51 protein-coding genes and 1 other RNA gene (2 of these 52 running past the window's edge) are annotated in these 57,671 nt (G+C 51.7%); 20 read left to right on the top strand and 32 right to left on the bottom strand.

The window, feature by feature from the left end:
- The 10 genes from IX84_RS01500 to IX84_RS33205 form a co-directional block, all read right to left on the bottom strand.
- Nucleotides 1-680, bottom strand: partial view of a hypothetical protein gene (locus IX84_RS01500; protein WP_044215959.1) — the 5' end (the start) only. Its footprint begins 2,503 nt before the window's first position; the window shows 680 of its 3,183 coding nt (coding positions 1-680); it begins with the start codon at nucleotides 678-680; the stop codon falls past the left edge of the window.
- Nucleotides 677-1,162, bottom strand: coding sequence for a hypothetical protein (locus IX84_RS01495; protein ID WP_152604875.1), 486 nt, complete (start codon nucleotides 1,160-1,162; stop codon nucleotides 677-679). Before IX84_RS01495 ends, IX84_RS01500 begins: the two co-directional genes overlap by 4 nt.
- Complete coding sequence (locus IX84_RS01490) at nucleotides 1,159-1,833, bottom strand: hypothetical protein (RefSeq protein WP_044215957.1); 675 nt, start codon at nucleotides 1,831-1,833, stop codon at nucleotides 1,159-1,161. The genes IX84_RS01495 and IX84_RS01490 overlap by 4 nt, the downstream gene beginning before the upstream one ends.
- A gap of 226 nt (nucleotides 1,834-2,059) precedes the next feature.
- A complete protein-coding gene (locus IX84_RS01485) occupies nucleotides 2,060-2,458 on the bottom strand; it encodes an SET domain-containing protein (RefSeq protein WP_044215955.1) in 399 nt (132 codons plus the stop codon).
- A gap of 3 nt (nucleotides 2,459-2,461) precedes the next feature.
- On the bottom strand, nucleotides 2,462-3,523 hold the full coding sequence (locus tag IX84_RS01480; RefSeq protein ID WP_044215953.1) for a VOC family protein: 1,062 nt from the start codon (nucleotides 3,521-3,523) through the stop codon (nucleotides 2,462-2,464).
- Nucleotides 3,524-3,632: 109 nt separating this feature from the next.
- On the bottom strand, nucleotides 3,633-4,505 hold the full coding sequence (rfbD, locus tag IX84_RS01475) for a dTDP-4-dehydrorhamnose reductase (protein WP_044215951.1): 873 nt from the start codon (nucleotides 4,503-4,505) through the stop codon (nucleotides 3,633-3,635).
- Nucleotides 4,506-4,730: 225 nt separating this feature from the next.
- Nucleotides 4,731-5,228, bottom strand: a complete 498-nt coding sequence (locus IX84_RS01470) for a hypothetical protein (protein WP_044215949.1) — start codon at nucleotides 5,226-5,228, stop codon at nucleotides 4,731-4,733.
- 231 nt (nucleotides 5,229-5,459) lie between these two features.
- Nucleotides 5,460-6,341 carry a pirin family protein gene (locus IX84_RS01465; RefSeq protein WP_044215947.1) on the bottom strand — a complete coding sequence of 294 codons (882 nt, stop codon included), beginning with the start codon at nucleotides 6,339-6,341 and terminating at the stop codon, nucleotides 5,460-5,462.
- Between the two features lie 178 nt (nucleotides 6,342-6,519).
- A complete protein-coding gene (locus tag IX84_RS01460; RefSeq protein ID WP_262501592.1) occupies nucleotides 6,520-7,821 on the bottom strand; it encodes a glycosyltransferase family 39 protein in 1,302 nt (433 codons plus the stop codon).
- 78 nt (nucleotides 7,822-7,899) lie between these two features.
- Complete coding sequence (locus IX84_RS33205) at nucleotides 7,900-8,058, bottom strand: hypothetical protein (RefSeq protein WP_160213611.1); 159 nt, start codon at nucleotides 8,056-8,058, stop codon at nucleotides 7,900-7,902.
- A 279-nt stretch (nucleotides 8,059-8,337) separates the two neighbouring features.
- Between IX84_RS33205 and IX84_RS01450 the strand changes: the two genes are divergently transcribed.
- From IX84_RS01450 to IX84_RS33200, 3 genes are all read left to right on the top strand, one after another.
- The gene (locus IX84_RS01450; RefSeq protein ID WP_160213609.1) at nucleotides 8,338-12,105 is read left to right on the top strand and encodes a T9SS type A sorting domain-containing protein; all 3,768 of its coding nucleotides are present in this window, start codon (nucleotides 8,338-8,340) and stop codon (nucleotides 12,103-12,105) included.
- A gap of 63 nt (nucleotides 12,106-12,168) precedes the next feature.
- Nucleotides 12,169-13,932 carry a PKD domain-containing protein gene (locus IX84_RS01445; protein ID WP_160213606.1) on the top strand — a complete coding sequence of 588 codons (1,764 nt, stop codon included), beginning with the start codon at nucleotides 12,169-12,171 and terminating at the stop codon, nucleotides 13,930-13,932.
- A gap of 1,092 nt (nucleotides 13,933-15,024) precedes the next feature.
- Nucleotides 15,025-15,708 (top strand): PKD domain-containing protein, encoded by a 684-nt coding sequence (locus IX84_RS33200; RefSeq protein WP_160213604.1) that lies wholly within the window; start codon nucleotides 15,025-15,027, stop codon nucleotides 15,706-15,708.
- 267 nt (nucleotides 15,709-15,975) lie between these two features.
- Here IX84_RS33200 and IX84_RS01435 read toward each other — a convergent pair whose 3' ends face one another.
- The 3 genes from IX84_RS01435 to IX84_RS01425 form a co-directional block, all read right to left on the bottom strand.
- Nucleotides 15,976-18,414: a TonB-dependent receptor gene (locus IX84_RS01435; protein ID WP_044215934.1), complete on the bottom strand. Its 2,439-nt coding sequence runs from the start codon at nucleotides 18,412-18,414 to the stop codon at nucleotides 15,976-15,978.
- 490 nt (nucleotides 18,415-18,904) lie between these two features.
- The gene (locus IX84_RS01430) at nucleotides 18,905-19,201 is read right to left on the bottom strand and encodes a HigA family addiction module antitoxin (RefSeq protein WP_044215932.1); all 297 of its coding nucleotides are present in this window, start codon (nucleotides 19,199-19,201) and stop codon (nucleotides 18,905-18,907) included.
- Between the two features lie 149 nt (nucleotides 19,202-19,350).
- Nucleotides 19,351-19,626, bottom strand: a complete 276-nt coding sequence (locus IX84_RS01425; protein ID WP_044215930.1) for a type II toxin-antitoxin system RelE/ParE family toxin — start codon at nucleotides 19,624-19,626, stop codon at nucleotides 19,351-19,353.
- A gap of 347 nt (nucleotides 19,627-19,973) precedes the next feature.
- On the opposite strand from IX84_RS01425, the gene IX84_RS01420 reads away from it, so the two are divergent.
- Both IX84_RS01420 and IX84_RS01415 read left to right on the top strand, forming a co-directional pair.
- A complete protein-coding gene (locus tag IX84_RS01420; protein ID WP_044215928.1) occupies nucleotides 19,974-21,107 on the top strand; it encodes an ATP-binding protein in 1,134 nt (377 codons plus the stop codon).
- Nucleotides 21,108-21,166: 59 nt separating this feature from the next.
- Nucleotides 21,167-23,884: an alpha-L-rhamnosidase gene (locus tag IX84_RS01415; RefSeq protein ID WP_044215926.1), complete on the top strand. Its 2,718-nt coding sequence runs from the start codon at nucleotides 21,167-21,169 to the stop codon at nucleotides 23,882-23,884.
- Here the strand turns inward: IX84_RS01415 and IX84_RS01410 are convergent.
- The 5 genes from IX84_RS01410 to IX84_RS01390 form a co-directional block, all read right to left on the bottom strand.
- Nucleotides 23,865-24,377, bottom strand: a complete 513-nt coding sequence (locus tag IX84_RS01410) for an AAA family ATPase (protein ID WP_044215923.1) — start codon at nucleotides 24,375-24,377, stop codon at nucleotides 23,865-23,867. The genes IX84_RS01415 and IX84_RS01410 overlap by 20 nt on opposite strands.
- Nucleotides 24,378-24,396: 19 nt before the next feature.
- Entirely contained in the window at nucleotides 24,397-26,451 is a 2,055-nt protein-coding gene (gene paaZ, locus IX84_RS01405) for a phenylacetic acid degradation bifunctional protein PaaZ (protein WP_044215921.1), read from the bottom strand.
- Nucleotides 26,452-26,702: 251 nt separating this feature from the next.
- Entirely contained in the window at nucleotides 26,703-26,909 is a 207-nt protein-coding gene (locus IX84_RS01400; RefSeq protein WP_052515682.1) for a hypothetical protein, read from the bottom strand.
- Nucleotides 26,910-27,227: 318 nt separating this feature from the next.
- Nucleotides 27,228-28,076 (bottom strand): MBL fold metallo-hydrolase, encoded by an 849-nt coding sequence (locus tag IX84_RS01395; RefSeq protein ID WP_202965190.1) that lies wholly within the window; start codon nucleotides 28,074-28,076, stop codon nucleotides 27,228-27,230.
- A gap of 196 nt (nucleotides 28,077-28,272) precedes the next feature.
- Nucleotides 28,273-28,725, bottom strand: a complete 453-nt coding sequence (locus tag IX84_RS01390; RefSeq protein WP_044215917.1) for a hypothetical protein — start codon at nucleotides 28,723-28,725, stop codon at nucleotides 28,273-28,275.
- Between the two features lie 106 nt (nucleotides 28,726-28,831).
- Between IX84_RS01390 and IX84_RS30570 the strand changes: the two genes are divergently transcribed.
- Nucleotides 28,832-29,311: a c-type cytochrome gene (locus IX84_RS30570; protein WP_052515680.1), complete on the top strand. Its 480-nt coding sequence runs from the start codon at nucleotides 28,832-28,834 to the stop codon at nucleotides 29,309-29,311.
- A 160-nt stretch (nucleotides 29,312-29,471) separates the two neighbouring features.
- Here the strand turns inward: IX84_RS30570 and IX84_RS01380 are convergent, their stop codons facing one another.
- Nucleotides 29,472-30,071: an acyltransferase gene (locus tag IX84_RS01380; RefSeq protein ID WP_044215915.1), complete on the bottom strand. Its 600-nt coding sequence runs from the start codon at nucleotides 30,069-30,071 to the stop codon at nucleotides 29,472-29,474.
- 72 nt (nucleotides 30,072-30,143) lie between these two features.
- Nucleotides 30,144-30,522: a transfer-messenger RNA gene (ssrA, locus tag IX84_RS31795) on the bottom strand.
- Between the two features lie 284 nt (nucleotides 30,523-30,806).
- Between ssrA and IX84_RS01375 the strand changes: the two genes are divergently transcribed.
- Nucleotides 30,807-31,778: a ketoacyl-ACP synthase III gene (locus IX84_RS01375; RefSeq protein ID WP_044215914.1), complete on the top strand. Its 972-nt coding sequence runs from the start codon at nucleotides 30,807-30,809 to the stop codon at nucleotides 31,776-31,778.
- Nucleotides 31,779-32,379: 601 nt separating this feature from the next.
- A complete protein-coding gene (locus tag IX84_RS01370) occupies nucleotides 32,380-33,456 on the top strand; it encodes a serine hydrolase domain-containing protein (protein ID WP_044215913.1) in 1,077 nt (358 codons plus the stop codon).
- A gap of 61 nt (nucleotides 33,457-33,517) precedes the next feature.
- On the opposite strand, the gene IX84_RS34285 is transcribed toward IX84_RS01370, so the two are convergent.
- On the bottom strand, nucleotides 33,518-33,646 hold the full coding sequence (locus IX84_RS34285; protein WP_262501591.1) for a hypothetical protein: 129 nt from the start codon (nucleotides 33,644-33,646) through the stop codon (nucleotides 33,518-33,520).
- A 32-nt stretch (nucleotides 33,647-33,678) separates the two neighbouring features.
- Here IX84_RS34285 and IX84_RS01365 point away from each other — a divergent pair, with 32 nt between their 5' ends.
- Nucleotides 33,679-34,140 (top strand): (2Fe-2S)-binding protein, encoded by a 462-nt coding sequence (locus IX84_RS01365; RefSeq protein ID WP_044215911.1) that lies wholly within the window; start codon nucleotides 33,679-33,681, stop codon nucleotides 34,138-34,140.
- 91 nt (nucleotides 34,141-34,231) lie between these two features.
- Nucleotides 34,232-36,427 (top strand): xanthine dehydrogenase family protein molybdopterin-binding subunit, encoded by a 2,196-nt coding sequence (locus IX84_RS01360; protein ID WP_044215909.1) that lies wholly within the window; start codon nucleotides 34,232-34,234, stop codon nucleotides 36,425-36,427.
- Between the two features lie 151 nt (nucleotides 36,428-36,578).
- On the opposite strand, the gene IX84_RS01355 is transcribed toward IX84_RS01360, so the two are convergent.
- Nucleotides 36,579-37,055 (bottom strand): retropepsin-like aspartic protease, encoded by a 477-nt coding sequence (locus IX84_RS01355; RefSeq protein ID WP_044215907.1) that lies wholly within the window; start codon nucleotides 37,053-37,055, stop codon nucleotides 36,579-36,581.
- 210 nt (nucleotides 37,056-37,265) lie between these two features.
- On the opposite strand from IX84_RS01355, the gene IX84_RS01350 reads away from it, so the two are divergent.
- The 6 genes from IX84_RS01350 to IX84_RS01325 all read left to right on the top strand — a co-directional run bounded on the left by IX84_RS01350 (nucleotide 37,266) and on the right by IX84_RS01325 (nucleotide 43,784).
- A complete protein-coding gene (locus IX84_RS01350) occupies nucleotides 37,266-38,675 on the top strand; it encodes an aminotransferase-like domain-containing protein (protein ID WP_044215906.1) in 1,410 nt (469 codons plus the stop codon).
- 129 nt (nucleotides 38,676-38,804) lie between these two features.
- The gene (locus IX84_RS01345) at nucleotides 38,805-39,272 is read left to right on the top strand and encodes an OsmC family protein (protein ID WP_044215904.1); all 468 of its coding nucleotides are present in this window, start codon (nucleotides 38,805-38,807) and stop codon (nucleotides 39,270-39,272) included.
- Entirely contained in the window at nucleotides 39,269-39,760 is a 492-nt protein-coding gene (locus tag IX84_RS01340; protein WP_044215902.1) for a flavodoxin family protein, read from the top strand. The genes IX84_RS01345 and IX84_RS01340 overlap by 4 nt, the downstream gene beginning before the upstream one ends.
- A gap of 164 nt (nucleotides 39,761-39,924) precedes the next feature.
- Nucleotides 39,925-41,889, top strand: coding sequence for a vWA domain-containing protein (locus IX84_RS01335; RefSeq protein WP_052515679.1), 1,965 nt, complete (start codon nucleotides 39,925-39,927; stop codon nucleotides 41,887-41,889).
- Between the two features lie 25 nt (nucleotides 41,890-41,914).
- A complete protein-coding gene (locus IX84_RS01330; RefSeq protein WP_044215901.1) occupies nucleotides 41,915-43,246 on the top strand; it encodes a T9SS type A sorting domain-containing protein in 1,332 nt (443 codons plus the stop codon).
- Nucleotides 43,247-43,304: 58 nt separating this feature from the next.
- Nucleotides 43,305-43,784: a hypothetical protein gene (locus tag IX84_RS01325; protein WP_044215899.1), complete on the top strand. Its 480-nt coding sequence runs from the start codon at nucleotides 43,305-43,307 to the stop codon at nucleotides 43,782-43,784.
- A 92-nt stretch (nucleotides 43,785-43,876) separates the two neighbouring features.
- Here the strand turns inward: IX84_RS01325 and IX84_RS01320 are convergent, their stop codons facing one another.
- A complete protein-coding gene (locus IX84_RS01320; protein WP_044215897.1) occupies nucleotides 43,877-45,001 on the bottom strand; it encodes an IS701 family transposase in 1,125 nt (374 codons plus the stop codon).
- Between the two features lie 885 nt (nucleotides 45,002-45,886).
- Between IX84_RS01320 and IX84_RS01310 the strand changes: the two genes are divergently transcribed.
- The 3 genes from IX84_RS01310 (at nucleotide 45,887) to IX84_RS01300 (ending at nucleotide 50,089) form a co-directional block, all read left to right on the top strand.
- A complete protein-coding gene (locus tag IX84_RS01310; RefSeq protein WP_044215894.1) occupies nucleotides 45,887-47,833 on the top strand; it encodes a T9SS type A sorting domain-containing protein in 1,947 nt (648 codons plus the stop codon).
- Nucleotides 47,830-48,540, top strand: coding sequence for a hypothetical protein (locus tag IX84_RS01305; protein WP_044215892.1), 711 nt, complete (start codon nucleotides 47,830-47,832; stop codon nucleotides 48,538-48,540). The genes IX84_RS01310 and IX84_RS01305 overlap by 4 nt, the downstream gene beginning before the upstream one ends.
- Nucleotides 48,541-49,369: 829 nt before the next feature.
- Entirely contained in the window at nucleotides 49,370-50,089 is a 720-nt protein-coding gene (locus IX84_RS01300) for a hypothetical protein (RefSeq protein ID WP_044215891.1), read from the top strand.
- Between the two features lie 69 nt (nucleotides 50,090-50,158).
- Here IX84_RS01300 and IX84_RS01295 read toward each other — a convergent pair whose 3' ends face one another.
- From IX84_RS01295 to IX84_RS01265, 7 genes are all read right to left on the bottom strand, one after another.
- Entirely contained in the window at nucleotides 50,159-50,650 is a 492-nt protein-coding gene (locus IX84_RS01295) for a GNAT family N-acetyltransferase (protein ID WP_044215890.1), read from the bottom strand.
- A gap of 3 nt (nucleotides 50,651-50,653) precedes the next feature.
- On the bottom strand, nucleotides 50,654-51,094 hold the full coding sequence (locus IX84_RS01290; RefSeq protein ID WP_202965189.1) for a nuclear transport factor 2 family protein: 441 nt from the start codon (nucleotides 51,092-51,094) through the stop codon (nucleotides 50,654-50,656).
- Nucleotides 51,095-51,166: 72 nt separating this feature from the next.
- Nucleotides 51,167-51,751: a GDP-mannose pyrophosphatase NudK gene (gene nudK, locus IX84_RS01285; protein ID WP_044215886.1), complete on the bottom strand. Its 585-nt coding sequence runs from the start codon at nucleotides 51,749-51,751 to the stop codon at nucleotides 51,167-51,169.
- A 21-nt stretch (nucleotides 51,752-51,772) separates the two neighbouring features.
- Nucleotides 51,773-53,293 carry an aminotransferase-like domain-containing protein gene (locus tag IX84_RS01280; RefSeq protein ID WP_044215885.1) on the bottom strand — a complete coding sequence of 507 codons (1,521 nt, stop codon included), beginning with the start codon at nucleotides 53,291-53,293 and terminating at the stop codon, nucleotides 51,773-51,775.
- A gap of 3 nt (nucleotides 53,294-53,296) precedes the next feature.
- On the bottom strand, nucleotides 53,297-54,238 hold the full coding sequence (locus IX84_RS01275; protein ID WP_044215884.1) for an aldo/keto reductase: 942 nt from the start codon (nucleotides 54,236-54,238) through the stop codon (nucleotides 53,297-53,299).
- A gap of 57 nt (nucleotides 54,239-54,295) precedes the next feature.
- Entirely contained in the window at nucleotides 54,296-55,129 is an 834-nt protein-coding gene (locus tag IX84_RS01270; RefSeq protein WP_044215882.1) for a helix-turn-helix domain-containing protein, read from the bottom strand.
- Between the two features lie 288 nt (nucleotides 55,130-55,417).
- A complete protein-coding gene (locus IX84_RS01265; protein WP_044215880.1) occupies nucleotides 55,418-55,909 on the bottom strand; it encodes an META domain-containing protein in 492 nt (163 codons plus the stop codon).
- Nucleotides 55,910-56,017: 108 nt separating this feature from the next.
- Between IX84_RS01265 and IX84_RS01260 the strand changes: the two genes are divergently transcribed.
- Nucleotides 56,018-56,920, top strand: a complete 903-nt coding sequence (locus IX84_RS01260; protein WP_044215879.1) for a DMT family transporter — start codon at nucleotides 56,018-56,020, stop codon at nucleotides 56,918-56,920.
- Here IX84_RS01260 and IX84_RS01255 read toward each other — a convergent pair.
- Together IX84_RS01255 and IX84_RS01250 are read right to left on the bottom strand one after the other, a co-directional pair.
- Nucleotides 56,917-57,309 (bottom strand): VOC family protein, encoded by a 393-nt coding sequence (locus IX84_RS01255; RefSeq protein ID WP_044215877.1) that lies wholly within the window; start codon nucleotides 57,307-57,309, stop codon nucleotides 56,917-56,919. The genes IX84_RS01260 and IX84_RS01255 overlap by 4 nt on opposite strands.
- Before the next feature lie 308 nt (nucleotides 57,310-57,617).
- Nucleotides 57,618-57,671, bottom strand: the 3' end of a protein-coding gene (locus IX84_RS01250) for a glycosyltransferase family protein (RefSeq protein WP_044215876.1). It continues 2,103 nt past the right edge of the window; 54 of the gene's 2,157 nt are visible here — the last part of the coding sequence; the start codon falls outside the window, past its right edge — the gene reads right to left on this strand; its stop codon occupies nucleotides 57,618-57,620.

The following is a 57,671-nucleotide window of genomic DNA, read 5'->3' as shown; positions in this document are numbered from 1 at the left end:
ACCGGCGGTACTTCGTCTTCCAGGAACCGGTCCAGGAAATTGATGGCGACCTCCTGTTTTGCACGTTCCAGTACAAAATGGAAAACACCTTCGAGCAACATACTGGTATTGACCAGGCCGTTATCTATGTTTTGGTTGCTTGTTTTGGCGGCACTTTTTAGCGCTAAGCGGCTTTCCACGGGAGGAATAGTGTAGCGTTGCAATGCTTTGGAAATCGACAGAAAGTCGGCCATGCTTTGCCCTTCCGAACTTTTTAGCGCTCTTGCCATTCGCTCTCTCGGGGCTTGTTGCAGTCTTGTGCGTTGCGCCCTGTACCTGCTCATCGCCACACTGTCCGGCGCTTCAGCATAGCTTTTCAGTTGCCGGAGCGGCAGCCATTCAGACAGGACCTGATTGTCTTGGTAATGTTCAGCCGTTTCCAGCAGGTCAGCGGCTTTCTCGCCCTGTTCCAGCCCATCGGCATCGTATTGCCGGAGAATGGCCATGGCTTCGGCGAAAGCCATGCGCATGGAGTCTGTCTCCAGGCTGTCCGGCATTTGGGTGAGCATGCGTTTGGCCCTGACCAGCCTGGCAGCGTCTTCAATCAGGCTCTGCCCGGAAAGGACAAAAGGAAAGAGCCCTCCCAACAGGAAGGCCGCGAGTAATCTGTAAGTGTTTGGCATCGTGTTTCGCTTGGTCATTGGATAATAGGGGTTGAATCTTGTCTGACTCGGGCATAATCGCAGAACAACAAGAGGGCCTCTTGTAAATCTGCCGGTGTTTGGCCTCCTGCAACGAGTACATTGATGTACTCAAGCGTACTCACCTGAGCCTCATCAGCAACGGTGTTGCCGTAAAGGATACTATGGCGCAGGCTGTCGGTGAGCAGCCGGACTTCAGTGCGCAGCAGCAGAAAAGCAGAATCTTGCAGCACTGCCTGCCCGTTAGCCATCAGGCTGTCCTCCCGTACCCGGCAATTGACTTTGAAGTCATTGAGTTTTTCCAGTACCTGAGCCTCCCAGCCATCCACCTTAGACCGGAGGCTGTCCAGCAGGGTAAGGCTATCCCTTTGCAGGCTGCCTACAGTGGCTCCGGGGATGGGTTCTTTTTCCGGACCGCCTCCGCAGTTGGCCATCCCAAAGCAAAGACAAATAGCGATGAGTTTGGTCAGTAATGGTCTCATGCGTCTTTTTCTTCAGTGACAGGAATCTGGCTTTCCACGTAGTCGTTCAGCATTTGGTAGGAGGCTTTGAGCTTGGGGACATCCGTAGCGGCTTTGATCAAGCCAATCATGAGTTCCATGGTTTTGATCGCATTTTCGTCTGCCTGCACCGTGTTCTCCCGCAAATGCTTCCGGTAAACCGCCAGAAAAGCAGTGAACGCAGCCTCCTGCTCCAGAAATTCCGGATCGGCGGTGGGGTCTTGATCAGCAGCAATGAGTGCGTTTTTGGTTTCCCGCAGCGCCCGGCGGATTTTGAGGAGCTCGTCCAGCATTTTCTGATTCCACTGAGAGGGGGCAGCCTGCGCGGCTCTTTCCTGTAAGGGGGTTAAGATCATATCCCGGATCAACTGCTGCAGTTTGCTGAAATGCTCCAGAAAGGCATCCGGTGTACCTTCCGGAGCCAGTTTCAATGCCACTATAGCCTGCAATAGTTGGTGTTCGTCGTAGGAGAGTTCGTCTGCCCAGAGCAAGGCGCTGTGCAGATCGACTTCCAAATCTTCGATTTGTTGTTTGGCGTCCGTTGCAGCCTGATCGTTGATGAGCTGATTGTTCTGGAAGGTCTTCAGGCGTGCCAGACAGGATAGCTGTACGTCCCGGAGTTGGTGGATGAGTGTTTCTTTTTGAGACGGCATGGGGTTAGGTTTGATGATTGTAAGAGCTTGTTGGGGTTTTACACTTCGGGCTGCTCTTGCCAAATTTTGTCCTGCTCTTCGTTGCTCTTCGGTCACTTAGCTAAGGCTATGTTCCCTCATCGCGCCTTGATCAGAACAAAATTTGGCTGCGTTCGCTCCAAAAGCAAAATCCCAACAAGCTCTAAGTCCATTACCAATACCGAAAAATAGTCATTTTTTTGAAATTCTAATCGTTTAACCGCCGTGCCATGAACCAGACTTCTTCCTCATCACCGGGATGGCCGTTGTAATTGACGGTGATTTCCTCTCCCGCTTTCAGGTCGCGGAGTGCCATGAAGTGCAGGGCTTTACCCTCAAAATCGGGTAGGTAGAAGGCGTTGGGGCGGTAGCTGTGGTTGTACAGCGAGCCGTAGCCCAGGGCGATGGCACAAGCCTCTTCCTGTTGCCCCCAGATGAAGTAATAATCGTAAAGCCCCGTTTCGTCCAGGTATTTCAGATGCGCCTTCGGCATGACGATGACCGGGCAGATTTCCAGCAGAGCGCCTTCGGATATGTCGGCTGCGGTGAAAACGCCCCGTCCGCCCAGGTCGCTGTTGGCGAAGTATATGGATGGAATTCTTTGCATAAGCTATTCCGTCACCCGCGACAGCCCCATAGCTTTGATGATCCAGCGAGGGAGGGGCTTAGTGGGTTTGCGTTTCTTCAAGTTGAGATACCAACCCAACTTCTTCATTACCGGTACCTTGTGGGTTTCCACAAACTCAATGAGGGTGCCATCCGGGTCCTCCACATAACTAAACCGCCCGGCGGCCTCGCCCATGTCAAAGCTATTACTGCTGTCAACGGTGAAGGGGAAACCTGCCTTTGCGCATTGGGTTTTGAGCTCTTCCATGTTGCGAACATCAAAACACAGGTGGATGAAGCCCAAATCACCCCATAAGCGCTCGTCATAAATTTTGCGAGGCTCATGGCCGCCTTTCAATTGCACCAGTTCCAGCTCGCTCCTGCCAAACAATGGCGCAAACGCTCCGGCCCGCTCAGCTTTATGCCGTAGCAGCACCCGCCGCATGGGGTTCTTCTGGCCCGGTACCTGACCCAAACTGCTGAAGACCCCTTCCTCATCGGAAATGACCTCATCGTAACCCAGGACATCCCGGTAGAGCTTTAAGGCCGCATCAATATCAGAAACGCCAATTATGGCACCGTAAATACCACCGGTCAGTTGTTTGCGGTTTTGAAACCAATCGGTAGCTTCCACAATCTGGAAGACATTGCCATAGGGGTCTTGTGCAAAGAAGTTAAGCGAGCCCTGCCCAACGCGGTGTACACCAGACAAACATTTTACGCCATTGGCCTGATAGTAGTCATAAGCTTTCCGGGCATCAGGTGTCTTGATTTTTGCGGCGAAGATACCGTAGTCGCCCAATTGAATATCAAAAGTGGAAGGCTGAGGCTCCCGGCAGGTATACTGCCAGATTTCGAAACCACCACCGCCTTGCATATTCATAGCGAGGATAGCATAGCGGTTGCGGGGTTGACCACCGGTGTAGGGAAGCATTAGCCCGGCTTCTGCTTTTTCCGTGAAAACCGGCACATCTGTACCGAAGTATTTTCTGTACCACTTCCAGGCCTCATCTGCGTCTTTTACGCCTACCCCCATTTGCTGAATGCCACTAATAATATAGCTCATGTCTGTCCTTGATCGTTCTTGTTATCCGATAAATACTTTGGTCGGGGCTGGAAAAGAATGACGAAATTAAGTCAAAAATTCTGAACTCGGGTGATCAGGCAGCCATTTTTTACAGGTGCTCCAGCATGCGCTTCAGGTCCTTCTGCCAGTGCGGGATAGTGAGCCCGAATGCCGATTTGAATTTGGCTTTGTTGAGCAGGCTAAAGGGGGGGCGCTGCGCGGGCGTAGGGAAGTCTTTGGTCTCAATGGGTAGAATCTCGCATTCCAGCCCTTTCGCATCAATCGCTGCTTTCGCAAAATCGTACCAGCTGCAAATCCCTTCGTTGCTGTAGTGGTAGATGCCGTGCCACTTTTCCTGGCTTACCGTACCCATGCGGTGCAGTTGGATGACCTTGAGCATAGCATCGGCCAGGCTGCGGGCGTAGGTCGGACTGCCGATTTGGTCAAACACTACCGTCAGCCGGTCGCGCTCCCCGCCCAGGCGGAGCATCGTTTTGACAAAATTGTGCCCGAAGGTGGAGTACACCCAGGACGTGCGCACAATCATGCTGTGGTCGTGGGCCTCCAGGGCTGCTTTTTCTCCGTCCAGCTTGGTTTGGGCATAGACGCCTTTGGGCTCGGTGGGGTCGTCTTCCCGTAGCGGGCGGTTGAGGCTGTTGTGGTAGACGTAGTCGGTGGAGAAGTGGATAAAGGGGGCACCATGCTTGTGGCATTGAGTGGCCAGGTGCTGCACGGCGGTGACATTGACGGCTTTCGCCAAATCAGTCTCCGTTTCGGCTTTGTCCACGGCCGTGTAGGCGGCGCAATTGATACAGTAATCCGGCTGCTGCTCGTTGAAGAATTTTTCGACCGCATCACCATCGGTAATGTCCAGTAAGGTCCGGTTGGTGAAGATAAATTGTACATCGGAACGCTGTGCGGCCAGCACTTGCAGTTCGCGCCCTACCTGTCCGTTGGCGCCGGTGACGAGTATTTTTGCCATGGGGTTGTGCGTATTTGGTTTGAGATGCTAAAGATAGCGTAAGGTTGGGCAATTTTAGGTAAGGAATGCATCACATTCCGTACCTAAAGGCACGGGAAAGCCGCTTGTAAGGAGTGTTTTACCCATATTTAACCCCTAACGGGGTTGGAGATGCAAAGGAAAGTGGACCGCTTAATCCCTTGTTGCATGCCCGGCAAAGTACTAAAATGCGCCGGTGAAGAAAACCTACCGGGCAACCGGGCTCAGCGTTTTCCACAAAACCACCACGAAGGGGGCTGCAATGGCTACCCAGTAAATGAGTTGAAAGGTGCGGTGCCGGTAGGCAGAAGGGGAGGTGGGTTGTTGTGCCTGCTCCACAAATACGCCGATGTTGTACAGCAGATTGGCAATGCCCATATAGATCAGGTAAATCACGATGAGGAAGAGGACCTGCCGTGGCTGCACCTGAAAGGCTTCTCCGGTAAAGGCGGCTACCCGCCACCGCAAGAGCGCATAGTAGACAAGCAGGACCACCGCTCCCGAGGCGAGCAGGCTTCGGTTGAAGGTGCTGCGGCGGGCTTCCCACCATTCGATCGCTTCCGCGCCTTCGCCGGTGCGGGTCAGGTCTTCATCGAGGGGACCGGTGCCGTTGGTGCTTTCGCGCAGGCTGCGCAACAGATAAACCGACAACGGCAGTACGCCGATGATCAATATGAGGATTAGAAAGAGAAAGAAATTACCCATGTGTTGTTAACATCGACGGTTTGTTTTTGATCGCAGGCGGCTAAAAATATTGCCTTGTGCTTTGACGTGTATTGGTTATGTTTGTTGCTCGTTCCTGGTCCAACAGGGTTCGCCTAATGTTGACAAGATCACATTTCGCACCTAACGGCGCAGGGTAAAGGCTGCGGCTTTAGGTGACCTAGCTATTGCCCCTAGCGGTACATGCTGCACCATATCCAAATAATGCGCATTTCATCGTATAAAATCAGGAAAGGGGATGTAGGTTTCATCCCCCGGCACCTTGGGAAACTGCTTATCTACCCATTCGGCTCTGGCCTGCTTCAGGCGCTCCTTGCTGTGCGAAACAAAGTTCCACATTAGGAACCGCTCCTCAGGTAGCGGCTCGCCTCCAAAGAGCAGGATTTGCGAGTTGGCGTCGAGGCAGATCTCACATTCCTCGTCCGTTTTGCTGATCAGCATTTGGCCCGCCTCCACCTTTTGCCCTTGGCTGGTGATTGATCCTTTTACGATAACAAATGCGACTTCGCCTTTGAGGTGCCCGCTCAGGTCCAGCGTGGTTTCTTCTTCCGTGAAAATATCCACCATGAAAAGGGGGGAGTAGCCCTTCAGTGGAGCCGATTGGCCAAAAGCCTCTCCGGCTACCAGCTTGATCTGCAGCGGTCCTTGTGTCCAGGAAGGGATATCCGTACTTGGATAGTAATCAAACCGGGGCGTCATCTCTTCCTGTGCTTTAGGCAAGGCTACCCAGATTTGATAGCCGTGGAGGGTGGACCTCTTCCCGTCCCGTAGATCCTGCGGGGTCCTTTCGGTGTGCGTCACGCCCCTGCCCGAAGTCATGAATCCTACATCTCCTGGCCGGATGATCTGTACACTTCCAATACTATCCCGGTGTTCAATTTCTCCTTCAAAAAGATAGGTGAGCGTGCTTAGACCAATATGCGGATGCTGGTCCACATCCACATAATTGCCATCCCCTATCCGGGCAGGCCCCATGTGGTCGATGAACGTAAAGGGGCCTACCTGCCGTTTCTTACGGAAGGGCAGCAGCCGGCCGACCATGAAGTTGCCAAGGTCTTTCTGGCGTTCGTCTACGATGAGTTTGTTGTTGGCCATGTCATGTTTTGTTGAGTGCTTTTACAATGGGGTGTTACCCTGGGAATACTCTGTAGGAAAATAACGCCTCTCAAGATATTTTTCTTCTAAGCAAAAGCCTGAAAACAGTAGACGCTTTAACAACTGCTATCAGAGCCGCAGCAATACCTCTGAAGTAAGCGCCCCCGATTATAGCTATTTATTCACGAATGTCATAGATCAGAATCCCTTTGTAAGCCCCGATCTGTTTCTTTAAAAAAGGTTGGTACATGGGTTTTTCCAGATAGCTGCTGTCATTGATGATGAGGAATTCTGCCCCTACCTTTTGAAACCCGCCTACGGTATAGTCACCGCCGTTGAAAGCCTCTGAGTATCCCGGGTTATTCATCAGGTAAAGCGTGATATTGGGGCTTTTGTCCCGAACGCTTACCACCTTGGCATGGCGGCTCACCCCAATGGAGCGTAGGTAGGGTTCCAGTTCGTAGGAGCCTTCGGGCAGTCCGCTCCGGAACCGGTCATCGGTGTAGCGCACTTTTTGAATCTCGCGGTTCTGCATCAGCCCCAGGATACTTAGCGCGAAAAGACCGGCTACCGGGACAGCCTTGATGAGCCAATGTCGCCCCTGAAACGCCCGAACGCCCCATTCCAGCAAGGTGATCAGCAGGAATGGCGGATACATGGCAAAGGTCAGCCAGTAATAATCATGCATGGGAAAGGCTTTCAAAAAGAGCAGCCCGTAGCCTCCACACCCCACAAGCAGAAGGAGTGTGATCCAGCGCAACAGTTCATGCGTCCTCAGGAAGAGCCCCAGGAACAAAAGCGTCATAGCGCCCAGCGTATACAACCATACCGGGTGCATCAAATGAGGAAGCCATACGTCCTCTACCATGTATTCCAGCAGTTGCCAGTCGTTCTTATTCATATCCCAGAAGGGTAAAATGCCGATCAGGCTTTGGTTGTTGCCGTATACGTCGTTGTAATAACGGGCGTATTCGTACCAGGCTATATTCAAAGCGATAACGGCCACGGCAATTCCAACCCAGTGCAGCAGGTGATTTCGGGGTATGAAAGCGTTGGGGAATAACCTTCCCGGCAGCAAGCTGAGCAAACCAACCGCAAGAATGGCAATGAAACTAATCCCTTCTGAAAACTTGAGCAGGCAGGCGATGAGCATGAAAAACGCCATCAAGTAAAGCCATACCAGTTTTGGTTGCTCCCGGTATCTGAAGAAAGCATACCATCCGATCAAAACCAGCCCTATTGCCGGGGCATTAGGCAGAAAGTTGTTGCTGTAATAAAAGAAGACCAGAAAGGTGCTCATCAGGGCTACCGGAAACAGGGCGAGCCCACCACTACCCGTCAACCGCTTCCCGATCAGGAACAAAAACCACCAGCCCACCATAACGATCAGGAGGTGTGTCCCCCGGTGGAGCACTTCGTGGACGCCAAACCAATCATACAAAATGCTGATAAAGTAATAGGTGACCGGGAACTCTGCTATTGCGTAGCCATTTTGCCCCGCCTGATTGTGCAGCTGCGGTGTCCAGAAAGAAACCTCATTTTGATGAAAATTCAGTGATTAGCTGGCACTGTCTGCCCGCCGCCACTGATGCACGCTGCGCGGGCGGTAGAACAGACTTTCGTGGGCATTTGCGGAGAAGAGCAATATCAGTAAGTAGCCCAGGAAAATAAAAATCCAGGTGCTATTTTGTTGGCGGTTAAGCTGGCGCGTTGTCATACGCTTCCATTGTTTAAAACTGGTAAGATGCCTGTGAGATCCCAAATATAGCTGAAAGATGGTTTAGGTTCCTGATTTTGAGTAGGAATCATGAATTCGACTTGATCCTTTTTGCTGCACCTATCAGAAGGATAGAAAACTTAACATTGACTTAATCCGCCTTTCTCCAGAACACCGGGAAAGATTCCGATATTGACATTGTGCTTATCCAGCGCCCTGAACTATGCTTTCTTTACCTATTAAATCCAAATATCGATGAATGTTTTAAATCCCCCGCGCTTGCTCAATTGGCTTGCCATGCTGCTCCTGACCACCGCTTCGCCCCTTTCCGCACAGCTTTTGCTGCAAGAAGGGTTTGAGGTGGAAACTTGTGTGCCTGTTACGTTGCCCTGCACTAACGGGCAGCTGATCGATGGAAACAATTGCATGCCAGGATGGAGCCCTTGGTTTGGGCGCCCAGCTATTGCGGCTAATGCCTCCCCTCCACAGGGGATAAATGCAGCATTGCTCGATTGCTATGTTGCAGAATCGAATAATATTCCCGCTATCTTCTCAGAGGGATTAATTGCAGCACTTGATGTACCTGCAAATGCGGGGGATGAAGTCCGTTTGAAGTTTAGCATTAATCCCTCAAATAATTATTTGTTCGCAAATCCTACTATTGAATTTTTTCTATCCTCCGGAGTACAAACGATTCCTATCGCAAACCCGGTTTGTCTGCAAGCACCTCCATTGGTGGCAGGTGCACAGCAGATAGCTTCAATACCTGGAAATACTTTGAACCCTGGCTGGCAGACGATAGAAGTTCCTTGTGTGACTGTCAATAATGCCTATGATCAATTGTTAGTGAGAATAAACATTGGAGTATCATCAAATGATGATTCGAATGCGGCCTGCGTAATAGACGACATCCAACTCCAAAAAGAGCCCACCTTCACTGAGCCCACCGCTACCATCACCAATGTAACCGGCGACCTGTGCAGCGGCGATGCCCTGTCGGTGACTTACGAGATATGTTCAGACGAAGACGTAATCCTGAATTTCGCCCCTTTTGCCAGCCCTGCCAGCATATCGGTGATACCGCCCAGCCAAAGTGCCAGTGTCAGTTCTGGAATGTGTAAGACCTTCACTTTTACCTATAATGAAACAACAGAACTGCCTTTAGGGGCGCCTATTACGCTGGGGCTGAACTATACAGTAAGCTATGACGGTTCCGTTTGCGACCATACCTCTACGGGGACGCTCAGCCAGTCTTTGGAAAAGTACTGCTTTGCCGAGGAGGCATGCTTGCCGGATGGCCAGCCATTTTATGCCCTTTCCGGAGGCAATTTCAGTGCACTATTGAGTGAAGGGCTGCTGCCGCCTGTGCAAGCGGCTACCACTCCGCAGTTTTTGTACTTTGAAGGGGATGCGGTGGTGGATTTTGCCAGTTATACTTTTGCGCAAGGCTCCATATTGTATTTTGACGAAGGTGTGGAACTTACCGTACCTAATGGGAACAGTCTGGAGGGCCTCAAATCAGAGTTCAATGGGTGTGAGCGTATGTGGAAGGGGATTACTGTGGAGGGAGGAGGTTCTTTATCCATAGAATCCAGTACGGTATCGGGTGCCCAATACGCCGTGCAAGCCTTGCATAATTCTACCTTGCTCATTGCGAACAACGTCTTTCAGGACAATTACATCGGGATTTACAAGCCTAATACCATGACAGCCTCGCCCGAGCAGGTCAATCAACCACTTCCGATTGCAGGGAATACCTTCGAGGGTACTGCGGCTGGCTTATTGCCGCCCTATCCCGGACAGGCACCTGCACCGGGCACAAGTGGGCTGGCAGGTATCGTAGCATCCAATTGCAACCTGCTGGAAGTGGGGATAGGGAGTACACCCAATAGTAACTTTTTCCGGGAGGTGCGCAATGGTCTGATCACCTTCAATACCGGCTTAAGGCTTAGAGGGGCTAATATCTCAGACCTGTCCGGTAGCTTTAACCCCACTACTATTGCGTTCCCTTCTGCCTTTGCCAACTTCCACAACTTAAGGGGGCATGGTGTCTTTTCGGGGCTTAACGACAACAGCGCTGCTCTGGTTTTTATTGGCTACAGCCACTTTGAGGGACTGACGCGCTGTACCCATATCGAGAACCAATCGGGTATTGCAACTGTAAATTTTGCTTTGAATTCTTCCATAGATACAAAGGATGGGCTGATAGTAGCCAACCACAGTGGGTCTACAGTTTTGAAGGAAGTATTCGATAATAACCTGGAATTTGAGCAGTATGGGATTGCCGGGCTGAACAGCACAGGGGCTATCCCTTTCTTCGTTGTGCGCAGTAATACCCTGGCTCAACTGAACAATAACAACTACCCTTTCACAGTTGGTGTGCTTTTTTCCAATACCATTAGCCCTTCGAGCTCTGGTGCCGTAAAGGATAACGTTATAGGTATGACGGACGATAACGGGCATGGCGTGTCCCTGACTTTTGTAGACAGGGTGGAAGTGGAGCGCAACCTGGTCGCCCATACCGGTAGCTCCACGCTGATTAAGCAAGAAGGTGCCGGGATCCATCTTAGCGAAAGCGGGGATCACAACAATATCCGGGAAAACACTGTCACTTTCAATATGCAAGCTGAGCGCCACAATACCCGGGGCATTGAAGTGCTGAACACTGCCTACACATACCTCTGCTGCAATACGACCGACGGGCACCGCACCGGGCTGCGCTTCAAAGGGGCCTGCCCTGACACCCGCTACCGGCAGAATGATTTCTTCGACCACGATACCGGGTTGCGCTGTGAGTCTGATGCCGTGACAAGCCTGCAAGTCCACCCTGGCAATGAATGGCTGGGGAGTTACGGCACTCAGAAGGCACTTCATTTGGGAGCATTATCTGAAGTCCTTAATTCATTATACTTAGTTGATTTCAGTACAAACCCTCCAATGACACCTAAAAACCCTCTACCTGATGTAAGCACTCCAAATACGACTCAACCATGGATAGTACCCGACGATGGCTTCGAAGCAGGAAACTGCGAAGCCGACCAGGTTTGTGGGGAAACCCGCAACCCCAAACTTTCCCGCTACGATAGCACGGCTGTAGAAGGGGGATACCTGGAGGCCGGGGAATATGGCCCCACCCGGGACTGGAGGGGCAGGCGGTCGGTTTACCAAAAACTGCAAGCTCATCCGGAACTGCTGAATGACAATGCACTAATGACCGCTTTTTGGGAAGAGGCAGCCAACACCCCCGTTGCGACGGTAGGGGAAATGGAAAGCGGCACTCAGCGTTTGTTTGCACTGGATAGCCAGGCAGAAGCCCAGCTTGCTGAAAGCGATGTGCAATTGGAAGAGTACCTGCTTAGCCTAGCTCAAATAGACAGTATTTTGAATACCGAGCTTTCTCCGATAGATTCAATAGCCTATCAAGCGGAGCGGGCCGAGCTTCGGGAGATGCTGGAAGGGGCTTTAGCGCAGCGCTCCGGGTGGGTCGCAGATTGGTATAGTAGTGTGCCGGCCGAAGCTTCTGGCCTGCTCAACGCCGGTGGAGCAATAGCTACAGAGTTACAGGCTGCTGCTAACGAATGGGCTGTATTCCAGATACTGCTGGAAATGACAGCCACGACATCCCCTGCGTTTTCCGGTGAGCAATGGCAAACCCTCCTGCAAATTGCTCAGCAGTGCCCAGACGAAGGCGGCAAAGGCGTGCAGCACGCCCGTACAGTGTTGGCAGCCTATGAGTCCATGGCGTACGATGATGAAGCACTTTGCAATCCCGAGCAGCCCTTCCAGGCACCAAGCTCTGGTAGCACCACTGCCAGCGAATTGCGCGCCTATCCCAATCCGGTACAAAACAGCGTGACCCTACAGTGGCAGGATGCTGCTCAGGAGCTGAGCCTGTACAGAGCGGACGGGCAGCGCGTAGCCCAATTCAATCTGCAAGCCACTGATCGCTTCCTGGAGGCGGATTTGAGCACTTACCCAAAAGGGCTGTACATTGCTGTGGTTCATTTGATAGACGGCAGCACTCAAAGCGTAAAAGTCATTAAATAATTCTTCCTGAAAAGCCATGCCACTTGAATTTTTCAGATGGCATGGCTTTCTAATACCTTTTTTATGCGATACTTTATTGTTTACTTGCTCCTGCTCTGCAGCTCTTTCCTGCACGCCCAACTCCACGACTATAACTGGATGATGGGATACAGCGGTGGGGAGGGTACAGATACAACGAATGAGTTTGGGCTGATGTGGTGGAGGTTTGAAGACGAAAGCCTTGAGATTATTGATCACCAAGCGGTAGGAGAAGCTACACTTTGGGTTAATAACGTGACTTTTAGTGATAGTTGTGGAAGATTATTTTGTTATTATGATGGAGAGAATATTTATAATCAAGTTCATCTCACCATGGATAGTGGTGCCAATTGGCATGAAACTGAATATCCAACTGGGTGGATAGCACCACAACTCGGTTTAGCTCTCCCAATTCCTAATTCAGAGCATTCTATGTCCATTATTAATTCTACTACGAACTCATTTCCTGATTTAACTCCAATCTCAAATATTGCAGGAGAAGATTTACTGTTTTCAGTTATTGATCTTTTGGAAAATAATGGCTTGGGTAAAGTCATACTTCGAAAAGAAGAAGCCTTACAAGATACTCTGGATTTTGGCAAATTGAGCGCCTGCCGACATGCGAATGGTCGTGATTGGTGGATAATTGTAGCCAGGTATACTTTTAATGAATTTCACCGGTTTCTTTTGACTCCAACCGGGCTTGAATGGGTGGGCACTCAACAAATCGGGGATAAAGTGATTATTGGAGGTGGACAAGCCTTCTTTACGCCAGATGGCAATAAGCATATCCGGTATAACAGCGTAGGAGGAGGAGAACAGGACAACTTGAGTATTTTCGATTTTGACCGATGCACTGGATTGCTCAGCAATCCCCGTCAGGAAGCTTTTGATCAGTTTGGTGGTGGCGGTGGGGCTGCGGTAGCAAAAGGCTCCCGGTATTTATATCTTGGAGCAGGTATTCATCTTTACCAATATGACCTATGGGCAGCAGATATTCTTTCAAGCCGCACCTTGGTAGCAGAATACGACGGTTTTATTGATTTTAACCCGACCACTTTCCATTCCTCCCAACGCGGTCCAGATGGTAAAATCTACATTTGCGGAGGTTTTGGAACTCGCTATATGCACGTTATCCACAATCCCAATGCCCCCTGCCCAGATTGCCGCATAGAGCAACGTGGCATAGAGCTGCCCACCTTCAATTTAGGCTCCGTCCCCAACTACCCCAACTATCGCCTCGGCCCTATAGACGGCAGCCCCTGCGATACCCTCGGCATCGACAACCTCCCGCTCTCCCGCTGGCGCTATGAGCAGGATACGCTCACGCCCTTCATGGTGCAGTTTTATGACCTGAGCGACTACGAGCCGGCCACCTGGTCCTGGGACTTCGGCGAGGGCAGCAGCAGTATGGATACCCTGCCCGCTCATACGTTCCCCGGCCCCGGCACCTACGAGGTCTGCCTCACCGTCAGCAACGCCAATGGCAGTGACACAAAATGCAAAACGCTGGAGTTTACAGAGCCCGTCATAGCCACCCAGCAAGCGGAAACTTTCCCACTTGCCACCGCTTTTCCCAACCCCTTCCGGCAGCGCTTCAGCCTTTCGCTGCGGGCGGGTTGGCTGCCCGTACAAGCCAATGCGATGGTATACGATGCGATGGGCAGGCCCGTCCTCAACCAGCGCCTTTCCGCGGGCTTCAACACGCTGGATTTGAGCGGGCACCCGGCGGGCGTCTACACCTGGCGGGTGGAGGAGCAGGGGCGCGTACTGGAGGTGGGGAAGGTGGTGAAGATTGGAAATCGGTAAAACTATTTTCTTATGCGGTATTTTATTGGTTTTTTACTTCTGTTCGGTAACCCTCTTTTACACGCCCAATTACACGACTACAATTGGATGATGGGATATAGTGGTGGAGAAGGAACAGACACATCGAACGATTTCGGTTTAGTACGGCTGGCTTTTGCAGGAGAACGCTTAGAGGTCATTGATCAACAAGCCCTTGGAGAGGCTTACTTTTGGGAGAACAACGTCACTTATAGTGATGATGAAGGACAACTATTTTGTTATTATGATGGTCAAAACATTTATAATCGCCAACATTTAATAATGGATGGCGGAGCAAACTGGCTGGAATCAGACTATTCTACTGGCTGGATATCTGCTCAATCAGGGTTAATTATTTCTATACCTAACTCAGACTCCTTGCTCGCATTCATGAATACTCAGATTAATAATTTTGAGTTTCCTGCTTCAGGATCTTCAATAGCGGGAGAAAACCTTTATTACTCAATAATCAACAAAAACCAAAACGATGGTTTAGGTGCTGTAATTCTAAGGAGAGAGCAAATTTTAGAGGACACTTTAGATTATGGCAAACTTAGTGCCTGCCGCCACGCAAATGGACGGGATTGGTGGGTTATTGCAGCTCGGCATACTTTAAATGAATTCCACCGTTTTCTACTTACGCCTATTGGAGTAGAGTACATTGGGGCACAAAAGATAGGTGATGAATTGCCAATAGGAGGGGGACAGGCTTTTTTTTCTCCAAATGGCAACAAGCACATTAGGTACAATTCTGTTAGTAACGCCGTTGGCGACCATTTGACAATATACGAGTTTGACCGTTGTACAGGCCTGTTTGATAATTACGTGAAAATAATCCTTGACATTCCAGCCCTCAGAGGAGGAGGCGCAGTTTCTCGAAACTCAAAATACTTATATACTGCATCGGGTAACTTTTTATATCAATATGACTTGCTTGACAGCAATTTGCTTGAAACTCAAAATGTTGTCGCAAACTATGATGGGTTTATAGATTTCAATCCAACAACCTTTTATTTATCACAGCTCGGTCCTGATGGGAAAATTTACATTTGTGGAGGGCTATCTAATCGATTCATGCACGTTATCCATAATCCCGGTGCCCCATGCCCGGACTGCCGCATAGAGCAACGTGGCCTAGAGCTGCCCACCTTCAATTTAGGCTCCGTCCCTAACTACCCCAACTACCGCCTCGGCCCTATAGACGGCAGCCCCTGCGATACCCTCGGCATCGACAACCTCCCGCTCTCCCGCTGGCGCTACGAGCAGGATACGCTCACGCCCTTCACCGTGCAGTTTTATGACCTGAGCGATTACGAGCCGGCCACCTGGTCCTGGGACTTCGGCGAGGGCAGCAGCAGTATGGATACCCTGCCCGCTCATACGTTCCCCGGTCCCGGCACTTACGAGGTCTGCCTCACCGTCAGCAACGCCAATGGCAGTGATACGAAGTGCAAAACGCTGGAGTTTACAGAGCCCGTCACGGTCTCCCAGCAAGTGGAAACAGCCCCACTTGCCACTGCTTTCCCCAACCCCTTCCGGAAGCGCTTCAGCCTGTCGCTGCGGGCGGGTTGGCTGCCCGTACAAGCCAATGCCGTGGTATACGATGTTATGGGCAGGCCCGTCCTCACGCAGCGCCTGTCGGCCGGCTTCAACACACTGGATTTGAGCGGGCATCCGGCGGGCGTCTACACCTGGCGGTTGGAGGAACAGGGGCGTGTCCTGGAAGCGGGAAAGGTGGTGAAGATTGGTAATCGTTGATCCTTAAAACGGCTACATTATGGGATATTCTTTCGCTATTATGTTGTTGTACTTTAGTCCGGCGGCGACTTTGGAGTCGCGGCCGGACAGGACAACTCAGGTCGTGACTCCACAATCGCCACCGGGGTCTTCCCTGAAGGTTGGATGTCGTCAGTAGAGAGAACCCAATAGGTTCCAGTTGAATCAGGCCATCGAAAGTTAAAATTGCCGATCCCACCCGTAGGTAAGACCGGCAATCCTGGGAAAGTTGGGTTGATGCTTATGAGATTACAGCCCCACACTCAGCCCCACCAAAAAGTTCCGCCCTGCCTGCGGGAAGAAGCCCTGATCCAGGGCCGGGCTCCCGTCAAACTGATAGCGGTAGGACCAGGCATTGGTCTCGTACCGGGCGTCAAAGACATTCTGCACCAAAAGCTTGAGCGACAGCTCCCTCAGAAAGCCCGGTCGCCAGTTGAAGTTGATGCGGAAGTCGCTGAAGGTGTAGGCGTCGAGGGTATTATTCTCATCGGAGGTATTGTCGATGTACTGCTGCCCGACGTACTTGGTCTGCAGGGTGAAGATGAGGTCGGTCTTGTCCTTTAGGCGCAGCGTCTCGTAGGATAAGCCGCCTGCCGCAATAACGTCAGGGGAAAAAGAGAGGTCTGTTTCCTCATAAGTGAAAGCCTCCTGCCCCAGGTAGGTAAAGTTCTCATCGTACACATCCACGAACTCGGTATAGCTTGCAATGCGGTTGCGACTAAGCGTAAAGTTGCCATCCAGGCGCAGCCCATCGGCAAGCTGAGCGCCACCGGCCACTTCCAGCCCCAGGCGGTAGCTGCGGTCTACATTCACACGCGTAAAGGCGCCCACATCATTGACCTCGCCATTCAGGACCAGTTGATCCCGGTAGAGCATATAGTAGCCGGTCAGGTGGATGGCTGCCCGGTCCCAGCGGTATTCGTAGCCGATTTCGGTATCATAGAGGCGCTCCGGGTCCGGCCGGCTGTCGGCGGTGGATTCCACAAAGTCATTGCGGTTGGGCTCCCGGTTGGCCACGGCAAAGGAGGCAAAGGCTTCCGAGCGGTTATTGATCAGGTAGAACAGGCCGGCTTTGGGGTTGAAAAAGTCGAGTGTTTCCGTTCGATCAACGTTGTTGCCCTGCCGGTCAAAACCGAGGAATTCGTAGCCTACGCGCCGGTATTGCAGGTCGAGATAGGCGTGCAGCCCGTCCAGCAGCTCGTAGTTGAACTTGGCGTAAATGTTAAAGTCCGTTTTGGTGGCATCATTCTGGTAGTATTGGAAGTCCTTCTCGCTATTTGAGGCAAACTCAGCCCAGATGACCTCCCCGAAGTGGTCGCCAAAGTAGTGGTGGTAGCCGCCGCCGAGGGTGGCATCCAGCCGGTTGTCATCGCTGATGTAGTTGAGGCTGTACACGCCCCCGTAAAAGTCGTTGTCCAGCCACAATCGCCGGATAAGGTCGGTCTGCGTAATCACTGTATCCACCAGGTCTACCGGCATCAGGCCATAGTCTGCCAGCGATTCGCCTGCCTTGTACTGCTCGAAGTAGCCTGCGCCCCGGGTGTAGTGCAGGGCGGTATTGAAGCTCCAGTTGCGGCTGATTTGGTTGTTGTAGATCAACTGATAGTGGTCCTGCCCGTAGTTGTCCACCTCGTTTTCGTAAGGCTCGCCCTCCTTTTCTGTACCGGAAGGATTGAACGTGCGCAGGCTGTCCACCTCCAGAAAATCCTTAGGCACCCCATACCACGCCTGATAGGTCCGCTCCCGGCCGGAGAAGGTCACGAAGCGCAGGCTGCTGCTTTCGCCCAGGTAGGCTGCCGATAGGTAGTAGGAGGAAAGGTCAGAAGAGGCCCGGTCGATAAACCCATCCGAGGTAATACTGGACAGGCGCCCGTCGAGGGTAAACTTGCCGTTGAGCAGGCCGGAGCCAAATTCCACATTCGCCCACTGTGTATTGAAGGAACCTACGGAGCCGTTCAGCGTAGCGTAGGCTTCGGGTCTCAGCTCTGTGGTATTGATGTTAATGGTCGCGCCAAAGGCACCGGCACCATTGGTAGACGTCCCCACGCCCCGCTGTATCTGAATGTCAGAAGCAGAGCTGGCAAAGTCCGGCATATTCACCCAGAACACGCCCTGCGATTCCGCATCGTTGATGGGGATGCCATTCACGGTGACATTAATGCGGGTAGGGTCGGTGCCCCGGATGCGGATACCGGTATAGCCCACACCCGCGCCAGCATCAGAAGTGGAGACCACGGAGGGCGTCCACCGCAGCAAAAAGGGCAGGTCTTGTGCCAGGTTGACCGGCTCGATGTCTTCCTCGTCCACATTGAGGAACGCCATGGGGGTCGTCGCTCCGGCGCGGGTAGCCCGCACGGTCAGCTCTTCGGCCGTGAACGCGCGGGGCTCCAGGGTGAGCTGTAGGCTGACTTCGCCTTGCCCGTCTGCAATTTGGAGGGGCCTGCGCAGGGTTTCGTACCCCACATAGCTCACGCGCAGGGTATAGTTGCCTGCTGCTACGTTTGGAATGGAAAATTGCCCGTCCGCATCACTTGCCGCACCCTGATCGCCCGGCAATAGCAAAAGATTAGCCCCGGTAAGCGGGACGCCCGCCGGGTCGGTAACGGTACCTTGGATAGTCGTCTGTGCTGTCAATGAGCCCAGGAGCCCAAGCAGCAGCAACGTAGAAAAAACAGATTGGTAAAACATGAGAAAACAGATGAAAATTGAAAGAATCACTCCACCCAGGGGCCGGGCGAGTGTTTGCCTTCAGGGCCACCGTTGGGCAGCCTTTCATCCCATAAGAAAAGAACGGTAAGGCATGAATGCCTGATGCTTTGATAAGGATATGCTATGTGGTGAATTATGAGAGACTTCGGAGAAGTCATACGTTACTATCCCAGGCAACTCCCTGCTGCCCGACTTCGTAGAAGTCGCATGTTATTTCCGTTAGTAGGGTAACATACGCTTTCTTTGTCCTAACTACCTTCTCACAACCTTTCAAAAGCACTTTTACTCGTCTCCCTTCCCGGCATTACCCGGGCAGGTTCTATGGGTATGATCTCAGAATCCCGGCATTAACCGGGAAACACCCCGAACAGCAACGGTAAATCTCACCGCTGCCATCAACTGACAGGCAAAGGTAGGTAAAATGCAGGGGGTGGGCAAGGGGGCTTTTGTGCTAATCTGACTGTCCTTGTCATGATTTTACTTCCAATTCCGCTATCGCATCAAGCTCCACACTTTTCCTGTTGCGTTCTTCCTCAATATCATAGTCGTCCTGAAGCCCAAGCCAGAATTTGGCTGAAGTGCCAAAGTATTTGCTGAGGCGAAGGGCAGTATCGGCAGTTACCCTGCGCTTCCCCTTGATGATGGCTGAAATCCGGGTTTGCGGTATATGCAAATCTTTTGAAAGCCGGTAAGCTGTAATTTCCAGCGGCTCCATGAATTCAAAAAACAGGATTTCTCCCGGGTGGATATTGGCTAGCTTTTCCATTGGCATGTGTTAATGATAGTCAATTATACCGACGATAAAGTGGTTTGCCACAGCAAACCTACTTGATGTCGGCATAAACGCTGGAAAGTGGCCTGCGCCTGCCCTGACAAGGTATGCTTCGTCAGTGGCCGATGTCGCAAACCACTTTGTTAAGCGTATATTTCTACTTCACTTGCGTTTCCGCTATCCCATTTGAAAATGATTCTCCATTGTTTGTTGATTCGGATACTGTAAAAACCTTTTAGATTTCCAATTAGCTTTTCAAGTCTGTTGGATGGTGGAATTCTGAGGTCGTTGATATTCTGAGCGTTGTTCAACATCCTTAATTTCCGCCGTCCGATATTTTGTATTTCAAGCGGTATCTTTTTGATTCGGATTCCATCCCAAATCCGTTCCGTGTCTTTTGATCCAAATGAGATAATCATGATTCCGCTTTGCGTTACTAACGCTAAAGATAAGTAATTGGTTTGTGTTTTCTGTAAACGAGCAAGGTTTATATGTAGGAGTAAACGCACCAAAAATAGTTTCCCGATAAAAATGGGCGCCCGTCTGAAGACTTTAGTTATGATTTTACTTCCAATTCCACTATCGCATCAAGCTCAACACTTTTCTGCTTCTGCCTGTCCTATTAATATTGCTTCCTGTCCGTCACATTAGTTAAAGCTAATAAAGGCAGCGTACTGACTAAATTTAGCTAAAAATAGCATTCATACTGACTAAATTTAGCTAAAAATGGTCAGTTTATGTATATTAGGGTACAAATAGACAAACGATGCTGCTAAAAAGAGCGATTGAGGATGAAGTCCTAAAGTATTTGCGCCCAAACAAAGTAGTTGTGCTTCTGGGACCGCGAAGAGTTGGAAAAACGGTACTGATCCAACAAATTCTAAATAGAATATCCGAACCCTATCTGCTTTTGCACGGAGAGGATCAGGATGTCAGAAGGCAGTTGGAGTATAGGAGTACTCAAAGGTATAAAAACATCATAGGGGGAAAGTCATTACTGATTATTGACGAAGCCCAAAAAATTCCGGAGATAGGCAATGTGCTAAAACTAATGGTAGACACGATAGCGGGTATAAAAATACTGGCTACGGGCTCCTCTGCCTTTGATTTAGAAAAGTTTACCGGAGAGCCACTGACTGGGAGAAAGCACACTTTTTATCTTTTTGGATTGTCAGAAAAGGAACTGAACCAGACGGAAAGTATTTTTGAAAAGGAGGCAAATCTCAGGAACAGATTGGTTTACGGGAATTACCCTGAACTGATCCATTTGGAAGACTTACAGGAACGAAAAGCCTACCTGGATGAATTGATTAAGTCTTACCTGCTGAAAGATATCCTGGAATTTGATTTGATCCGGAATTCAGAAAAGATACTTCAGTTATTACGGCTGATTGCCTATCAAATAGGAAGTGAAGTGAGTTTTACTGAATTGGGCAAGCAATTGGGGATCAGTAAAAACACGGTAGAGCGATACCTGGACTTATTGAGCAAGGTATACATCATCCATTCAGTAGGCGCCTGGAGTAGAAACCTGAGAAAAGAAATTGTCAAAGGCAAGAAGTGGTATTTTTTTGATAATGGGATCAGGAATGCATTGATAGGGGATATGAAGCCGATCGAAAACAGAAACGATGTGGGCTTATTATGGGAAAACTACATCATAAGCGAGCGCATCAAATATCAGCAATACGAAAAAATGCTGGTGTACAACTACTTTTGGAGAACGTACGATCAGCAGGAAATAGATTGGATTGAGGATAGGGAAGGGAAGCTTCATGCTTATGAGTTCAAATGGAACCCTAATAAAAAAGCTAAACTTCCGAACCTATTTAAGGAGACTTATCCCAATTCCGAATTTGAGGTGATCAGCCGGGAAAATTTCCTGGAGTGGGTCAGTTGACCTCGCCTAAAATCCTCCATTTTCCCTATCTTCTACCCAAATTTACCAACCCACAGATCATGCAACGGATACTAACCACCACCTTGCTGCTAAGTCTACTGACGACTACGCTGCACGCCCTAAGCATCTACGGCTTACAATGCGAGCACAAAACTAACCCCATCGGCATCGACGCCCAAAAGCCCCGGCTGAGCTGGAAACTCAGAGGCGATGACCCCGGGCTGATGCAGGCAGCCTACGCGATTCAGGTGGCTACTGATCCTGATTTTAAAAAGAGCAACCTGGTCTGGGACACTGGCAAAATCACCTCAGGTGCTTCGGTACTCCTGCCTTATGAAGGTAAAGCCCTGGCCTCGGGGCAACGATATTACTGGCGGGTGAAAGTCTGGAGCAATCAGGGCAAGGTATCGGATTGGTCCGCTCCTGCCTTTTGGGAAATGGGGCTGCTGCGTGCTGACGACTGGCAGGCCAAATGGATAGAACCGGTGCAGGTGGAGGAAAAAGATGGTCCCGCTTACCTGCTGCGGAAGGCATTCCAACTAAAGGGCAAGATTGCCCGTGCCCGGGCTTATGTTTCTGCCCGTGGGCTATACGAGTTTTTTCTGAACGGGCAGCAGGTGGGCAATCAGGTCTTCACGCCGGGCTGGACCGCCTACGATGACCACATTCAGTATCAGGTGTACGATGTGACCGACCTGCTGGTACGCGGGGACAATGCCGTGGGCCTGCACCTGGGCGACGGCTGGTTCCGGGGGGCGATGGGTTGGATGGACAATTGGGGGCTCTATGGCAAAAGGGTAGGGGTGATTGCCCAAATTGAGATCACCTACGAAAACGGTCAGCGGGACATGATCCTGACGGATGGTAGCTGGACAGGCACAAGCGAAGGCCCCATCCGCATGAACAGCATCTACAATGGCGAAACCTACGACGCCCGTATGGAACCCACCGGATGGAGCCGACCGGGCTTTGACGACCAAAACTGGCAGCCGGTAACGGTGGCGGGGCATTCCAAGTCCAACCTCATTGGCGCTGTTTCCGTACCGGTGCAGCAAGTGGAGGAACTGGCTCCGGATACCATCTTCCGCACTCCATCCGGTACATTGGTCGCCGACTTTGGTCAAAACCTGGTAGGCTGGGTCCGCCTGAAGGTCGCGGGCAAAGCAGGTACCACCGTGACCATCCGTCACGCCGAAGTGCTCGACAAGGAAGGAGAATTCTACACCGCTAACCTACGTGCCGCCAAAGCTACACTGGTGTATACCCTCAAAGGGGGAGCGACGGAAGTGTACGAGCCAAGCTTCACCTTCATGGGCTTCCGCTATATCGCCGTGGAGGGCTTCCCGGGGGAGTTGAAGCCCGAAAACGTGACCGCTGTGGTTATTCATTCCGCCATGGAACCGACTGGTACTTTTGAATGCTCCGATTCTCTGATTAATCAGCTGCAGCACAACATCGTCTGGGGGCAAAAAGGAAACTTCCTGGATGTCCCGACCGATTGCCCGCAGCGGGACGAGCGCCTCGGCTGGACGGGCGATGCGCAGGCGTTCTGCCGCACGGCTGCCTTCAATATGGACGTAGCCGCCTTCTTCACCAAATGGCTGAAAGACCTGCACGCGGATCAGTTAGAGAACGGAGGAGTACCATTCGTGATTCCTGACGTGCTGCGTAATAATGGTGTATCCGCCGGCTGGGGCGATGCGGCGACGATCATCCCCTGGGATTTGTACCAGGTGTATGGCGATACGAGCCTGCTATCCGTGCAGTATCCCTCGATGAAGGCCTACGTAGAGTACATCCGGGAGCAGGCTGGTGATGCATTGATGTGGAAAGGTGGGAGCGTTTTTGGTGACTGGCTGTTTTACAAGCCCCACGGCAATAACCATACTGCCCCCGATGGCTACACCGATCCGGATATGATTGCCACGATGTTTTTTGCGTACTCCGCTCATTTGCTGTCTCAGGCGGCGGGCGTATTGGGGAAAACGGAAGAGGAGATGGAGTACCGGGCCGTCTACGAAGCGGTCAAAGCCATTTTCCAGAAAGCATATGTTACCCCATCCGGCCGTATTGCCTCCGATTCCCAAACGGCTTATGTGCTGGCATTACAGTTTGGGCTGTTGCCGGAGCCCCTGCGCGCCAAAGCTGCCGCCCATCTGGTTGACGATATCCGCAGGCGTAAAAATCACCTGTCTACGGGCTTCCTGGGCACGCCTTATCTGTGCCACGTCCTCTCCGATCACGGCTACACGGAAGTTGCCTATGATCTGCTGCTGCAAAAATCCTACCCTTCCTGGCTGTATCCGGTGACGATGGGCGCCACCACCATCTGGGAGCGTTGGGACGGGCAGCGCCCCGACAGCACCTTTCAGGATGTCGGCATGAATTCTTTCAACCACTATGCCTACGGCGCTATCGGCGACTGGATGTACCGGGTAGTGGCCGGCATTGAGCTGCTGGAGCCTGGCTACCGAAAAATCCGCATCCAACCTCAGCCTGATGCCCGGTTAGGATACGCCAAAGCTTCCCTGGATTCCCCCTACGGCAGGATTGCCTCCGGTTGGTCCTTAATGGCGGGCGAACTGGTACTTAACGTAGCCATTCCACCCAATACCACAGCGGTAATCGAGCTGCCTAATGCCAATCTTTCTGCGGTCGAAGCCGATGGAGGTCCGCTGCTGTCTCACTCTGATTTTTCGAACGTTCAGCAGGTCAATGAGGCTGTGACTTTTGAGGCGGTGCCGGGAGCTTATGAGTTTAGATATCGGTATGAGTAAGTAGTTCCTGCATCCGCGCCACCCGCTCTTCCCGGCTGCCCCAGAGTTCAATAAAGGGTACGCCTAGCTGTTGCAGTTCCTGCCGGTAGATGCCGTACAGGGCTTCCCGCTCGTTGGGGTTTTCCCGCATGGGACCAGGCTCCCATGGAATGTCAATACCGCAGAGCACCCATAGGTCGTACTGCCGGCGTTGCAGTTGCTCCAGAATCCAGGGATGGCAGCGGTTGTACTTGAATTCCGACCAGACTTTCATCACCAGCATACCGGTATCAATAAAAAGAAAGTCAGTTGCCTTTTCGGCGTATTGGTCTTCCCATTGCAGTTGCCCTTTGGCGATGTTTAGAAGATCCGCTTCGTTGTAAGGGCGGCCGAGTTGCTCCAGATAGGTACGGGCGTATTCCGGCACCCAAACGGTGTCCCATTCCTCTGCCAGCCGTGTAGCGAGGGCGGATTTGCCTGTAGATTCCGGCCCGGTAAAGAGTATGCGCTTCATGGCGCAAATGTAACAATTCTCAGTTCTGATCCCGCATCCTCACCATAGTCAGAATAGTGCCAATCGCCACCGTCTCGCCGGTTTCATCGTACACATCCACCATCCATTTGACGATGCCTTTGCGGATGTCCTCCTCGTCCCGCTTTTCCTGACGGATTTTCTCCTTGCAGCTGAACCGCACGCCGATGGTCGCGCCCGGATAAACCGGTTTGGTAAAACGGAAGTCTTCAATACCGTAATTGAGCAAAACGGGGCCCTTCCGTCCGTCCACAAACAGGCCGGCTGCTTTGGACAACAGATAATACCCATGTGCGACCCGCCGCTCGAAGATCGTCCCTTCCAGTGAGGTCTCATCTACGTGGGCGTAAAAGTGGTCGCCGCTCACATTCGCAAAGTTGACGATGTCCGCTTCGGTAACGGTATGTTTGGCGGTAATGAGCGTCTCACCGACTTCCAAATCTTCAAAATGCTGCTGGAAAGGGTGGATGGCTTTTTCTTTGTAGGCTGCACCTTTTTGGTACTGTCCCGTCACTGCTGTTATCATCGTAGGGTGCCCCTGAATGGCCGTGCGCTGCAGGTAGTGCTTGACGCCCCGCACGCCGCCCATTTCCTCTCCGCCACCAGCCCGGCCTGGCCCGCCGTGCACCAGCAGAGGCATAGGGGAGCCATGCCCGGTGCTCTCTTTGGCACTTTCCTCATTAAGGATGAGAATGCGCCCGTGGTAAGCCGCTGCGCCCATCACGTAGTCGGTTGCGATACGCTCATCGGCTGTGGCTACGGTGCTTACGAGTGAGCCTTTGCCCATATTCGCCAGCTCGATGGCCTCTTCAAGGCCTTTATAGGGCATAAGCGTGCTTACGGGGCCAAAGGCTTCAATATTATGAGCGCCCTGCTTGTTGAACGGATCGTCATTGAGCAGCAGGATAGGGGAGCAGAAGGCGCCCTTGTTCTGATCGGCGCCCATGACTTCAAAGCCGTCGGTCTGCCCGTATACGATATTGGTTTCTCCGGCCAGTTCCTGTATGCGCTGCCGCAGGGTTTCGAGTTGCTTTTTGCTGACTAGTGCCCCCATGCGCACCCCTTCCACTGTAGGGTTGCCGATGGTCGTCTTCTGCAATTGCTGGCTTAGGGCCAACTGTACATCTTCCACCAGGTTTTCCGGTACGATGATGCGCCGTATGGCCGTACACTTCTGCCCGCACTTGACCGTCATTTCCCGCCGCACCTCCTTGATGAACAGGTCGAAAGTGGGGGAGCCGGGCACCGCATCCTCGCCCAGAATGGCTGCATTTAGGCTGTCAGCTTCCATATTGAAAGCGACGGCATTTTCGATGATATTAGGCAGGGCTTTCAGCTTGCGCCCAGTAGAGGCAGAGCCGGTGAACGTGACGGTGTCCTGTTCGCCCAGGGTGTCCAGAATGCCGTGGCCTTTTCCGCATACCAGTTGAACGGCACCTTCCGGTAAAATACCAGAGTCGATGATATCGCGCACCATAGCTTCGGTAAGGAAGGACGTAATTTCAGAGGGCTTGACCACGGCAGGCACGCCGGCCAGCAGATTGACGGAGAGCTTCTCCAGCATCCCCCAGATGGGGAAGTTGAAGGCATTGATATGCACAGCAACGCCATGCTTAGGCACCATGATATGATGGCCGATGAAAGTCCCTTCTTTGGACAGCCCCACCGCCTCTCCATCAATATGGAAAGGCTTGTCCGGAAATTGCCGGCGCAGGCTGGCGTAAGCAAATAAGGTGCCAATACCGCCATCGATATCAATCCAGCTATCGCCCTTGGTCGCGCCGGTACGGTAGCTGAGCGGATAGTATTTTTTGCGGATACTGTGCAGGTAGAGCGCCAGCTTTTTGAGCATCTGCCCACGCTCGCGGAAGGTCATTTTCCGCAAATTGGGGCCACCCACCCGGCGGGCATAATCCATAATGGCGGCATAGTCGAGCCCTTCGCTTCCGCAGGTGGCAATAAGCTCACCGGTGACAGCATCGTACTGTGGGAATCCGTCCCCATCGTGGGGCGTCCATTGTCCCAGCAGGTAGTTGTGAAGATTGGTATTGGGCATGGTTGGTTTTATTTGGATGTACTAACGATCGTTCGTTCGCGAATTTACGAAAAATGTGGGAAAGCAAGATTTAGAGGATATACTTTGCTATTTTCATTTCCTGACTAATGGACCAGCGAATCTGCATTACTCGTTTTGAGAACTTTTCGATAATTCGAGCAGAAAGTCGTCAATATTAACAACTTCTACTGCGGGGAAATTAATATCATGGAGCGCCTTAAAATGGGTATCATTGGATACGATGAAACTTGTTAGAAAGAATATTTAGTCCGCATATGTTCTTTAGACCATTCCTCGATGGTTTTTTCGTTCCATTGATTTTCTTCCCATAGTCTATCCATTTCCGCTGTAGCCTTCTCAGCAAAGTAGTTGGCTAAAAGGTTTCTGATTTCAATAATCTGATGGTCTTCGAGGTCGAAGCTAAACACTTTTAGGAGCTCAAGTTGAAGATTGGACATTTTCTTGGTGGTTTCCATGTGTACGCAAATTTATACACAATATGAAGTGGTCACCGACGATAAATGTCGGGATCTTGGATTTGCGACATCGGCCACTGACGAAGCATAGCTTGTCAGGGCAAGCGCAAGCCACTTCCCAGCGTAAATACTGACATTGAGTAGGTTTGCTATGGAAAACCACTTAATCGTCAGTATAATCTGCTGAAAATTAATATATCTGCGTTTAAAAAACGCGTCAATGGCAATAATCGTTCTTTTATCTGCCATGAAGGGCTCAATAAATATGCGGCTTTGGCTGCTAAAGAAAGCCTTAAACCACTACAACTCAAACCGCATCCCCTCCCGGCTGATCCCAAACCCTGCCTGTTCCACCTCCCTCTGTGCTGCACTGCCCGCTTGCAGCAAAGGATTGGAGTGGTTGAAGTGAATAAAATAAATCCGCCTGCGGATGCTGTCCGGTAAAGGGGCAAAGCGTTTTAGGCTTTCCTGCACAAAAGGGTGGGGGATTTCCGACATGTCCCGCCCGGGCAGCTCGGCTCCGGAGTAAAAAGTGGCATCAAGAAAAGCGAGGTCATGAACCTCTATCATGGAGTCGATGGGCACTTCCCAGCGGCCCCATTTGTCGATATCCGGCAGGAACATCAGCTGGTGGTTAGGGCCCTGCACGCTAAAGCCTACTGTTTCCGAAAACTCATCGCGGTGGGGCACTGGGAAAGGGGTGATGGTAAGGTTTGGGCTAAGTGCTACGGCTTGTCCTGCCTGCAGGGTGCGTAGTTCGATGTTGCCGAGGTCAGCAAGCTGACTCCATGGGCCGTTCTCCCGGAGAAAACTATCCATACGGGGCATGACATACACGGGGACGCCTTGAGCGCCCATCACTTCCCTGCCCAGGTACATCAGGCCGGTGTAATGGCCTATGTGGGCATGGGTGAGCAAAATACCTCCCAGTTCCAATCCCAGGCTGTCCCGGATGAACTGCAGCTGCTCCGGGAAGTCGGGCGTGGCATCCAGCAGCCAGGCTTTGCCTGCTTGCCGGTCGCTGATGGCCAGGCAGCTGACCATTCGCCTTTTTGCGGGATTGTCCCAGGCCGGGCGGCAGCAGGCTTTCTGGCAATTGGCTTGAGGGTAGCCAGCATCTTGTGCAATGCCTAAAACGGTTGCTTCCACTGCCGAAACGGGTTCATCAGAGGCGGGCTGAGGTGCTGAGCTTCCGCAACCACCCGATATTAGCAAAAAAGTGGGGCATAAAATGCAGAGAAACAGTTGTATTTTGATTTTTGGCACGGTACTTGCAGTTAGTAAGACAGGTTAAAAAATCATAAGGTCACGATTTGTAATTTGCCCGCCTTCGAGCGGGCTTTTTTTATGTTACGTCCAAAATTTCATCTTCCTGCCCGTTGAAGACGATCTTGTCCCCTTTCGATTTCCCAAGCATTTGCTGTGCGAGCGGTGCCTGAGTGGAGATGCAGTAGAATACTGTTCCATCCACCATAGCTTTGCCCATGCTAACCGATAAAAAGTAGCAGCCCTTTTGGGTACGCACAAGGCTTCCGGAACTAATGGTGGTGCCGCTGTAAGCGGGGATCTGCCGGAGCTGTTGCAACTGAAACTGCGCCTGATCGAGCTGCGCCATGACCTTGTCCTCTTCCATTTGCATCATCGCCCGACCGGTTTCGTATTTATCGCCGGCGCTGCTTTTGGTTTCGTTGTTACGGGCTGCCTGAATGGTTTCCACAGACCGCTGCAGGGTGGCTATCCGGGCTTGCAATTGTGCCCGGCACTGATCAGTCAGGTTTTCTTTGATGGTCTTTCCCAATTTTTATCGGATTAAGTGGTGGTTGATGTAAATCATGGCTTGTTGAATTGCAAAGATTGCCAATGCTTTGTAAATTAATGGCAGACAAAACCAAATAAAATTCAAAATGAAAAAACCAACCGTTCTGAATGCAGCCCTGAGAGTATTAGCCCTCTGCGGACTCCCCTTACTGTTGGCGCAGTGTGTCAATACCGCCGAAAAGAATGAGGCAGACACTTCACAGGAAGAGGCCGTAACAGAGGCTCCGGTCCACAAAGCGGCGGACCCCCTGGAGCGGGGCGAGGAGCTATACATTTCTTACTGTAAAATCTGCCACGGTGAAGAAGGTGTTGCCGGGCCCATGTCGGACTTGCTCAAAGTCACCCCTCCTGACTTGACTAAGATCGCTGCCCGTCGCAATGGCGAATATCCGGAGGCCCTGATCTTTGATATTGTCAAAGGCAACAAAGAGCTCAAGGGGCATGGTGGCGCTATGCCCGTTTGGGGCGAGACCTTCCGGGAATCTGAAAACCTGGAGACCGAAGCTGAAGTGGATGCGGAAATCCGTAAAGTGGTCGCTTACCTGAAAACGCTTCAGGAAAGTTAGAGCTTGTTGGGGTTTTGCTTTTGGAGCGGACGCAGCCAAATTTTATTCTGATCAAGGCATGATGAGGGAACATCCGTACGGACGTGACCGAAGAATAACGAAGAGCAGGACAAAATTTGGCAAGAGCAGCCCGAAGTGTAAAATCCCAATAAGCTCTTTATTATTCTTCCCGTTTGATCGCCTCCCAGGTTGCGTACAACGCTTCCTGCCGGGGGCGGTCAGCCGGGATTTCCCGAAGGGGCTCAACCGGCTTCAGCGTGGCGTGGCAGTCGCCCGGCAGGGTCTGATACAGCTGTGTGCCTTTGGTCTTCCAGGCGATCATTTCGTCGCTTACGGTCTTGATGACTTTGCCCGGATTGCCCACCACCAGGCTGCGGGGCGGGATTGCTGCTTTAGCTTTCACGAAAGTGAGGGCCCCGATTATAGACTCCGCCCCGATGACGGCATTGTCCATGATGACGCTGTTCATGCCTACCATGCAGTTCCGGCCAATATGCGCTCCGTGGATAATGGCACCGTGCCCGATATGTGCCGATGCTTCCAGGCGCACCGTCACCCCAGGGAACATGTGGATGGTGCAGTTTTCCTGCACATTGCAGCCGTCTTCGATCACGATGCCGCCCCAGTCGCCCCGGATCGCTGCGCCGGGCCCGATATACACATCCCTGCCTATGATAACATTACCGGTCACAGCCGCCTGAGGGTGGACGAAAGCCGATTCGTGGACAACGGGAATGAAGCCTTTGAAAGCGTAGATCATGTAGTGGTTGAATTGGTTGTGGGTAAAAATAAAAAAAGGCTACCCTTCCGTAAAGAAGCGGTAGCCTTATTGTTGTGGAGACGGCGAGAGTCGAACTCGCGTCCAGCGAAAGCACTCATAAGCCTTCTACATGCTTAGTACCACATTGAGGTTTTCGAGCTTGGGGGAGGTCGCGGTACCCACCTATGACCAAGCCTTAGCTCCTTAATTTCGCAGTCTGTTCGGAGCAGGGCAGACCACTAGCCTAAAGGGTTGGTTGATATGCGGCACGCTGTGTATTAGGCGTCAAGCGTACGGCACAAAGGCTTTCTAAGACCTAGTCTTAGGCAGCCATGGCATACTGTGTATTGCCATGTAAAAGTGTTAATAGCCATTTGTTAACGGAGTGAACTATCGTGCTCCGGCATGCTTACTTACCAGTTTACTTCCCTGTCGATTCCAGTACGTCCCCATTCTGTAGCCAGGCTTGTTAAGCCTTGGCTGATTGTACTGAAGCGCCATCGGCACCATCAGCAGTTTTGACATTTTGTTATGGGAAAACTGAATCTTTCAGCTTTCAAAGAACTATACCCATAACATCTCAAAGCCTGCCATTAGTTCAATCGGTAGCAAAAAAAGTAAAAACTGACTATTCACCGCCAGACATTTTAAGCTTGCTAAATAGCGAATAAAATCTATTTTTGCACCGCAAAAAGACTTTAATAATCAGAGCCTCAGCCGATAACACCCTAACACATGCAAGCGAAAATCACAGCCATCGGTGCCTATGCACCAGAGCAAATTATTGATAACCACTACTTTGAAGGCTTCATTGAGACCTCCGATGAATGGATTCAGTCCCGTACCGGCATAAAAACCCGCCACTTTGCCCGCCAAAATGAGTACACCGGAGACCTCAGCGAAAAAGCCGCCCTCAACCTGGCTAAAACCTACGGTAAAGACCTGAGCGATGTGGACTTCATCCTGCTCGCTACAGTATCCCATGACCACGTCATGCCCAGCGTGGCAGCAGTCTTACAGCACCGGCTGGGTATCCGGCAGGCAGGAGCGCTTGATATTGCAGCGGCTTGTGCAGGGTTCGGCTATGGTATTGCTTTAGCGAAAAGCATGATCGAGTCCGGCATGCAGCGCAAAGTACTCGTTATTGGAGCGGAAGTGCTTTCAAAAGTCATCGATTTTTCTGACCGCACATCCTGCATCCTGTTTGGTGATGGCGCCGGGGCGGTATTGGTGGAGGCATCGGAACAAGGCAACATAGGAGCCTGTATTGTGGGCGCCGAAGGCAGCGGAGGTCAGGACCTCTACCTGTCCAATCAATCTACGATGATCAATGGCGAGCCCATCAAAGCCAGCGGCAAAATCTACCAAAACGGCCGCAAGGTCTTCAAATGGGCGGTCAACCGCATGACTGAGCAGGTCAAAGTATTGCTGGAAAAGAACAACCTGACGATCAATGACATCGACTGGTTCGTACCCCACAGCGCCAATATGCGCATCATTGAGGCGATCTGCAAAGGCATCGGCCTGTCGGTGGAAAAAGCCCTCGAAAGCCTATCCGTCTATGGCAACACCTCCTCCGCTTCCATCCCACTGGCCCTGAACGAAGGCGTCAAAGCCGGCAAGGTCAAAAAAGGCGATAAAGTGATGCTGCTCGGCTTTGGTGGCGGGCTTTCCTATGCGGGGACTGTTGTGGAGTGGGGCATGTAGAATCGGTACTTTGTCTATCTGCCTTTAGGTTGTAATTAATTAGCTTTTGATGCACGGAGGCTGTTGTGTGCTCACCGGGTGCATCAAGTCGGGCCATGCCCCGGGCATTCACCCGATGCGTATTTCGTGTGCTCATGGCAGTACGCCGGGCGAAAGTACCGACTTCGTTCCCAAACTACGTCGGACGGAGAGCGCGCCCGGCGAGGCAGCCTCACCGGGTGCACTACGTCCAGCCATTGCCGGGGGATTCACCCGGTGCGCTTTTAGTTGGCTCGTATTCAAACTACCCAAGACGGAGAGAGCACCGGGCGAGAAGAGGACGCCCGGCGATGACTTCCGCAGGTGTACCCACTCCAACCAGATACTCTGCCTGTCATTGCCAAAAGCCTGATTAACAGCCGACAGCCTGTTCCCCTTCCATAGATTCTATTCTTACCGCCCCAAAGTTCGGATTTACCACACACGTTCAGGATTTCATTTCCGGACGATTGCCCGCACAATGCCCTGCATCTTTGTGCTGTTGTTAGTTTCAAATGATTTAGAAATCACCCGTTTTTAAGAAATCACCCACTTTTTACACCCGACAAAATTGAAGTCACCTATGAAAAACCTGTTTTTCTTTTTTCCAATCCTCCTGTCTATTGTCATTCTGTTTACTTCCTGTGAAGACGATGACATGGTGGTGCCGACCCCCACCCCTTCTTACACCAATGCCCTGGATTATGCCCAAGCCTCCGGGTTTCAGGGCAGCATGTTGCTGCGCAAGGGCGATGAGGACCTCATCCGTCAGGGCTTTGGAGAGGCAAGGGCAGGGGAGGGCATCATGAATGCCACAGACACCAAATTCCGTATTGGCTCCATGTCTAAGGCATTCACCGTGCTGGGCATTTTGCAACTGCAAAGAACAGGGCTGATCGAAAGCCTCGACCAAACCATCAGTGCATTTGCGCCCGATTTTCCTTACGGCAGTCAGATCACCCTGCGGCACCTTATGTCGCATACTTCCGGATTGCCGGACCACGTTGCGACCTTTGAAGAATTGTACGAGCAACAAAATGCCTTCCTCACACCAGAGGACATCGTGGATGCCTATACAGAGGCCTTACAGGAAGAAGAATTGCTCTTTGAGCCTGGTAGCAATTTCCACTATTGCAACGCCAATTACCTACTTCTGGCCACACTTGTGGAAGCACTTTCAGGCCAGCCCTACCACGAGTACCTGCAATCTACCGCGCTGGAGTACCTGAATATGTCAGACACTTATCCCAGCGCCAACGACTTCGGTAAAATAGGCGAAGCGGTGGGCTACCTGAACGGTGCACCGGTGGAGCCCTACCCCATGTCGGTTGCCTTCGGTGCGGGCGACTGGGCCAGTACGATAGGAGATATGGAAAAATGGGGTGATGCCTGGATGGGCGATTTGCTCACCGGCCTGGAGCAGGCAGCCGTCTTCCCTGCTCCCGCACAGGATGATGCCACCTCCATTGGGCTGGGCTGGTTTGCCATCCGCATACAGGGAGAACTGGTTTATTTCCACGGCGGAGATGTGGACGGCTTCACTTCGCTCATTGCCTTGTTCCCTGAGTCCGATGGGCTGTTCATTGCCCTAAGCAATCAGGAAGGGCAGCGCAGTACCCTGGATCAGATGATGGAAACCTACGCGATACATGAATTTTAAGCATTAGGGGCCGGAGGAAAAATAGCCATATCAAATGGGGAAGTTATTCTTCTCCGGGCCCTTAGCATTTTGGGATATGCCTGGCCCGCGCTTCGATGAGGTGCGGGCTTTTGCTCATGTCCCGGGCAATGAGGTTAACAATAAACAACAGAATCCCCTCCCGCTCACTTCCATTCCGGCGTTTTTTCATTACCTTACCAGTTGTAACCAAAACTCCTTCCAATGGCTAGCTTTACACTCCAAATTAACGGTAAACCTCAAACGGTAGAGGTAGCACCAGAGACACCACTGCTTTGGGTATTGCGCGACCATCTCCAAATGACCGGCACGAAGTACGGTTGTGGCATCGGTCAGTGTGGCGCTTGCACGGTTCATCTCAATGGCACTGCTATGCGATCCTGCTCCCTGCCTGTATCAGCGGTGGGCGACAAGTCCATCACCACCATCGAAGGTCTTTCCGAAAAAGGCGATCATCCGGTACAGCAGGCATGGCTCGAGCACGATGTGCCGCAATGTGGTTATTGCCAGGCGGGCCAGATTATGACGGCCTCTGCCTTCCTCGCCAATACGCCCAAGCCCACCGATGCGCAAATCGAAGCGGCTATGAATGGCAATCTCTGCCGGTGCGGTACCTACACCCGCGTAAAAGCAGCGGTCAAAACAGCTTCTGCTAAAATGGGCTAAGTGACGGAGAATCAAAATTATATCATTTATTCCCGTCAAACTACTAAGCATTTGCGCCTTCAACCTTATTCCTAAATCGAACTTCTCAATTATGTCTACTATAAAAACTGCAGTTAACCGCAGATCCTTCCTGAAAGTCTCCGCTGCTGCCGGCGGCGGCATGCTCCTGGGCTTTGGCTGGCTGTCTTCCTGCGCCCGCGAGCCCGAAACCGGACTGGAAATCCCGGAATCCTGGACCGATATCAACGCTTTTCTGAAAATCGGGGATAATGGCGTGGTGACCATCATGTCGCCCAATCCGGAAATCGGCCAGAATGTCAAGACCTCCATGCCCATGATCGTGGCTGAGGAACTCGATGTCGACTGGCAAAAAGTCGTGGTGGAACAGGCCGGGCTGGATACCGAAAAATTCACCCGTCAGGTGGCGGGCGGCAGCCAATCCATCCGTCAAAGCTGGAAAAGCCTCCGTACTGCCGGTGCTACCGCCCGGCGTATGCTTATGGAAGCAGCGGCCAAAGAATGGGATGTGCCTGTATCCGAACTGACCACTGAGCAGGGCACCATTCACCACAAAAGCAGTGGCAAATCCATTGATTACGGTGCCGTGGCGACTGCAGCGGCTACCCTGGAAGTGCCCGAAGAAGTGGAACTAAAAGACCCTAAAGATTTCAAAATAATCGGCACCAGCCGCAAAAATGTGGACGCCCAAGAAATCGTGACCGGTAAGCCGCTCTTCGGACTGGATGTACAGAAAGAAGGCATGCGCATCGCCATGATTGCCCATCCGCCGGCCTTTGGGCAAAAGCTCAAATCGTTTAATGCAGAGGAGGTCCTTAATATGCCTGGCGTGGAGCAGGTCTTTGCCATTAATGCTGCACCGGAGGGGATCGAACTGCAGTGGTCGGATACCAATGCTTTCCCGGAACTGGTGGCTATTGTCGGCCGCTCTACCTGGGAGGTCATGCAGGCGAAGAAAGCCCTCAGCGTAGAGTGGGAAACTGCGGAATCGCCGGAGTCTTCGGTCGGCCATGAAGCCGCCCTGTCTGAGCTCATGGACAAAGCCGCCGATGAGCCCGCCCGCCGCGATGGCGATCCGGGCAAAGCTTTCCAGGGCGCTGCCAAAGTGATTGAGCGGACCTACGCCGCACCATTCCTGGCGCACAATACCCTGGAGCCGATGAACTTCTACGCTAATGTGACGGCTGACAAGGCTGAACTCGAAGGCCCTATCCAAACCCCGGCTTCCCTGCGCAAGACCGTAGCGGCGCTGTTGGGCATGGAAGAAGCACAGGTCTCCATAATGCTGACCCGGATGGGTGGTGGTTTTGGCCGGCGCCTGTACGGCAACTTTGGCTCTGAAGCTGCGCTGATTTCCCAAAAAGCCGGCGTACCGGTCAAGCTCGTGTACACCCGTGAGGATGATATGACGCAGGGCACCTACCGCCCGGCCTACAAAGTGAAGTACCGTGCGGCGCTCGATGCGGACAATAACCTGTTGGCCTTCCACGTGCGTGGGGCAGGGGTGCATGGCAGCCCGGTCTTCGAAAACCGTTTTCCTGCCGGTGCCGTAGCCCACTATCTGGCAGAGCACCACGACCTGGGCTCCAATATCTCCACCGGTGCCTGGCGGGCGCCCCGTTCCAACTTTATGGCCTACGCTGAGCAGGCGTTTATCGATGAGATAGCGGAAGTCACCGGGCAGGACCCCATTGATTTCCGTTTGCAGCTGTTTGAAAAAGCACAGCAGTCGCCGGTTGGGGAGAATAACGATTACGATGCTGCCCGCTATGCCGGCGTACTAAAGCTGGTGAAGGAGAAAGCAGGCTGGGGCAAGCCCACACCGGGCCTGCACCGGGGCGTTTCGGCCTACTACTGCCATAACAGCTACGTGGCGCAGGTGGTGGATGTGGAAATGCAAGGCAGCACCCCCCGGATCAAAAAAGTATGGTGCGCGGTAGACTGCGGTATTGTGGTCAACCCTGATGCCGCCCGCAACCAAATTGAAGGCGGCATCGTCGATGGCATCGGGCATGCGATGTACAGCGCCATCACCTTCAAAAACGGCAGCCCAGAGCAGCAAAACTTTGACCGTTACCGGCTGATCCGCAACTCGGAGGCCCCACTGGAGATCGAAACCTTCTTTGTGGATAATGGTATTGATCCAACCGGGCTGGGCGAACCTTCTCTGCCACCCATTCAGTCGGCTCTGGCTAATGCCCTTTACCGGGCTACCGGGCAGCGCATCTACCGGCAGCCTTTTGTTTCAGAGAATGAAGTACTGGGGTAACAAAACGGGCACCGGCGGGACCGGTGCCCTTCTACGAATTAAAACAAAAAATAAAACTCAGGCGTGTGGGGTACCATGCGCCTTTTTCTTTGAGCGGGGAGCGCAGGAGCATAGCCTGCACCGCGCCCCCTTTAACTCAAAATAGTATGCTTTACCGCCGGGTGAGCAATATCTGCGCCTGCTCGAAATCAAGGATAGCATGGTTGCGGTGAAAAAAATCTGCGCCCAGTATGCCCGATATCTTATACCGTTTGGGAAGCTTGAAATCCTGAAGCAGGCTCAGGTCTGTGGTATAGAACCGGCAACCCCGCAGCCGTTCGCCCTGATAAGATACCCGGATATTCGAGGTGACCATGAACCGTGCCGTTCCGCCCAGGCCGTAGATTTTGCCCTGCCTGTTTTCCGGGTGGAAGGCAAAGTCAAGCCTTTCTGCCTCCTGCTGGTCGATCAGAGAAATACCGGAACCGGTATCGACAAGAAAGTAGGCATCCTGCCCATTTACCGGCAGATGGGTAAGCAGTACCCGCCTGACCTGGTCTAATGCCAGCCTGAGGGTGTCCTGCTGCCCCTTGAGTACGGCAGTACTGCTAAACAGGAATAAGAGGAGAACGAGGAAAAGGTCTTTCATAGTCAATGAGTCTGATGGTGATGGGCACGAAATTACAGTCCTTCAGAAGCCCGGGAAATAGTCAGTTCGGCGCTTTTTGAGCATATCAGTTTCAAAAGCCCGGAAATACAGTGTTCACGGTAATACTGGAGGAGCAAAGCTTTAGGATCTGGCCTGCACGATTTTTAGGCCTTCATTGTTAAATGGCAAAGATGATTTAACCTATTAGCTATGATCAGTGACAAACGATACCTCTACGAAGACATCTACCTACAGATCAAAACCCATATTCAACACGGTAATTACCGCCCCGGGGACAAGCTCAAATCAGTCCGGGTGTTTAGCCGGGAATTGGGTGTGAGCCCGACTACGATTTTCAATGCCTATTACAAGCTGGAGGCAGAAGGGCTGATTACGGCCCGGCCCAAACAAGGCTATTTTGTACAGGAACAACTGCCAAAGGCGGCTCCCGGTAATGGGGACGGAAGCCGAGCGGTAGCTAAGAAATCCCTGATTCAGGAGGTGGTGGAAGCATCCCGGCAACCGGGGTTGATTGACTTTTCCACGGGTGTGCCTGGCCCTGATCTGTTGCCGGGAGACCGGATTCATAAAAGCATCCGGAAGGCTTGTCAGGCGCATCCGGAAGTCTGTACCCGCTATCCAGACAGCCGTGGGTTGCCGGAGCTACGCCGCAATATTTGCAAACTGGCGCTAAGCTGGGGGCAGGCTTTTCACGAGTCGGAGGTACTAATCACTGCCGGTTGTATGGAAGCCATGGCACTCAGCCTGCGCGCACTGACCCGGCCTGGAGATACCGTGGCCATAAGCGATCCGGCATACTTTGGTACCCTGCGCCTCATGGAAGTACTCGGGTTGAAGGTACTGCCAATGCCCTCTGATGGACGGTCAGGAACAATGACGCATGCACTCCGGGAAGCGATGGCATCAGGGCGCGTCAAAGCAGTAGTGCTTATCCCCAATTTCAATAATCCCAACGGAGCGTTGCTTTCCACATCGGATAAGGAAACCATTGCCGGTATGGCCGCGAGGTATCAGGTGCCGGTGATTGAGGATGACATCTACGGCGAACTGTTCTACGAGGGGCAGCGCCCGGTCAACATCAAGACCTTTGATAAGGAAGGGTGGGTGATTTATTGCAACTCGTTATCAAAAACCCTGACGCCGGGGCTGCGCATCGGCTGGGTAATCCCTGGGCGCTTTTACGAGGCCGTGTACGAACAGAAAATCGTACACAATCTGTCTACTTCCGGCTTATCCCAGGCGGCGCTTTCGCACTTTCTGGCAAAAGGCCGCTACGATAGCCACATGCGCCGCTTACGCCGGGAGATGCGGATACGGGTGGCACAACATTTTAAGCTGGTTGAAGAGTATATGGGGGACGTAGTTGATACCCATTTGCCGCCGGGTGGCTTGGTCGGTTGGCTGTCACTCCGGAACGGCAAAAACGGGATGGAGATTTACCGGAAGGCCCGGGCAGCAGGCATAGGCATCGTTCCCGGTACGGTTTTTTCTCCAGGTGACCGGTACGATACCTTCCTGCGGATCAGCCTGGGGCTGCCCCTGACCGATGAACGTATATCGGCACTGGCGCAGCTTGGAAGGATCATCAGGGAGTATTGATCATATCGCCGGGTTTGTTTCTAAATTACAAACGAAAATTGAAACCACAACGATATTTCCGGACTGGCCTGCCTGGTTTTTGCCGTACTGGTTGGGACGATATAAGGGCTATATTCTTAATTTTGGAGTATGAAAAAGCACCATTACCAACTCCACCTCCAATGGACCGGCAACACCGGCAGCGGCACCCGGAACTACACCGCTTACAGCCGGGATTACGAAATCAACGCGCCTGGCAAGCCCACCCTGTATGGCAGTGCCGACCCTGCATTCCGTGGCAACCCGGAACGCTACAACCCGGAGGAGATGCTCGTTGCTTCCCTTTCAGCCTGCCATAAGCTCTGGTACCTACACCTTTGCGCCGAAGCGGGCATTACCGTTGTGGCATATGAAGACGAGCCGTCCGGGCAAATGCTGCAAACGCCCGATGGAGGCGGGCATTTTGAATGGGTAGAGCTGCGCCCGTTGGTGACCATTCTCGAAACTGCCAAACAGGAACAAGCGGAGGCACTGCACGAGCGGGCACATCAGCTGTGCTTTATTGCGAATTCCTGTAATTTCAAGGTAAGTTGTAAGGCAAAAATCCAGGTGCAATGAGAGGAGTGATCATCGTAGGCAGTGCCCGCCGGGATGGGGATACCGCCCGATTGGTCCAAATGCTGGCTCAATTGTCCGGCTGGCCAGTCATCGACCTTAATGATTACAACATCAGCCACTACGATTACGAGCATGCCAACCGGGAGGACGACTACCTAGAGTTGATGCGGGCGCTTATCGGGCAGTATGAGCTATTTTTACTGGCAACTCCTGTGTATTGGTATGCTATGAGCGGTGTGATGAAAGTTTTCTTCGACCGGCTCACCGACCTGCTCACCATTGAGCAAGACCTTGGGCGGCAGCTCAGAGGTAAAGCTATGGCTGCCATTGCCGTTTCCATTGGCAATAATCTGGGTGAGGATTTCTGGCTGCCCTTTTCGAAGACCGCAGGATACCTGGGGATGGAATACCGGGGGCATCTGCATACCCTTGCTGATGAGCTCCGGGAGGAGGAGTTGAACCGGTTCTTAAACGGCTTAGGAAGCTGACGTATTGCGCTTTAGTTAGCTATTTAAAAAGTGGTTTTGTGTTCTTTCTGATTTTAGCAACCTGACATATGCCCGCAATCCGGTTCGCGCCCGGCGGGGAATGCGGCTATCTTGGCACCAATTCCGGACGCAGTAAAGTTACTGCCCGGTGAAAATGATTAGCTATGAAAACAAAACTACTGGCCCTGCTGGCCCTGTTGGTACTGGCCCTGCCCCTTATCAGCCAAACCTCCCTGTCCGGAAGGGTGACCGATGATACTGGTGAGCCGGTTATTTTCGCTTCAGTAGCACTTTATAAACACGGTGTGCTTATCACCGGTACGGAAACGGACATCGATGGCTACTATCGCTTTGCAAGCCTCGATCCCGGCACCTACGCCGTTGAGACGTCCTACATAGGGTACACCAAGCAGCGTGTCGAAAGGGTGCTCGTCTATGCAGGCAAAGCCAATAAGCTGGATATCGAAATGACTGCAGATGCGGTCAACCTGGATGAAGTAGTGGTGACGAGCTATAAAGTCCCTTTGGTGACTCAGGACAATTGCACGCAGGGAGCGACAATAGTCAGTGATCAAATAAGAAATTTGCCCACCCGCAACCTCAACAGCCTTGCTGCCACAACTGCGGGTGTTTCGGGTGCCAAGGCTTCTAATGAATTGAAAATCCGCGGCTCCCGCAGCAATGCCACCGATTATTATGTGGATGGCACCCGGGTGCAGGGCAATGCCATCCCCGAACAAGCTCCAACAGCTGCCGGTGAAGGCTACGCCGAGATCGTGGAAAACGAGTTTATTGCTGCGGGAACAGAAGCCTTTTCCACCTTCTCCATCGACGTTGACAAAGCCGCATACAGCAATGTCCGCCGGTTTATTGCAGCCGGGCAATTGCCTCCCGCTGATGCTGTGCGCACGGAAGAACTCATCAATTACTTTGACTATGCCTACCCACTGCCGGAGGCGGGCAATGCATTCGCCGTGGAGACCGAGCTAGGCCCTTGCCCCTGGAAGGAAGGGCATCAGCTGCTGCACATTGGCATCAAGGGGTTTGAAGCCAGCCCGGTGGATGCGCCTCCTGCCAACCTGGTTTTCCTAATTGATGTCTCTGGTTCTATGGGCAGCCCTAACAAGCTCCCACTGGTCAAGCAGGCCCTGGGGTTGCTCACGGAAGAACTGAGGGCGCAGGACCGGGTCTCCATCGTCACCTACGCAGGGGGCTTTCAGGTGGCACTGTTGCCCACGTCCGGCGACCAAAAGGAAAAGATCATGAACGTTGTCAATGGGCTGGGCTCTGGCGGAGGCACAGCTGGGGGAGCCGCTTTGCAGCGTGCGTACGAACTGGCCAGGCAGTACTTTCAGCCCAATGGCAGCAACCGGGTCATCCTGGCGACTGATGGCGATTTCAATGTCGGTATTTCCAGCCCGGAGGAACTGGAGGCCTTCATTGCTGAAAAGCGGGCTACGGGCATCTACCTCAGCGTGCTGGGCTTTGGCACCGGCAACTACAAAGACGATCGCCTGGAGATACTGGCCAATAAAGGCAACGGCAACTACGCCTATATTGATGGCATCAAGGAAGCCGAAAAAGTCCTGGTCACTGAGATGGCAGGCACTTTATTTGCGATTGCGAAGGATGTGAAGCTGCAGGTGGAGTTTGATTCTGCTACCGTGCAAACGTACCGCCTCATCGGTTACGAAAACCGCCTGCTGGACAAAGAAGATTTTGAAGACGACTCCAAGGATGCCGGGGAGCTGGGGGCAGGGCATACGGTAACCGCCCTTTACGAAATTGTGCCCCAACCGGGTGCGGAAGGCGAACCTTTAGGCACGCTCCATCTCCGCTACAAAGAGCCGGCCGAGTCCCAGAGCCGCTACCTGAAACACGAATTGCCAGGCGATGCCCAACTGCTTGAACAAACCTCTGAAAACTTCCGCTTCGCAGCCGCAGTAGCGACTTATGCACATTGCCTGCGGGATTCCAAACACAAAGGGCTGGCTACCCTTAGCCTGGCCCGGGAACTGGCCGATCAGGCCCGTCAGGATGACCTGGAAAACTACCGGGCAGACTTCGTTGAACTGATCAAACAAACCGAAAACCTGACGGCACAGCTGGCAAAGGCCGGGCAGAAATAAATCTCATCCTCCAAAATTAATGGCTATGAAAAAGACGATTTTGAATCTTGCACTACTGCTTTTTGCTCTGGCTCACTTCGCCACTACCGGTCACGCAGGGCAGGCAAATCAGCCTCTGGACACCCTGCCCCTTTCCAGCTGGGCGGCTCTACCCTCTATGGAGGCCTGGCAGGCTACCCTTAAAAATGATTTTAAGGCTTATGAAAAGTACTGGCAATTGAATTACGCCCGGCCATTTCCGGTGAAGGTCCTGAACAAGCAAGGGCAGCCTGTAGCCAATGCTCAGGTGCGCCTCAATGATGAGGATGGGGCAACCCTGTGGAGTAGTTGGTCAAACCTAAATGGAACCGCTGTAGCGTGGGTACCGGGCACCGGAGCGGCTAAACAACTGGTGGTCAGCCTGGGCAACCGGGAAATGGCCGTAGCGATTGACGGCAACCGCTCTTCCGGAGGAACGACAACACTGGTTTTGGACGTGCCCTGCCAGGAACTTAAGGGAGCGGACATCCGCTTTTTGCTGGATGCCACCCATTCCATGCGAGATGAGTTCGAGGGGCTGTTGAATTCACTCACCGCTCAGGAGCATCCCATCTATCTTGCCAGAGATGCAGGCGAGCGCTTCCTCATTCAGGATATCAGTAGCGGGTCAGCCCCGGCATTCACCATTCAGGCGGCTGGCGGCGGCCCCGATGAGGAAGCTATGGATACGCTCTTGCTCTCCGCTTTGGCGCATGCGGATTGGGATACCGCTGCCCCAGCCCGGGTACTCGTCTACCTCACGGACGCAAAACCTGCCCGGACGCCTGAGGCTGCAGAAAGAATGCGCCGTGCCATTCAATGGGCTGCGCAGAAAGGAGTCGCTTTGTGGCCCATTGCCTGTAGTGGACTGAATGCAGAGGGAGAGTACCTCCTGCAAAGTATGGCTCTGCAAACTGGTGGGCAGTACGCCTGGCTGGAAGATACGCCGGGCAGTACCGAGCTGCACCGCCAGCCTATCCTGACTGGTGATGCCGTGCGCTCGGATTTGAGCACCTGGCTACAAATGCAAACTAAAAAGATCGACGATTTCTACAGTTGTACCTCAGATCAGCCGGAGGCACCGGCCGCTGCTCAGGCAGTACCGGTTGCTTTCGGTTGTTTTCCGAATCCGGCCCGTACGGAGGTTACGCTTAAGGTACCTGCCTTTGCAGAGCGTATCACCCTTTATAACGCTGCTGGTCAGCCAGTCAGGGACTGGAAAGCGGTTGAGATGGGGGAGACCACCTTTAGCGTTGCCCAATTGCCCGCAGGCTCCTACCGCCTGGAGGCTGCCGCCGGACCGGAGCGCTGGGGGGCTAGCCTTTTGGTGGTACATTGAAAGTCGCCTTTTTACTATCCGCCCCACTATCCGCAAGCTAGCTTTGAGGAAAAACACGATGAAGTACATTCTCCATCTAATCCTCCTCTCCTGGCTCACAGCCTGCCAAACGCCCTGGTTGCCTTCGAAGGCCGCCGAACGCCAGATTATACAAACCCTGAAAGATGAGACCCGTTATTTTTGCGAACGCAACCTTTCAAAATGGGCCGCCCAATGGGCGCACGTCAGTTACGCCTCCAAAATGTATGGAGGCGATACTGATTTTGTAGTGTTTTCAGGTTGGGAGGCGATCCGGCAGCATACCGTTGATCACATTCGCGAGCATCCCGAGCCCATTGAAGTACCGGAAGTGGAAGTAGATTACCACATCGAGTACTTTGGCAAGACCGCTTGGGTTTTTTACACTAAAAAAATCCCACAAGGACTGGCCCGTGAAGCCCGCTTTATGGTTCAGGAAAAGGGCGTATGGAAGATCGCTCGTATGCAGACGATTTACTTAATAACTGACCTTTCGCACGCGAAAGGTTATGATAATTGAAAAAATTAGCAGTATTCAGGGTGCTTGGCACAGCAATCCCACTCAGTGCATGGCACTGAAAAAGCACTCGCATGAACAAGTTAATCAAAGCCTTACCCCAAAAGAGGGGTGGCTAGCCCGTTTGGCGGCCCAATTGCAGGGACATAGGCTTTGAGCCTTTGCACCTCTTGAAAAGCCGCCCTGAGGGCATTGACATAAATTTTGGTTTTTAGGGCAAAGTGGTTGGTCTGCTCTTTTGCAGACAGCAGTTCGAGTTTAGTCCAGGCAATCATGGCAGCAAAAACATGGTTGCACTGGGATGTCTCGTGCTTGGTGGGGGACTTTTCCAGCCCCACGTTTTGTTTGAGCGATTTGTGGAATACCTCCACTCCCCAGCGTGTCCCGTAGGTTGTGCAGATAGCTGGGCCGCTTAGCTCCAGATCGTTGGTGACCAGGTACAAGTCTCCAGTTGAGCCGTCTTGGTTTATAAAGACCTGTTTGACCAGCTGGACTTGGAAGTCCAGCCCTTTAAGGTAAACAGTAATGGCCTGGCCTGCTTGCAGTTCTAGCCCGTCGACTCGGTGGAACTTGCCTTCCAGTTTGTCTTCCATGGTAAGGGCAGCCTTGCGGTTGCTCTTTAAGGCACTGATAAAATGCTTGCCCAGCTCATAGTGCACGAACTCAAAGTTCTCCTTGGCAGCAAACCAAGTGTCCCAGACCACATAGCGGAAGGGCACGCGGTTGTATTTGACAAGTGCAAAAAGCTGGTCGCGCAGCATCTCGTTCTTGCTGCGGGGGCTGCGCTTCTTTACCTGCCCGCTTTTGGTATCCACGTATTCTTGCGACTTGCGCACGATCTCAAAAGCAACAGGCAGCTCTATGCCCTGTGGGCTCTGGTAAAGGAAATTCAGGATGTTGATCCCTTTGGTGTGCCCCGCTTTCGGCTTCTTGGAGTGGTCCCAGTGCCAAGTGACCACTTCATTCTCCGTAGAGTGCGGCTTCTCCTCGATCGTGTCATCTATCTTGATGACCGCGTCCGGGTGCTCCACTTTACGTACCAAAGGCTTTATGCAACGCCAATAGTCCTTTGCCGTGAAGGCTTCCTGCCCTAAAAAACGGCTGATCTTGTCATGGCTCAGTGCCTGATCGGTCAGCTCGGACAAGCCGGTGGCTGTCGCCATGCGAAACGATGCCAGCAGGTAGTCCGAATACAAGTCTAGTAACTTTGGGTCTTTCATCTTTCGCTCCTTTGAGCTGCAAGATAACTGCCCTGACATTATTAATCAATTTTCCAAATATTTCGCGTGCGAAAGGTCAGTTAATAACCGAACAGCACCAAGGATCGCACTTATAACCCAATCACATAAAACGCCGAACAGGCACTGTGCCCGGTTGCCCCAACTGAAATGGTGATTTTTAGGGAAACCTGCCGGATCTCAGAAAAGACCGGGAGAAAGCTCCTCGACAGGACGTTAGTAAGCTGGTGTAGAGCTTAAGCCTGGACATTTCCAAGAGCTCTGCCCCAGCTTTGCATGGGACATTGAAATGGTGATTTTAGGAAAACCTGCCGGAGAGTCTGTAAGGGGCCAGGAGAAAGCTCTAGTGGATTGATCCGTAAATGCTTGACCATTTAAAGTGCAGCAATGGCAAGGGCTACAGGGGTGAAAAACCAGCAGGTAATTCGGTCTAGTCGCACTAGCCAGGCCCTAACCCAGGCAGCCTGCTTCCAAAATAACAACCGGCCGCTTTGCCTGAACCCTTCCCAGTAGCCCCGTAAATGCTGCGCCGTTACAGCAAACCCCATTGCAGCTTACATCCCTTGCCACCTGATTTGTACCAGCCACAATGTTTTTTTGAAAAAGAAGCCCAAAAAATTTGGAAATATCGCGGGGGGGTAAATTTGTTCATCGCTCAAATAAAAAAGCACATAATAAACCGAAAAATTGATTCTTCGCAGAATTAGTTTTGATTTCAAAACCCTATGTCGTTCGGGCGCTCCGTTCATTTCGAGTAATTGTACCGAGTTTTCTTATTCTTTGCGCTAATAACGGTCTCGTGTAGAGGGGAGTATGTGCAATTTCGGACAAGATTGAAACCAAATTTTAATCAAAGACAGTCATATTATGAAAATCGAAAATAGAACTCTCAAGTATTTCATTTTAGTAGGGTTGATTGCCTTGACAAACATTTCGGAATCTTTTGGTCAGGTTATCACAAGAGTGCTACCACCAGAAGACAAAATCGAGAACTATATCCCGTGGTATAACCCTGACGAAGAGATTCCGATAGTCAACGCACCATATGTAGATGTTGAAGCAGTGCTTCAGGAGGATCGACAAACTGGAAAAGAAATGCAAAAAATAGGCATCAAGCAAGATATTGATATTGTTACAGAAGATGGTAAGATATCCCGTAAGGATAATTTTATTATTTGGAGCCTGGAGATAGAGAGTTTTGGTGCTAAAGCTATAGGTCTTAAATTTGAAAATACTGAGATCCACGAAGACGGAATCATGTACATTTATAACGAGAAATCCCGATTTTTAGTTGGTCCAGTTTCATCAAGAGACTTATACGATAAAAAGTTTAGATCAGATTACGTTAAGGGTAGTAAAGTACATATTACCATTTTCATTCCAAGTTATGAAGAGCCTAAAATTCAGATTAGCTCCTTTTATCATGGAATCGACGATCAATCTTTTAATACAGCTTTTGGAACATCTGCGGATTGCAACAGAAATGTAGCCTGTGAAGAAGGCAATGATTGGGGGTGCCAAATAGAATCTATCTGTAGGGTATTGGCAGATAATGGAGGAACATGTACAGGGGCTGTTGTTAATAATGATTGTTGCGATCTTTCAGCGTATGTGCTTACTGCTAATCATTGCATAAGGGAAAACCTAGATGACTATCTTTTTGGATTTAATTGGCAATCTCCCGAGTGTGCAAACGGTAGCAATCCTCCTACAGGTTGGGTAACATACATGGGCGCGGAATTGCGTTCAAGCTGGGGAGGTACTGATTTTAGCTTGCTTGAGTTGATTCAGAATATAAGACCTGTGGATAGAGTATCATTTACAGGATGGGATAGAAGCGGTAATGCTAGTCAAACTACCACAGTGTTGCATCATCCTCGTGGAGATATTAAGAAAATTACTTTTGATAATGAAGTGGCAGTCATTGAAAACGATGAAACTTTGAATTATCCGCCAAATATCGTCGCGGGCAGATACGTAAGGGTAGAAATATCAAATGGAGTAGATGGTGATTATGGAATTTTAGAAGGAGGATCTTCAGGGGCTCCTTATTTTGGGGATAGTGGTAGAGTTTTTGCCCAACACCGAGGAGGTCCTATTTTAACATGTACAAATATAGAGAATAAATGGGCTGGCAGAGTTAATGCTTCGTGGGAAGGAAATGGTACGCCAGACTCAAGACTAAGAGACTGGCTGGGAGCTTCCACAAACCCGAATACTATGGATTGTATGGAGCATCCATTTATCCAAGGTCCAGAAGTTTTATGCACTGATCCTCAAACTTATACCTTGATAAACAATATGCCTTGTGCCAAGACAGTCACTTGGCGAGTCGAACCAGCGAATTTATTTGCATCACCGGGTAGTGGAAACGGAGTCACAGCTTCACTTTGGGGAAATGCTACTTCTTCAGGGCCTGCAACTCTTATTTATACACTATCAGCCGAGGGATGCAATGATGCCGAAGTAGAGTACGACTTATTTGTAGGAAGGCCGTGCACTTTTGAATTACACTCATTTCCAACTGAAATATGTGTGGGCGAACAAGGGGAGACATTGTCAGGAGCAGCGAAATTTAAAGCGGATGTTTTTCCTAACCCAGCAAATGAGTTTATTGAGGTAGCATGTTCGGGATATATGTCTGGCACAAGAATAGCCGCCAGCCTTATTTCTATAGATGGAAAAGTGGTGAAAATGATTGAAGAGCCCTCCCATCACTTCAAAGTGAACATGGCTGATTTGCCATCTGACCTTTACGTGCTGCAATTGAATGTGAATGGAACGATTCTTCACGAAAAAATAGTAAAGCTATGAAAAAGATGGTTTTAACTGTTGGTGTTTTATTTGTCATTCAATCGGTATACTGCCAAATAGAAACCATTGGTGATTGGATAGTCAGTGTAAATGCCGGTATTGAAGCGCATGACAAAAGACTGTTCGATTATGCAAGGCCAGAAAAGGAAGCTTTGTTAAGAAAGCAGCCAGAGTTTTGGGGCACCTACCATTTTGGAGTAAAGGCGAGAAGAAAAGTTTGGCAAGGCAAGAGGTTCAGCAATCTTATAGGACTGGGAGTGAATTATGAAAACTCTACTTTCTTAAGACCTTTTGATCAAGGACACTTTGGGGACTTTAGAGAGATATTACTAGTAGCTGACAATTATGAAAAGATTTTAGCACCTTTGTCTATATCAGCTTTCTACGAATTAGGAGGTCATTGGTTGATTTCAGTGGAATTAGCAAACAATCTTCTTGTTTTTAGAAGCATTGACAATACTACTTCGAATAACTCCATTTCTTTTCCTTATACAGAAAGCACTTTTGAATTAGATGATATCCAGTTGAGGCTTGGGGTGAATTACAGGAGTGGGAACTTCATTATAGGCCTCCGTTCAAGGGTAGCCAACTTTCAAAAGATTGACAGGGTTATTTTCAATCGAATTGTCAAAGACCCCAGAACGGATCAAACATGGGAGTGTTATAATCCATTACGTTTTGACTTGACCGTAGGATACACCTGGTGAAGCTTGGAATGAACTGAACATAACACGGCATAAAACGGCAAGTGGGGCTAAAAATGTTTTGCCTTACCGTTACAACTCCATCACATAAAACGCCGAACAGGCACTGTGCCCGGTTGCCCCCGCTGGAATGGTAATTTTTAGGAAAACCTGCCGGCTCCCAGCAAAGACCGGGAGAAAACTCCCCGACAGGACGTCTGCTAGCTGGTGTAGAGCTTAAGCCTGGGCATTTCCAGGAGCTCTGCCCCAGCTTTACATGGGAAAACCTGCCGAAGAGCCTGTAAGGGGCCAGGAGAAAGCTCTTGCAAGGCTCTAACCCAGGCAGCCTGCCTCCAAATTCACAACCGATCGCTTTGCCTGAACCCTGATCAGCACCCCCACAAATGCTGCGCCGCTACAGCAAAACCATTAGATTTTATTAAAGTAAATTTTGTATGCCCCTGAATTGCCTTTTTCGCCAGCTCTGCATCACGTCCTCACCTTCGTAGCTAAGGCTGCGAGGTTCCGGGCGCTCTTTGATCTGACAAAAAATCCTAATCCATGGTCTATACAAAACCTACATTAATAAAATCTATTGTAGCTTACATCCCTTGCCACCAGATTTATACCAGCTACAATGTTTTTTCTCAAAAAAAAGCCCAAAAATTTTGAAATGTCGCGGGGGAGGGGGGTAAATTTGATCATCGCTCAAACATAAAAGTAAAAATACAGAACAAGAGAGTAGTTTACTGTCAAACCGGTAATTGCTGTAGCTATTCTGGCGCTCAGTTCAGCTTTCAAATAGTCTTGTAAGTATTTCACTATTCATTTTTTGCGAAAAAAAAGATGAACTATGAAAAAGGAGATTTTAACGCTCGGAGTTTTATTCGCCATCCAGGCAGTATGCTGCCAAGCCCAGGGCTTGGGTGACTGGATAGTCAGTGCAAATATCGGAATAGAAGCACATGACAAAAGACTGTTCGACTATGCAAGGCCAGAAAGAGAAACTTTATTGAGAACCCAGCCAGAATTTTGGGGCACCTATCACTTTGGATTAAATGCAAGAAGAAAAGTCTGTCATAACAGGAGATTTAGCAGTTTTTTAGGGCTAGGATTAGGTTATGAAAAAGCAACATTTATTCGGCCTTTTGATCATAAATTTTTTTTAGAGCCGGGTGAATTTGATACAGACTTTTTAAAGCTCCTAAATAGGTATAAAAAGGTTCTTACACCACTGTCTCTATTGGCTTTCTATGAGTTAGGAGATCACTGGTTCATTTCAGGGGAATTAGCCTCCAGCTTTCTTGTGTTTAGGAGCATTGATCATACGGAGCGGTCCAGAGCAGTTTTTCCTTACTCAGAGGGTACTTTCGAGTTGGACGATATACAATTGAGGCTTGGGGTAAATAACAGACTTGGTAAATTCATAATAGGTCTGCACTCCAGAGTAGCCAACTTTCAGAAGATTGACCGGGCTATTCTCAATCGTATTGTCAAAGACCCCAGAACGGATCAAACATGGGAATGGGACAATCCATTGCGTTTTGACTTGACTGTGGGGTATACATGGTGAAGAGAAGAATGAACTGGACATAACACGGCATAAAACGGTAAGTGGGGCTAAAAATGTTTTGCCTTACCGTTACAACTCCATCACATAAAACGCCGAACAGGCACTGTGCCCCGTTGCCCCCATCGGCCCGTCCAGGGCCCTGAACCCATACCGTTGGTAAAACCGGTTGGCAGCAGCCATCTCGGTAATGGTCTCCAGGTAACAACGCTGATAACCGAAGGAACGGGCAGCGTCCAGGCAACGGTCTGCGATGGCAACGGCCAGCCCCTTGCCACGGGCTTCGGGCAGGAAGTACATCTTCTTCAATTCGCAGGTGTGTTCGTCGCCACCGAGCAGTGGGGCAATACCAGCACCACCGTAGATGATCCCCTCCCGCTCAATCACAAAGTAGGCCGACCGGTCAGCCTGATAAGCCGTGTACATATCGTCCACTTCAGCATCGTGGATGGAGAAACCTTCTCCGGAAGCCCCGTGGGCGGTCATCACTTCTCGGATGATGTAGGCCATGCGGGCAGTATCCTCCGGCCGTATGGGGCGAATGGTGAAATTATTTACTTTCATAAATTAGCTTTTATCGGTAAGGGCAATGACCTGATGCCCTTCAAAAACAAAAACAGATTGCCCGCTGAGCCTGAGCGTATCCCCGGCCTTAAGTCCGTTCGGCAGGTCAACGGCCAGCTGCCCCTCGTAGTCAATCTCAATGGTGACGGTATCTCCGCTGAATTTCCAGGCTGTGATGGTTTGCCGGCGGTGACTGAAGTATTGTTTTGCCTGTTCCGCCTGCTGACGAAAGGCGGGTAAGCCTTCGGTCTGAAGGCCGGTCTGTCCGTTGGTGATGTTTTTGAAGACTACGGAAGGGTGCAGGTGCTGAACCATTCCGTCTACATCGAAGCGGTTGTAAGCCTGAATGTAGTCTTCAATTACGCGCTTTTGTTCGGTTTGCATAGGTAGCTGTTGGCAACTGATGAGTAGAAACATGGGCAGTGCCCAAAACCATTTTTTCATGTACAGATTTATATGAAAAGCTTCAAACGGTACAAATGAGTTCCCGTTGAAGCAAAGGAAGTGCAGTTGGGGCTACTTATCGAGCAGGCCGTTAAGCTGAGCATACTGTAGGAGTAATATGGTTTTGGCATCCCGGATGGCTCCGGTTTGAATCATCTGGCAGGCCTCGTCGAAGTTCATTTCCAGCACTTCGATGTGTTCCTGCTCGGCCGCTACGCCTCCGCCTTCTCCTACTTTCATGTCATCGTTGTAGGGGGCCACAAAGAAGTGGACGATTTCCGTAACAGAGCCGGGAGACATGTAGGCCTCGAATATTTTCTGTGGTGCCTCTACCCGGTAGCCGGTCTCTTCCTCCGTTTCCCGTTGTATGCCCGCAGCCGCCCCTTCTGCATCGAGCAGCCCGGCACAGGCTTCAATGAGGAGGCCTTCCGGATTGCCATTGACGTAAGTGGGCATTCGAAATTGACGGGTCAGGATAACGGTACGGCGGGCTTTGTTGTAGAGCAGGATGGTAGCGCCGTTGCCCCGGTCGTAGGCCTCGCGTTCCTGTCGTTCCCATTGCCCGTCCGCCCGGCGCAGGTCAAAGGTAATCTTGCGCAGGGTGTACCAGTTGTCAGAGAGTAATTCGTTTTTGATGATTTTTACTTCGGGTGACATAGTTAAGCTTTTGCGTAAAGATTAAGGATTTTGTACAAATATTCGTGGCTTTGAAGCCTGCATTTCCAACAGACTGCTTCTCAGGATTTGAAAGGCACGGGAGATTTCATCTGTATTCAATGCGGCGAAGCCCAGGCGGCAGGCATTCCAGTCGGTACCGGGTGGATTGTAAACTTTGCCGTCAGAAATCAGGAGCCCTTTTTCGCGGCAGCGGGCAGCAATTTCGGGCAGGGGAAATTGGGGTTTGAACCGGACCCATACCGCCATGCCGCCTTCCGGCACCTGGAAGTCGACGGCAAAGTTAAGTTCTTCCTGTAGTAGTTTGCAAAGATGGTCGCGGCGCTGCCGGTAAGCATGGAGTGCCTTTTTACCATAGCGGCGCATAGTGCCCAGCTCGATCAGCCGGGCGATGGCCCGCTCCTGAATGGGGTCCCCGGGATCGCCAATGAGCTGCCGGACCTGCATCAACCGCTGTATCAGGTCATCCGGAGCAAGGATGAACCCCGCCCGTGCTACCGGGAATAACTTCTTGGAGTAGGAGCCAATGTAAATTACATACCCTTCGCAATCCGCACTCGCAATAGGCAGCAGGGGCTTATGCTGGTAATGGTAATCATAGTCGTAGTCGTCTTCCAAAATGGCGAAGTGGTACTGCCGGGCCAGTTCCAGCAGTTGTACCCTCCGCTCCGGAGACAAGGCTACGGTAGTCGGCCAGTAGTGGTGGGAAGGCACATAGACCAGCCGGATGGCTTGCCGTTCGAGCCGTTGGCTTAGGGCATCCGTATCAAGCCCCTTCTCATCTACCGGGAGGCGTAGCAGGCGGGCGCCGGCTTTCCGGAAGGCCTGATTGGCGATTTCATAACTGCTCTCCCCAACTACCACGGTATCACCGGGCTTAAGGAGCGTATGCGACAGCAGGAAGATGGCCTGCGTAGCGCCCCGGGTCAGGATCATCTGATTGGGTTGGACATTCAGCCCCCGGTACTGATTGAGCAGCGGCGCATAAATTTCCCGAAGCCTGCGGTCGCCGAGGGGGGAAACCTGCTCCAGCAGCCGCCCAAGCCTCAGGCTTTGCAGAACGGAAGCATACTCCCGGGCGTACTCCTGCAGTGGGGCCAGCCGGGGATCCGATGAGCCGTCATCAAAAGCCAAAGGTGCACGTGGGGATTGCTGATACTCCAGCTCGGGCAGTGCCGGCTCGTACAGCGCAAAACCGGTCGTTTCCGGGTAGCAGCAGGCCATGCCCAGATCCCCGTTGACCGACCGGGGCGTGACCACCGGCAGGTCTTTATTGATATACCACCCGCTGCGGTTCCGGCTGTAAATCCAGCCTTCTGCTTCCAGCTCACTAAGGGCGGCTACCACCGTATTCCGGTTGACTGCCAGGTGGCTGGCTATGGTGCGGGTGCCGGGCAGCTTAAAACCGGGTTTGAGAATGCCGCGCTTGATCAGCCGGGCCAGATTGTTGGACAACTGTATGTACAGCGCTACTTCCGAGTGGCGGTCCAGCGTGATTTCATTGAAAAATGGGTAATTCGGCATAGCTTACAGTTGAATCGGTTCGTTGATGGACAATGCGCCCATGCTTTCCTCAATTTGGTGCACTTTGCTACCGGAAATCAGGGGCAGGATTGGCACTTCCTGTGCCATCATCCAGACCAGCACCAGTTGATTGGCCGTGTACCCGGTAGTCTGTGCCATGTTATGTAGGCGTTGCAGGCGCTCCCGATTTTCGGGCAGGTCGTACTCGGGCGGCAGTTCGGCATCCGGGCCTTTGGCGTACAGGCCGGCAAGCAGTGTGGAATAGGCCAGCAGCGTAATGTTGGGGCGCTGACGGGCGTACTGCAGCATTCCATCATCAATGAGGCGCTGCACCCAGAAATCGGCATCCGGCTTTGGGCGCAGATAGGAATACTTTTGCTGTACAGCACAGTAGGTTGGCAGGTCTTTTTCCCGGCTTAGTTGCAAGCTTTCCTCTACCCGCCAGGCCCAGGTATTGCTGATGCCAAATGCACGTACTTTGCCACTTTTTTTCAGGGTGGCAAAGGCCTCCAGGCGTTCTTCCACCGGGTATTCCAGAAAGTCGATATGCCCGTAGAGGAGATCAATATAGTCGGTGTGCAGCCTGCGGAGACTGTCTTCCACGGCTTGTATGATTGTCGCTTTGCGCAGGCCCTCCAATTCGATTTGATCCAGGCTGCCGGTGTAAGCCCTGGGACGGGCCCCGCACTTGGTGGCCAGCACAATGCGGTCGCGGGACTGTCGCTGCAGCCAGTGTCCAAGCACGGTTTCACTTTCGTCCCCTACGCCCTGCTCCATCCAAAATGCATAATTGTTGGAGGTATCAATGAAGTTGCCACCGTTGCTCAGGTAGGCGTCCAACAGGAGCTCCGACTGTGTTTGATCAGTTTTGGTACCGAAGTACATGGTGCCCAGGCAGATGGGGCTGACTTTGAGGCTGCTGTTTCCGAGTGGTCGTAATTCCATAGGTGTTTTTGATGGCAAAACTATAATCTGTTGTGCCTGCCCGATAGTAAAAAAGCGTCAGGACCGGCTGATCCGGGCCATTTCGTTCTGTAGCTGAAAGTCCCGGTCGGCTACAGCGGTTGGGGTGATGCCCAGGTGCGCCTTGAAGTCTTTGATAAAGTGCATCTGATCGAAGTAGCCGTATTGAAAGTAGTTGCCGGGCTGCACTTCCCGAATTACGCTGTCCTTGTACAGTGCCTTGAACCGGATGAGCCGGGCAAATTGCTTGGGGGTAATTCCGGTGTATTGCTTGAAGTAGCGTTGCAGTTGGCGGATGCTGCGGTGATGCTGCCGGGCCAGCTCCTGAATGGGAATTTGCCCTTGCTCCTGCAATTGCGCCTCAATACAACGCTGCACGATCGCCAGCCCATCCGGCATCTGTATGCATTGTAAAGGCAGGGTGCCTTGCAGATGGTCCAGGATTTCGGCAGCGGTGTGCAGAGCCTTAAGCTGCGTTTCCAGCTGTTGCAGCCATGGAATCCTGAGTTGGGCTATGGGAAGGTTTTGCTGTGCCGCTTCGGCAGCCACTTTGGGAAAAAGCCGGTAAAACCCGGCAGGCTTAAGCTTGAGGCCCACAATATGCACCGGGCTGACCCGCGTGACCAACTGGGTCTGGGTTTGCAAGCCCACCAGGCAGGATTCTGTAACCCGTTGGCTGACTTCCGGTTGATGAAGGGCCACTTTACGGTACCCGCCCTGATAGACAAAGATGACTTCCGGACATCCATCCGGGATCAGCAAGTCTGGTACCGTTTGCCGGTCTTCGGCGCTGCTGCGCATGACCCAGCAGGACTTCAGCACTTTGCTCAAGGGGGCAGGGGCGGCTGCCGAATCGAATTGGAGTTTTTGCATGGGGTTGGGTGTGTTATTTGACCCTTTAACAATCAAAAACTTCCTTTCGGTTGGCGGAAAACCCAATTTTCAGGACTGGACCACCTCAACGTACGAATCTGGCTGGTCTGATTAGCTCAGTACAGGCACGAACTGATCTGCAAACCACTAGACAAATAAGGCGTCATGAATAAAAGGGATTATTTTTTGTGCGCTGGGGTTCCCGACTTTAGGGGGAAAGGGGGCGTGCGGAGGCTGAAAAATCAATCCCTTTTGAAAAATGTCTGGTAGTATAACTGATCTGCAAGACTATCGGGCCAGCTCCATTTTGATGATCGGATTGCCCTCGCCCTTATTCAGCGTCAGGCTCAGCCCGTCTTTGCTCAGGGTATAGTGGTTGACCTGTTGGAGTGCTTTGGTCAGTATGGCGTTGATGTCCCCGTTTTCCGGGCAGGCACGCCGGGTAAAGGCGACTTTGGAGAAACTGATTGTGCCATGGTCCCCTACATCATAGCCGCCCATCAGGTTGTTGCAGCCATCACTGCCGCTCAGGCGGAAGCCCTCTGCCTCCCCGGTAAGCCGCAGGAAAGGCGTAACGGCGAGGCGGAGCTTCCGGACATCCTGACCTGAAACTTCTGTAATATCCCATTTGCGGTTGACCAGGGAAGGGCGTTGTTTAGGCGTCATGGTGGTTTCGGATTTGGTAGTGGCAGTATCAGCAGGTGCGGTAGTCTTGGAGGTACTGTTGCAGGCGGCCATTAGCGCCAACCCAACGACGAGGATAAAAAATTGGCTTTTCATAGGTAGGTTTTTTAAACATAACGCAAATGGGCGATGATATCTTATGCCATTCCGGCAGACGGGGCGCAAAGCCGCTAAAATTTCCCACCTTTGCACAAAATTCCGAGCATGCTGAAAGCCATCCAACAAGCTGACCCCAAACGCCTGTCTTTGCTGGCCATCCTGCTGCTGTGCTTCATCTGGGGCACCACGCACATCGCGGTGAAGTATGCCATTCAGACCATTCCGGTCTTCTTCATGGCGGGTATCCGGGAGCTGATGGCCAGCCTGATCTTCCTCGGGTTGTCGCTGGGACTGGAAAAACCGAAGGCAATAGACTGGAAAGAGGTCCTGAGGCAGGGGCTCTTCGGGCTGGGCTTTTTTGCCTTTGCCCGCGGTCTGATGGTGCTGGGTTTGGACTATGCGCCGGCCGGACTGGTCGCCCTGGTGTTTTCCCTGATCCCGGTGTACGTGCTCCTCATCAATTTGCTGATGGGGCAGGGGCGCATGAACCGCCGTATCGTCACAGGGCTTTTGCTGGGGGCTTTGGGCATGTTCCTGGTCTTCCGGGAAAGCCTGTTCAACCTGGAAGGTACGGATGCGCTCATTGGTATGGGCATCGCCCTGGGCGGTGCGATTTGCTGGGCAGGTACGAGCGTGTTGTTGTCCGATGGGCGGGACGGTGATTTGCCCGCTATGTTCCGGTCGGCCGTACAATTGTTCTTCGGTGCTATGGGGCTGTTGCTGATCAGTGGGGTTTTGCTGGAGCCCGTGGACTTTGCTGCCATCTCCGGTACCTCTATGCTTGGGGTGGCCTATCTTGTGCTGTTTGGATCTATTGCCGGTTTTGGGAGTTACGTTTACGCCATACGGCACCTGCCGGTAGCTCAGGTCACGCTTTATGCCTACATCAACCCATTTGTAGCCCTCTTTTTTGGCTGGCTATTGCTGGACGAGTTGTTGACCCTGGAGCTTCTGCTGAGCTTTGGGGTGACGCTGGCCGGGGTGTGGTTACTGAGTCGGGGGCGCTAAATTTTCCGTTCAATCAATTCCCATCGGTTGCCATATAAGTCCTGAAAAATAGCGCCGGTGCCAAATGCTTCCTGCCGGGGCGTTTCCTCAAAGTGGACGCCTGCTGCCCGGTATTGCTCATAGTCCCGTTGGATGTCATCAGTGTGAAGAAATAAGAAGACCCGCCCACCGCCTTGTTTACCAATGTACTGTACCTGTTCCTCGTCTTTGGCTTTCGCCAACAGCAGGGAGCATTCCGGCTGACCCGGCGGGGCAACGGCCACCCATCGTTTGGTGGGAGAGCGTGGCGTATCTTCCAATAGAGTGAATCCCATTTTCTGCACGAAAAATTCGATGGCTTCATCGTAATCGCGTACCAGCAGGGCAATGCGGGCGAGGTGTTGCTTCATGTTTTTGCGGAAAGTTAGAGGTTTTAATGGTGTTATTCCTGTACTGATTTAAATTGTAACTATTCAGCATAGTCTGTGAATCGCATTTTCTGCCTTTGTTTGCCCCAACCCTATCTCCTATGCGCCATAGCCGCTTCGGCGACGGGGCATAGGGTGCAAAGCCAGAAAATGCACTGGCTCCCTTCAGGGATGGGGCAAAACAGGGCATTTTCTGCTTATTTTTCCATGTATGCTGAACAGTTACTTTAAATTTTGTAAGGTTCTGTCTAAAGCAGTATGGTCTTCATATTGCTCTTGCCCAGACTCCGTTACAGAAAGCCAAGCGCAAGAACCTGAGCCCATTCCAATTTAACCTGCCCTCC

Origin of the sequence: Phaeodactylibacter xiamenensis (assembly GCF_000759025.1) — a bacterium.
Taxonomy (GTDB): domain Bacteria; phylum Bacteroidota; class Bacteroidia; order Chitinophagales; family Saprospiraceae; genus Phaeodactylibacter; species Phaeodactylibacter xiamenensis.
Note: the sequence above shows the minus strand (reverse complement) of the source record. Positions and strands in the feature narration are given on the sequence as shown.

Bases quoted from the DNA above. Each gene is read 5' to 3' on its own strand.
- IX84_RS01370 (WP_044215913.1), top strand. From the start codon at position 32,380: ATGAAAAACCTGTTTTTCTTTTTTCCAATCCTCCTGTCTATTGTCATT.
- IX84_RS01445 (WP_160213606.1), top strand. From the start codon at position 12,169: ATGCGATACTTTATTGTTTACTTGCTCCTGCTCTGCAGCTCTTTCCTG.
- rfbD (WP_044215951.1), bottom strand. From the start codon at position 4,505: ATGGCAAAAATACTCGTCACCGGCGCCAACGGACAGGTAGGGCGCGAA.
- IX84_RS01340 (WP_044215902.1), top strand. From the start codon at position 39,269: ATGAGAGGAGTGATCATCGTAGGCAGTGCCCGCCGGGATGGGGATACC.
- IX84_RS01265 (WP_044215880.1), bottom strand. From the start codon at position 55,909: ATGAAAAGCCAATTTTTTATCCTCGTCGTTGGGTTGGCGCTAATGGCC.
- IX84_RS01305 (WP_044215892.1), top strand. From the start codon at position 47,830: ATGAAAAAGATGGTTTTAACTGTTGGTGTTTTATTTGTCATTCAATCG.
- IX84_RS01320 (WP_044215897.1), bottom strand. From the start codon at position 45,001: ATGAAAGACCCAAAGTTACTAGACTTGTATTCGGACTACCTGCTGGCA.
- IX84_RS01325 (WP_044215899.1), top strand. From the start codon at position 43,305: ATGAAGTACATTCTCCATCTAATCCTCCTCTCCTGGCTCACAGCCTGC.
- IX84_RS33200 (WP_160213604.1), top strand. From the start codon at position 15,025: ATGCACGTTATCCATAATCCCGGTGCCCCATGCCCGGACTGCCGCATA.
- IX84_RS01260 (WP_044215879.1), top strand. From the start codon at position 56,018: ATGCTGAAAGCCATCCAACAAGCTGACCCCAAACGCCTGTCTTTGCTG.
- IX84_RS01415 (WP_044215926.1), top strand. From the start codon at position 21,167: ATGCAACGGATACTAACCACCACCTTGCTGCTAAGTCTACTGACGACT.
- IX84_RS01290 (WP_202965189.1), bottom strand. From the start codon at position 51,094: ATGAAAAAATGGTTTTGGGCACTGCCCATGTTTCTACTCATCAGTTGC.
- IX84_RS01430 (WP_044215932.1), bottom strand. From the start codon at position 19,201: ATGGAAAAGCTAGCCAATATCCACCCGGGAGAAATCCTGTTTTTTGAA.
- IX84_RS01435 (WP_044215934.1), bottom strand. From the start codon at position 18,414: ATGTTTTACCAATCTGTTTTTTCTACGTTGCTGCTGCTTGGGCTCCTG.
- IX84_RS01300 (WP_044215891.1), top strand. From the start codon at position 49,370: ATGAAAAAGGAGATTTTAACGCTCGGAGTTTTATTCGCCATCCAGGCA.
- IX84_RS01400 (WP_052515682.1), bottom strand. From the start codon at position 26,909: ATGTCCAATCTTCAACTTGAGCTCCTAAAAGTGTTTAGCTTCGACCTC.
- IX84_RS34285 (WP_262501591.1), bottom strand. From the start codon at position 33,646: ATGAAAAAACGCCGGAATGGAAGTGAGCGGGAGGGGATTCTGTTGTTT.
- IX84_RS01495 (WP_152604875.1), bottom strand. From the start codon at position 1,162: ATGAGACCATTACTGACCAAACTCATCGCTATTTGTCTTTGCTTTGGG.
- IX84_RS01425 (WP_044215930.1), bottom strand. From the start codon at position 19,626: ATGATTATCTCATTTGGATCAAAAGACACGGAACGGATTTGGGATGGA.
- IX84_RS01280 (WP_044215885.1), bottom strand. From the start codon at position 53,293: ATGCCGAATTACCCATTTTTCAATGAAATCACGCTGGACCGCCACTCG.
- IX84_RS01355 (WP_044215907.1), bottom strand. From the start codon at position 37,055: ATGAAAGACCTTTTCCTCGTTCTCCTCTTATTCCTGTTTAGCAGTACT.
- IX84_RS01410 (WP_044215923.1), bottom strand. From the start codon at position 24,377: ATGAAGCGCATACTCTTTACCGGGCCGGAATCTACAGGCAAATCCGCC.
- IX84_RS01270 (WP_044215882.1), bottom strand. From the start codon at position 55,129: ATGCAAAAACTCCAATTCGATTCGGCAGCCGCCCCTGCCCCCTTGAGC.
- IX84_RS01275 (WP_044215884.1), bottom strand. From the start codon at position 54,238: ATGGAATTACGACCACTCGGAAACAGCAGCCTCAAAGTCAGCCCCATC.
- IX84_RS01335 (WP_052515679.1), top strand. From the start codon at position 39,925: ATGAAAACAAAACTACTGGCCCTGCTGGCCCTGTTGGTACTGGCCCTG.
- IX84_RS01310 (WP_044215894.1), top strand. From the start codon at position 45,887: ATGAAAATCGAAAATAGAACTCTCAAGTATTTCATTTTAGTAGGGTTG.
- IX84_RS01470 (WP_044215949.1), bottom strand. From the start codon at position 5,228: ATGGGTAATTTCTTTCTCTTTCTAATCCTCATATTGATCATCGGCGTA.
- IX84_RS01295 (WP_044215890.1), bottom strand. From the start codon at position 50,650: ATGAAAGTAAATAATTTCACCATTCGCCCCATACGGCCGGAGGATACT.
- IX84_RS01345 (WP_044215904.1), top strand. From the start codon at position 38,805: ATGAAAAAGCACCATTACCAACTCCACCTCCAATGGACCGGCAACACC.
- IX84_RS01375 (WP_044215914.1), top strand. From the start codon at position 30,807: ATGCAAGCGAAAATCACAGCCATCGGTGCCTATGCACCAGAGCAAATT.
- IX84_RS01330 (WP_044215901.1), top strand. From the start codon at position 41,915: ATGAAAAAGACGATTTTGAATCTTGCACTACTGCTTTTTGCTCTGGCT.
- IX84_RS01480 (WP_044215953.1), bottom strand. From the start codon at position 3,523: ATGAGCTATATTATTAGTGGCATTCAGCAAATGGGGGTAGGCGTAAAA.
- IX84_RS01420 (WP_044215928.1), top strand. From the start codon at position 19,974: ATGCTGCTAAAAAGAGCGATTGAGGATGAAGTCCTAAAGTATTTGCGC.
- IX84_RS30570 (WP_052515680.1), top strand. From the start codon at position 28,832: ATGAAAAAACCAACCGTTCTGAATGCAGCCCTGAGAGTATTAGCCCTC.
- IX84_RS01465 (WP_044215947.1), bottom strand. From the start codon at position 6,341: ATGGCCAACAACAAACTCATCGTAGACGAACGCCAGAAAGACCTTGGC.
- IX84_RS01350 (WP_044215906.1), top strand. From the start codon at position 37,266: ATGATCAGTGACAAACGATACCTCTACGAAGACATCTACCTACAGATC.
- IX84_RS01380 (WP_044215915.1), bottom strand. From the start codon at position 30,071: ATGATCTACGCTTTCAAAGGCTTCATTCCCGTTGTCCACGAATCGGCT.
- IX84_RS01255 (WP_044215877.1), bottom strand. From the start codon at position 57,309: ATGAAGCAACACCTCGCCCGCATTGCCCTGCTGGTACGCGATTACGAT.
- IX84_RS01365 (WP_044215911.1), top strand. From the start codon at position 33,679: ATGGCTAGCTTTACACTCCAAATTAACGGTAAACCTCAAACGGTAGAG.
- nudK (WP_044215886.1), bottom strand. From the start codon at position 51,751: ATGTCACCCGAAGTAAAAATCATCAAAAACGAATTACTCTCTGACAAC.
- IX84_RS01490 (WP_044215957.1), bottom strand. From the start codon at position 1,833: ATGCCGTCTCAAAAAGAAACACTCATCCACCAACTCCGGGACGTACAG.
- IX84_RS33205 (WP_160213611.1), bottom strand. From the start codon at position 8,058: ATGACAACGCGCCAGCTTAACCGCCAACAAAATAGCACCTGGATTTTT.
- paaZ (WP_044215921.1), bottom strand. From the start codon at position 26,451: ATGCCCAATACCAATCTTCACAACTACCTGCTGGGACAATGGACGCCC.
- IX84_RS01485 (WP_044215955.1), bottom strand. From the start codon at position 2,458: ATGCAAAGAATTCCATCCATATACTTCGCCAACAGCGACCTGGGCGGA.
- IX84_RS01360 (WP_044215909.1), top strand. From the start codon at position 34,232: ATGTCTACTATAAAAACTGCAGTTAACCGCAGATCCTTCCTGAAAGTC.